This window comes from Phenylobacterium sp. (assembly GCF_022402485.1).
Taxonomy (GTDB): domain Bacteria; phylum Pseudomonadota; class Alphaproteobacteria; order Caulobacterales; family Caulobacteraceae; genus Phenylobacterium.
In genome coordinates this window covers 1-43,217 of the sequence record NZ_JAKRSA010000003.1, presented here as the reverse complement: position 1 = coordinate 43,217, position 43,217 = coordinate 1, and the positions used below count along the sequence as shown (strand labels likewise).

General features: G+C 66.4%; 37 protein-coding genes and 2 pseudogenes. 12 read left to right on the top strand and 27 right to left on the bottom strand.

Annotated elements, in window-relative coordinates; all coding sequences use genetic code 11:
* Positions 1 to 197: 197 nt before the first annotated feature.
* Positions 198 to 986 (bottom strand): hypothetical protein, encoded by a 789-nt coding sequence (locus MH112_RS00655; RefSeq protein WP_296562668.1) that lies wholly within the window; start codon positions 984 to 986, stop codon positions 198 to 200.
* A 152-nt stretch (positions 987 to 1,138) separates the two neighbouring features.
* Here MH112_RS00655 and MH112_RS00650 point away from each other — a divergent pair, with 152 nt between their 5' ends.
* Positions 1,139 to 1,744: a sensor histidine kinase gene (locus MH112_RS00650; RefSeq protein WP_296562667.1), complete on the top strand. Its 606-nt coding sequence runs from the start codon at positions 1,139 to 1,141 to the stop codon at positions 1,742 to 1,744.
* A gap of 31 nt (positions 1,745 to 1,775) precedes the next feature.
* On the opposite strand, the gene MH112_RS00645 is transcribed toward MH112_RS00650, so the two are convergent.
* From MH112_RS00645 to MH112_RS00620, 6 genes are all read right to left on the bottom strand, one after another.
* Positions 1,776 to 2,582: an undecaprenyl-diphosphate phosphatase gene (locus MH112_RS00645; RefSeq protein ID WP_296562665.1), complete on the bottom strand. Its 807-nt coding sequence runs from the start codon at positions 2,580 to 2,582 to the stop codon at positions 1,776 to 1,778.
* A 201-nt stretch (positions 2,583 to 2,783) separates the two neighbouring features.
* Positions 2,784 to 3,920, bottom strand: coding sequence for an acyl-CoA dehydrogenase family protein (locus MH112_RS00640; RefSeq protein ID WP_296562663.1), 1,137 nt, complete (start codon positions 3,918 to 3,920; stop codon positions 2,784 to 2,786).
* A gap of 34 nt (positions 3,921 to 3,954) precedes the next feature.
* Positions 3,955 to 5,151 (bottom strand): acyl-CoA dehydrogenase family protein, encoded by a 1,197-nt coding sequence (locus MH112_RS00635; RefSeq protein ID WP_296562661.1) that lies wholly within the window; start codon positions 5,149 to 5,151, stop codon positions 3,955 to 3,957.
* 32 nt (positions 5,152 to 5,183) lie between these two features.
* The gene (locus MH112_RS00630) at positions 5,184 to 6,392 is read right to left on the bottom strand and encodes an acyl-CoA dehydrogenase family protein (protein WP_296562659.1); all 1,209 of its coding nucleotides are present in this window, start codon (positions 6,390 to 6,392) and stop codon (positions 5,184 to 5,186) included.
* Between the two features lie 73 nt (positions 6,393 to 6,465).
* Positions 6,466 to 7,674, bottom strand: a complete 1,209-nt coding sequence (locus MH112_RS00625; protein WP_296562657.1) for an acyl-CoA dehydrogenase family protein — start codon at positions 7,672 to 7,674, stop codon at positions 6,466 to 6,468.
* A gap of 75 nt (positions 7,675 to 7,749) precedes the next feature.
* Entirely contained in the window at positions 7,750 to 8,973 is a 1,224-nt protein-coding gene (locus tag MH112_RS00620) for an acyl-CoA dehydrogenase family protein (protein ID WP_296562654.1), read from the bottom strand.
* Positions 8,974 to 9,134: 161 nt separating this feature from the next.
* Between MH112_RS00620 and MH112_RS00615 the strand changes: the two genes are divergently transcribed.
* Positions 9,135 to 10,808: a GNAT family N-acetyltransferase gene (locus MH112_RS00615; protein WP_296562652.1), complete on the top strand. Its 1,674-nt coding sequence runs from the start codon at positions 9,135 to 9,137 to the stop codon at positions 10,806 to 10,808.
* An 11-nt stretch (positions 10,809 to 10,819) separates the two neighbouring features.
* Here the strand turns inward: MH112_RS00615 and MH112_RS00610 are convergent, their stop codons facing one another.
* Complete coding sequence (locus MH112_RS00610) at positions 10,820 to 11,032, bottom strand: hypothetical protein (RefSeq protein WP_296562651.1); 213 nt, start codon at positions 11,030 to 11,032, stop codon at positions 10,820 to 10,822.
* A 321-nt stretch (positions 11,033 to 11,353) separates the two neighbouring features.
* On the opposite strand from MH112_RS00610, the gene MH112_RS00605 reads away from it, so the two are divergent.
* The 3 genes from MH112_RS00605 to MH112_RS00595 all read left to right on the top strand — a co-directional run bounded on the left by MH112_RS00605 (position 11,354) and on the right by MH112_RS00595 (position 16,082).
* On the top strand, positions 11,354 to 14,314 hold the full coding sequence (locus MH112_RS00605; protein WP_296562649.1) for a peptidoglycan-binding protein: 2,961 nt from the start codon (positions 11,354 to 11,356) through the stop codon (positions 14,312 to 14,314).
* A gap of 65 nt (positions 14,315 to 14,379) precedes the next feature.
* Positions 14,380 to 15,300: a sulfite exporter TauE/SafE family protein gene (locus tag MH112_RS00600; RefSeq protein WP_296562647.1), complete on the top strand. Its 921-nt coding sequence runs from the start codon at positions 14,380 to 14,382 to the stop codon at positions 15,298 to 15,300.
* Positions 15,300 to 16,082: a TIGR02186 family protein gene (locus MH112_RS00595; RefSeq protein WP_296562645.1), complete on the top strand. Its 783-nt coding sequence runs from the start codon at positions 15,300 to 15,302 to the stop codon at positions 16,080 to 16,082. Before MH112_RS00600 ends, MH112_RS00595 begins: the two co-directional genes overlap by 1 nt.
* 8 nt (positions 16,083 to 16,090) lie before the next feature.
* Here MH112_RS00595 and pdeM read toward each other — a convergent pair whose 3' ends face one another.
* Together pdeM and MH112_RS00585 are read right to left on the bottom strand one after the other, a co-directional pair.
* Positions 16,091 to 16,828 (bottom strand): ligase-associated DNA damage response endonuclease PdeM, encoded by a 738-nt coding sequence (pdeM, locus tag MH112_RS00590; protein ID WP_296562644.1) that lies wholly within the window; start codon positions 16,826 to 16,828, stop codon positions 16,091 to 16,093.
* Positions 16,825 to 19,296, bottom strand: a complete 2,472-nt coding sequence (locus MH112_RS00585; protein ID WP_296562642.1) for a ligase-associated DNA damage response DEXH box helicase — start codon at positions 19,294 to 19,296, stop codon at positions 16,825 to 16,827. The genes pdeM and MH112_RS00585 overlap by 4 nt, the downstream gene beginning before the upstream one ends.
* Positions 19,297 to 19,358: 62 nt before the next feature.
* On the opposite strand from MH112_RS00585, the gene MH112_RS00580 reads away from it, so the two are divergent.
* Positions 19,359 to 22,157, top strand: a complete 2,799-nt coding sequence (locus tag MH112_RS00580) for an ATP-dependent DNA helicase (protein ID WP_296562639.1) — start codon at positions 19,359 to 19,361, stop codon at positions 22,155 to 22,157.
* Positions 22,158 to 22,188: 31 nt separating this feature from the next.
* Here the strand turns inward: MH112_RS00580 and MH112_RS00575 are convergent, their stop codons facing one another.
* From MH112_RS00575 to MH112_RS00555, 5 genes are all read right to left on the bottom strand, one after another.
* Complete coding sequence (locus MH112_RS00575) at positions 22,189 to 22,518, bottom strand: multidrug efflux SMR transporter (RefSeq protein WP_296562638.1); 330 nt, start codon at positions 22,516 to 22,518, stop codon at positions 22,189 to 22,191.
* Positions 22,518 to 23,447, bottom strand: coding sequence for a prephenate/arogenate dehydrogenase family protein (locus MH112_RS00570; protein ID WP_296562636.1), 930 nt, complete (start codon positions 23,445 to 23,447; stop codon positions 22,518 to 22,520). The genes MH112_RS00575 and MH112_RS00570 overlap by 1 nt, the downstream gene beginning before the upstream one ends.
* Positions 23,447 to 24,568: a histidinol-phosphate transaminase gene (hisC, locus tag MH112_RS00565; RefSeq protein WP_296562635.1), complete on the bottom strand. Its 1,122-nt coding sequence runs from the start codon at positions 24,566 to 24,568 to the stop codon at positions 23,447 to 23,449. The genes MH112_RS00570 and hisC overlap by 1 nt, the downstream gene beginning before the upstream one ends.
* A gap of 37 nt (positions 24,569 to 24,605) precedes the next feature.
* The gene (locus MH112_RS00560; protein ID WP_296562633.1) at positions 24,606 to 25,442 is read right to left on the bottom strand and encodes a chorismate mutase; all 837 of its coding nucleotides are present in this window, start codon (positions 25,440 to 25,442) and stop codon (positions 24,606 to 24,608) included.
* Between the two features lie 97 nt (positions 25,443 to 25,539).
* Complete coding sequence (locus MH112_RS00555) at positions 25,540 to 26,574, bottom strand: DUF2125 domain-containing protein (protein ID WP_296562632.1); 1,035 nt, start codon at positions 26,572 to 26,574, stop codon at positions 25,540 to 25,542.
* On the opposite strand from MH112_RS00555, the gene MH112_RS00550 reads away from it, so the two are divergent.
* Positions 26,573 to 27,160, top strand: a complete 588-nt coding sequence (locus MH112_RS00550; RefSeq protein WP_296562630.1) for a gamma-glutamylcyclotransferase — start codon at positions 26,573 to 26,575, stop codon at positions 27,158 to 27,160. The two genes, MH112_RS00555 and MH112_RS00550, sit on opposite strands and share 2 nt — an antisense overlap.
* On the opposite strand, the gene MH112_RS00545 is transcribed toward MH112_RS00550, so the two are convergent.
* The 4 genes from MH112_RS00545 to ftsE form a co-directional block, all read right to left on the bottom strand.
* Positions 27,157 to 27,861, bottom strand: coding sequence for a lysophospholipid acyltransferase family protein (locus tag MH112_RS00545; protein WP_296562628.1), 705 nt, complete (start codon positions 27,859 to 27,861; stop codon positions 27,157 to 27,159). The genes MH112_RS00550 and MH112_RS00545 overlap by 4 nt on opposite strands.
* 73 nt (positions 27,862 to 27,934) lie before the next feature.
* Complete coding sequence (locus MH112_RS00540; protein WP_296562627.1) at positions 27,935 to 28,561, bottom strand: YdcF family protein; 627 nt, start codon at positions 28,559 to 28,561, stop codon at positions 27,935 to 27,937.
* A gap of 11 nt (positions 28,562 to 28,572) precedes the next feature.
* On the bottom strand, positions 28,573 to 29,481 hold the full coding sequence (locus tag MH112_RS00535; protein ID WP_296562626.1) for an ABC transporter permease: 909 nt from the start codon (positions 29,479 to 29,481) through the stop codon (positions 28,573 to 28,575).
* Positions 29,478 to 30,209, bottom strand: coding sequence for a cell division ATP-binding protein FtsE (gene ftsE / locus MH112_RS00530; RefSeq protein ID WP_296562625.1), 732 nt, complete (start codon positions 30,207 to 30,209; stop codon positions 29,478 to 29,480). The genes MH112_RS00535 and ftsE overlap by 4 nt, the downstream gene beginning before the upstream one ends.
* 56 nt (positions 30,210 to 30,265) lie before the next feature.
* Here ftsE and MH112_RS14940 point away from each other — a divergent pair.
* The 3 genes and pseudogenes from MH112_RS14940 to MH112_RS00520 form a co-directional block, all read left to right on the top strand.
* Positions 30,266 to 30,367, top strand: a pseudogene (locus MH112_RS14940) (MJ0042-type zinc finger domain-containing protein); the annotation flags it as partial.
* A gap of 42 nt (positions 30,368 to 30,409) precedes the next feature.
* Positions 30,410 to 31,144 (top strand): DUF3426 domain-containing protein, encoded by a 735-nt coding sequence (locus MH112_RS00525; RefSeq protein ID WP_296562623.1) that lies wholly within the window; start codon positions 30,410 to 30,412, stop codon positions 31,142 to 31,144.
* Positions 31,137 to 31,664, top strand: coding sequence for a phosphoribosyltransferase family protein (locus MH112_RS00520; protein WP_296562622.1), 528 nt, complete (start codon positions 31,137 to 31,139; stop codon positions 31,662 to 31,664). The genes MH112_RS00525 and MH112_RS00520 overlap by 8 nt, the downstream gene beginning before the upstream one ends.
* A gap of 9 nt (positions 31,665 to 31,673) precedes the next feature.
* On the opposite strand, the gene MH112_RS00515 is transcribed toward MH112_RS00520, so the two are convergent.
* The 5 genes from MH112_RS00515 to argH all read right to left on the bottom strand — a co-directional run bounded on the left by MH112_RS00515 (position 31,674) and on the right by argH (position 37,919).
* Positions 31,674 to 32,783, bottom strand: coding sequence for a PepSY-associated TM helix domain-containing protein (locus MH112_RS00515; RefSeq protein WP_296562621.1), 1,110 nt, complete (start codon positions 32,781 to 32,783; stop codon positions 31,674 to 31,676).
* Positions 32,783 to 34,837 carry a TonB-dependent receptor gene (locus MH112_RS00510; RefSeq protein WP_296562619.1) on the bottom strand — a complete coding sequence of 685 codons (2,055 nt, stop codon included), beginning with the start codon at positions 34,835 to 34,837 and terminating at the stop codon, positions 32,783 to 32,785. The genes MH112_RS00515 and MH112_RS00510 overlap by 1 nt, the downstream gene beginning before the upstream one ends.
* 126 nt (positions 34,838 to 34,963) lie before the next feature.
* On the bottom strand, positions 34,964 to 36,232 hold the full coding sequence (lysA, locus tag MH112_RS00505; protein ID WP_296562617.1) for a diaminopimelate decarboxylase: 1,269 nt from the start codon (positions 36,230 to 36,232) through the stop codon (positions 34,964 to 34,966).
* Complete coding sequence (locus MH112_RS00500; RefSeq protein ID WP_296562616.1) at positions 36,229 to 36,519, bottom strand: hypothetical protein; 291 nt, start codon at positions 36,517 to 36,519, stop codon at positions 36,229 to 36,231. The genes lysA and MH112_RS00500 overlap by 4 nt, the downstream gene beginning before the upstream one ends.
* A complete protein-coding gene (argH, locus tag MH112_RS00495; protein ID WP_296562670.1) occupies positions 36,516 to 37,919 on the bottom strand; it encodes an argininosuccinate lyase in 1,404 nt (467 codons plus the stop codon). The genes MH112_RS00500 and argH overlap by 4 nt, the downstream gene beginning before the upstream one ends.
* Positions 37,920 to 37,961: 42 nt before the next feature.
* On the opposite strand from argH, the gene MH112_RS00490 reads away from it, so the two are divergent.
* Positions 37,962 to 38,579: a TlpA disulfide reductase family protein gene (locus tag MH112_RS00490; RefSeq protein WP_296562614.1), complete on the top strand. Its 618-nt coding sequence runs from the start codon at positions 37,962 to 37,964 to the stop codon at positions 38,577 to 38,579.
* A gap of 166 nt (positions 38,580 to 38,745) precedes the next feature.
* Positions 38,746 to 38,949, top strand: a complete 204-nt coding sequence (locus MH112_RS00485; protein ID WP_293318179.1) for a cold-shock protein — start codon at positions 38,746 to 38,748, stop codon at positions 38,947 to 38,949.
* A 95-nt stretch (positions 38,950 to 39,044) separates the two neighbouring features.
* Here MH112_RS00485 and MH112_RS00480 read toward each other — a convergent pair whose 3' ends face one another.
* From MH112_RS00480 to MH112_RS00470, 3 genes and pseudogenes are all read right to left on the bottom strand, one after another.
* Complete coding sequence (locus MH112_RS00480; protein ID WP_296562613.1) at positions 39,045 to 39,479, bottom strand: helix-turn-helix transcriptional regulator; 435 nt, start codon at positions 39,477 to 39,479, stop codon at positions 39,045 to 39,047.
* Positions 39,480 to 40,187: 708 nt separating this feature from the next.
* A complete protein-coding gene (locus tag MH112_RS00475; RefSeq protein ID WP_296562611.1) occupies positions 40,188 to 42,581 on the bottom strand; it encodes an EAL domain-containing protein in 2,394 nt (797 codons plus the stop codon).
* Positions 42,582 to 42,586: 5 nt separating this feature from the next.
* A pseudogene (locus tag MH112_RS00470) lies at positions 42,587 to 43,217 on the bottom strand (hypothetical protein); the annotation flags it as partial.

Below are 43,217 nucleotides of genomic sequence, written 5' to 3'. Positions count from 1 at the left end.
AGGAAATCCGCCAGGGCATCGCCTGTGTGAAGCACCAGAACATGTCGGGCTCCGACATTGGTGACGATCACAAGGAGTACTTCGCCGGTGAAGCTGCGCTTAAGGCCGGCGGCGTCCACAACACGATGAACCAGTTCGGCTAAGCCCGTCGGTTCGTCCCATGTGACGACAGATCAGGCGGCCTGGAGCATGGCGCTTCAGGCCGCCTTTTCTATGCCCGGCGCGTCAAGGTCCCGGGGTGAGGCGCGTAGGGCCAGGATCAAGGTCACGCCGGAGACGAGGGCGGCGGCCACCAGGGCCGTCAGCGCCACCAGGGGCTTGGGATCGGCTTCGGCGACTGCCACCGCCACCAGTCCCCAGGCCACAGCCAGGCCATAGGCACCGACCCGCACCTTCACGGCAGTCAGCGCTGCCACCACCGCAACGCCCACCACCCCGGCCAGGGCGGCAGGCAGGGCAGAATCCGGCCCGATGATCCCTTGGGCGGTCAGCACGGTGAGGATGTTCAGGGCCGCAGCGGCGGTCAGCCATCCCGCCAGGAGCCCCAGGGGCCAGATCACCAGCCGGCGGGGCCAGCCGCTCAGGCCCAGCCCGGCGGACTTGGCCCGGATCAGGCCGAAGATCATTGCGGCGGCCGAGATCAGGATTACCGCCACCGAGGCCCAATCGAGGTCTGCTGCCGAGGCGATGATCCACACGCCACAGCCCAGGATGGCCACCACCGAGGGCCAGCCCACCGCCACCATGAGCGGGGCTTCACCCCGGCCAGAGCGCGCCTGGTACACCGCGTAGACGATCAGGCCCGTATAGATCACCCCCCAGATCGAGAAGGCGTAGCCCGCCGCCCGCAGGGTGCTGTTGCCATCCTGAGAGAACTCGGCGGCGCTTTGTCCCCAGCCGGTAAAGGCCTGGATCGTGGGAACCAGGATGGCGATGATCACAGCCCGGATGACTGCCAGTTTCCGTCCAATCACGCCGTCACCCATGGGGCACTCCTCTGTCTGTCAGACCTTACGGCGTCCGCAGGCCCCCGGACGCCGCCGTTGCGCCCTTTCGCGAGAGGACGACTCGTATCGACCTGTGACAAACGCTTTCATCGTGGCCATGTTCAACTGTCGGCGCGAAGGGGTGCTTACGCATGTCTGAAAACCAGGATGAGCCGGTCACCGAACGGGCCTCCGAGGTGCGCCATCGCACCGCCAACACCCTTCAGCTGTTGGCGACCTTGGCGCGAATGCGCGGCCAGAAGGCCAGCGATCTCGAAGTTCGCCGCCAGATGGTCTGGATGGCCGAGGCCATCGGTGCCCTCGGATCTCTGGAGCGCCAGCGATCGGCCGAGGGTATCGACTTCGCGGGGTACATTCAGGAGATGGCACCGGTCTGGCGCCGGCGGCAGGCCGGTCAGCCGGTAGAGGTGCTGGTCAGTGTTGATCCCATACACGTCCGCGACCAGGCCGCCTCAAGCCTCGCGCTGATCCTCAACGAACTGGTGTCCAATGCCCTGACCCATGGCCTGCAGGGTGCCGCCGTGCTCCGAATCCAGATCGGATTGGTTGCAAGCGACGGGCTGGGCCGACTGACCGTCACCGACGGCGGCATAGGGCTCGTGGCCGACGGGGGGGAAGCCCGAGAACGTTTTGGCCTATGGCTGGCCCGTAGCCTGACCAGTCAGGTGCGGGGCGAACTGGTGCTGTTGCCAGCGCCGGGCGGGGGCCTCACGGCTCAGCTGGAGTTTCCAATCTAGGCCGGTTCTCTAAGGTCAGGGTCAGGGCTGCTCAGGCGAAAGTGAGATAGGCCAGGGCCACGGACCCCAGGGCGATGCGGTACCAGGCAAACGGGGCGAAGCCGAACCGCCCCACCACGCTGATGAGGCTCTTGACCACCAGCAGGGCCGTCAGGAAGGCGACCACGAAACCGATGGCGATGCCGGTCAAGTCGTCAAAATTCAACTGGTCCCAGGTCTTGAGCAGGTCATAGGCCGTGGCCGCGACCATGGTCGGCGCTGCCAGGAAAAAGGTGAACTCTGCCGCCGTCTTGCGCTCGACCCCCATCATCAGCGAGCCCATAATCGTGGCCCCAGAGCGCGAGACGCCCGGGATCATCGCCATACATTGAAAGAGACCGATCAGCAGGGCGTTGCGCCAGGACAGCTGCTCAATGCCGTGGATCACCGGCGCAGGGGCGATCTTCTCGATGATCAGGATGGCGATGCCCCCGACGATCAGCATCACCGCGACGATGGTCGGGTTCTCCAGCATCAGCTTGATGGCGTCATAGGCGAAGACCCCGATCACCATGGCCGGCAACACCGCCAGGGCCAGGTTGCGGATGAAGGCGATGTCGTCAGGCTTGGCCTGCAGGGCACCCAGCCCGACGCCTATGAACCGCTGCGCATACACCACCAACACCGCCATGATGGCACCGAGCTGGATGACGACCTTGAAGGTGGTCTCGGCAGGGCCTTTGAAGTTCAGCAGTTCGGCCGCCAGGATCAGGTGGCCGGTTGAGGACACCGGCAGAAACTCCGTCAGCCCCTCGATGATGCCGAGGATGATCACGCTGATGAGAGAATTCTGGTCCATGCCGCCCCCGCAAACCCTAGAGGCTGCGATAGCGAATATCCCTACTCTTGGCGAGGCGGGCGGCAGTAGAAGGCAAGTTAAGCCTAGTCTTTTCCAGCCGTACGGCCTGGGCTGAGGCGAAAGACAGCAAAAAACCCCCGACCATGCGGCCGGGGGTTCTTGTCAAGCAACGCTGTCCCGGACGAGGCCGGGGACTGCGGCTTAGTAGCCCTGAAGGCGGGCGTAACGGTCGCGGTGATAGCCCTGGTTGCCAAAGGCCGCCTCAGCCGCACGGGCGCGCTTCATGTAGAAGCCCGAGTCGTGGGCGTCGGTCATGCCGATGCCGCCATGCATCTGGACCATCTCGTTGGACACCAGATGGAACACGTCGCCCATCTTGGCCTTGGCGAGGCTGACCAGTTCCGGAACGTCCGGGGTGTTGGAGTCAATGGCCTGAAGGGCGGCTTCCACCGCCGAGCGGGCCAGTTCCAGATCAGTGAACATCTTGGCCGCGCGATGCTGCAGGGCCTGGAAGGATCCGATGACCTGGCCGAACTGCACCCGGACCTTGAGGTAGTCCAGGGTCACTTCAAAGGCCTGCACGGCCGAGCCGAGCATTTCGGCGCAGAGGCCAGCGCGGGCGCGGTCCAGGGTCTTTTCCAGCAGGGCGTAGCCCTTGTCGACTTCGCCCAGGACGGCGTCAGCACCAACTTCGACACCGTCGAAGGTGATATTGGCCGCACCGCGGCTGTCGGCCAGGTGCAGACGCTTACGGCTCACGCCCTTGGCGTCGCCGGCGACCAGGAACAGGGTGATCCCGTCGGTGTCGCCCGGCTTGCCCGAGGTGCGGGCCGAGACAACCAGCAGGTTCGCCGCCAGGCCTTCCAGCACGAAGGACTTGGCACCGGTGAGCTTGTAGCCCGAACCGGACTTCTCAGCCTTCAGAGCGACCTTTTCCGGCGCGTGATGCGCCCCTTCGTCGACCGCCAGGGCGCCGACCACTTCACCCGCCGCGATCTTGGGCAGCCATTCCGACTTCTGAGCGTCGGAGCCGCCCAGCACCAGGGCCGACGCCGAAGCCAGGGCCGAGGCCAGCAGCGGAGAGGCGGTCAGGGTGCGGCCGGTTTCTTCCAGGATCAGGCCCATGGAGAGATAACCGAAGTCCGAACCACCGTATTCCTCGGGGATGATCACCCCAGCCCAGCCCATTTCGGCCATTTCGTTCCAGGCGTCGGCGTCGTAGCCAAGCTCGACCCCGCTATCGCGCATCTTGCGGAAGGCGGTGACGGGAGACTTTTCCTGCACCCAGCTCTTCGCGGCGTCGCGAAGCATAGATTGTTCTTCGTTGAGAACGGCCATCTTATTGTAATCCCTATGTAATTCTAATGAGTTCTTATTTCGGGTCGGGCAGGCCGAGGATGCGCTTGGAGATGATGTTGTTCTGCACCTCCTGCGAACCGCCATAGATGGTCGTCGCCTTACCGCCCAGCCAGGAGCGCACGGCGCCCAGCTCTTCGGCGGTGAAGTCGTCGCCTTCCCAGCCCAGTCCCTGATGACCCATCAGTTCGATGGTCAGCTCAGCGCGATCCTGCATCCAGCGGGTGCCCGCATTCTTCATGATCGAGGTGGCTGCCGAAGGCCCGGAATTGGCCTTGGATTCGACCATGGCGCGCATGGCGGTCAGCTGGAAAGCACGACCGTCAATTTCGTTCATGATCACGCGGGTACGCAGATCGGTGTCCGACAGACGACCGGCTTCATCGGTGCCCACATAGTCCTTGGCGAGCTTGACCAGGGACCGGCCACCCAGGCCCGCACCGCCGCCAGCGCCCGACAGGCCGCTACGCTCGTGCTGCAGGAGACGCTTGGCCACCGTCCAGCCGCCGTTCACCGGACCCACGACCTGATCCTTTTCGACGCGAACGTCGGTGAGGAAGGTTTCGCAGAACGGCGAGTTGCCGGCGATCAGCGGGATCGGACGCACTTCGACGCCAGGGGTGTCCATGGAGAACAGCACGAAGGAAATGCCTTCATGCTTCTTGGTGGTGTCGGTGCGCACCAGGCAGAAGCACCACTGGGCCCACTGAGCGCCCGAGGTCCACACCTTCTGGCCATTGACGATGTAATGGTCGCCCTTGTCCTCGGCGCGGGTCTGCAGGGAGGCCAGGTCAGAGCCGGCACCCGGCTCGGAGAAGCCCTGGCACCACTGCAGCTCACCCTTCACGATCGGCGGGATGTGCTGTTGCTTCTGCGCTTCAGTGCCGTACTCCAGCAGGGTCGGGCCGAACATCATCACGCCCATGCCGGCGATGGGGTTATAGGCCCCAACCCGGCCCAGCTCCTGCTGGATGATCCGGCCGTGGGCCGGCGTCAGGCCGCCGCCGCCGTACTGGGCCGGCCAGGTGGGGACGCCCCAACCCTTTTCGCCCATAGCCTTGCGCCAGGATTCCATGTCCGGGGTCGGCTCAGTGCGCTCTTCGCGCATCATCATGCTTCCCTTGCCCTTCAGGGACTTGGGGAAGTTGGCTTCGATCCAGTCGCGGGCTTCCGTGCGGAAGGCGTCCAGATCAGAGCCGCCAAAATCTGCCATTAAAATTCTCCTTGAAAATCAGTTTTTTAAATTCATTTCGCCGGCGCAGCGTCGGGCAAGCCGAGGATGCGCTTGGAAATGATGTTGTTCTGCACCTCATTGGACCCGCCGTAAATCGAGCCGGCCTTGCCAGACAGCCAGCTGCGGACAGCGGTCAGCTCTTCCTCGGTGAAGGAATCGCCTTCCCAGCCAAGGCCCTGGTGACCCATGAACTCGAGGGTCAGTTCGGCCCGGTCCTGCGCCACCTTCATATTGGCGTTCTTCATGATCGAGGTGGTTGCCGAGGGCCCGGAATTGCCCTTGGCCTCCAGGGCGGCGCGTTTGACCGTCTGCTGCAGGGCCTTGAGGTCCATATCGTTCATGACAATGCGGGTGCGCAGGTCGAGATCGGCCAGGCGACCCTGCTCATCCTCGCCCACATACTTCTTGGCGATGACCCCCAGGGAGTCCCGCTTGCCGCCTTCGCCAGCCCGGCCGCCCATGCCACTGCGCTCGTGCTGCAGGAGGCGCTTGGCCACCGTCCAGCCGCCGTTCAGGGGGCCGATCAGGTTTTCCTTCGGCACTTTCACGTCGGTGAAGAAGGTTTCGCAGAAGGGCGAGGAGCCCGCGATCAGGCGGATCGGACGCACCTCGACCCCAGGCTGATGCATGGAGAAGACCACGAAGGAGATGCCTTCGTGCTTCTTGGTGGTGTCGGTCCGCACCAGGCAGAAAATCATGTCCGCCCATTGGCCGCCGGAGGTCCAGATCTTCTGACCATTGACCAGCCAGTGATCACCCTTGTCCTCAGCCCGGGTCGACAGGGCCGCCAGGTCAGAGCCCGCGCCCGGCTCAGAGAAGCCCTGGCACCAGCGCACCTTGGCGGTGGCGATGTCGGGGATGTACTTCTTCTTCTGGTCCTCGGTCCCGTATTCCAGCAGGGTCGGGCCGAACATGCCCACGCCCATGCCACCGATGGGGTTCCAGGCGCCGATGGCGGCCATTTCCTGAGCCAGCACCCGGGCTTCCTGAGGCGAAAGGCCGCCGCCGCCGTACTGGGCAGGCCAGGTGGGAACGCCCCAACCCTTTTCACCCATCCGGTCGCGCCAGATCGCCATGTCGCCGGTCAGTTCGCTGCCGCCGCCCATGGCCCGGGTCTGGGCTTCAGTATCATGAGCCAGCGAGGTGGGGAAATTGGCTTTCAGCCACTCGCGCGCCTGGGTCCGGAAGCCGTCCAGATCAGCGCCACCAAAGTCAGCCATAATTATTCTCCCATAAATTCATTATGTTATAGTGCACTATAGCACGAAGTTGATCGCTCGGGGAGTCGCGCGCTTACTTCGGGTCCGGCAGGCCGAGCACCCGCTTGGAGACCACGTTCAAATTGATTTCCGAGGTTCCGCCCTCGATGGAATTGCCCTTGGACCGGAGCCAGGCGCGGACCAGGGCGAGTTCACTTTCGTCATAGGCTTCGCCGTCCCAGCCGAGGCCCTGATGGCCGAAGGCCTCGATCAGCAGCTCGTTACGATCCTGAGCGACCTTGGCGCCGGCATATTTCATGATCGAGGTGGCGGCGCTGGGCCCGGCATTGGACTTGGTCTCATCAGCGGCGCGGCGGACCGTGAGCTGGAAGGCGCGGGCCTCCATTCGGTGTTCGATAATCCGGCGGCGCAGGTCGTGGTCGGCAATGCGGCCGGTCTCATCAAGGCCGACATATTTCTTCGCTGCATCCTCGACGCTCATCACAGCGGCCGCCGCGCCAATGTTGCCGCCCCCGAGACCCGCCGAGATGTTGTCCCGTTCAAACTGCAACAGCCGTTTGGCCACCGTCCAGCCGCCATTCAGCGGGCCAAACAGCTGGTCCTTGGGCACCTTCACGTCCGTGAAGAAGGTCTCGCAGAAGGGCGAACCGCCATTGATCAGCAGGATCGGCCGGACATCGACACCAGGGCTGCGCATGTCGATCAGCAGGAAGGAGATGCCCTCATGCTTCTTCGAGGTGTCGGTGCGCACCAGGCAGAAGCACCAGTCGGCGAGATTGGCACCCGACGTCCAGATCTTCTGGCCATTGACCAACCAATGGTCGCCCTTGTCCTCGGCCCGGGTCTGTAGAGAGGCCAGGTCAGAGCCGGAGCCTGGCTCCGAATAGCCCTGGCACCACCGCACCGAGCCGGTGACGATCCCGGGCATGTGCTGCTGCTTCAGCGCCTCGGTGCCGTACTCCAGGAGGGTGGGACCAAACATCATCACGCCCATGCCGCCGATGGGATTGCGGGCACCGATGGCCGCCATTTCCTCAGCCAGAACCCGGGCCTCGGCCCGGGACAGACCACCACCGCCGTATTCCTTGGGCCAGGTCGGCACACCCCAGCCCTTGGTGCCCATGGCCTCACGCCACTGGCGGGCCGCAGGATCCTCTTTGCCGCCGGCCGCCGCTGCGGTCTGAGCGGCAATATCGCCCTTCAGGGCGGCAGGGAAGTTTGCGTTCAGCCAGGTCTTAGCCTCGCTGCGGAAGGTATCGAGATCGCCGCCAAAATCGGCCATGGAAATCCGCCTTTGCAAAATGTCGTCCGGGGTGTCCGCCGGCCGAAAATGCGACCGGCGGCTCTGCGCAATCGCCTACTTTGGATCGGGCAGCCCCAGAACGCGCTTGGAGATGACGTTCAAATTCACTTCGCTGGTGCCGCCTTCGATGGAATTGCCCTTCGACCGCAGCCAACCCCGGGTGGCCAGCTTTTCACCCGCCGTAAAGTCTTCGCCGTCCCAGCCCAGCCCCTGATGGCCCATGGCCTCGATCATCAATTCAGAGCGGTCCTGGGCGAAGCTCGCCGCTGCGTACTTGATGATGGAGACGGCGGCGCTGGGGCCGTTGCTGGCCTTGGCTTCAGCTGCCGTGCGGCTGATGGTCAGGCCGAGGCACTGCATGTTCATCTTGTTTTGGGTGATGCGGCTGCGCAGATCAGTATCAGCCAGGGCACCGCTGGCGTCGAGGCCATGATAGCCCTTGGCCACATGCGCCAGATCGCCGGCTGTGCCGCCAGCCCCGCCGCCGCCGCCAAAGCCGCCTGAAATGTTCTGGCGCTCGTACTGCAGCAGGCGCTTGGCGATGTCCCAGCCGCCATTGACCTTGCCCACCAGATTGCCCTTGGGGACCTTCACGTCGGTGAAAAAGGTCTCGCAGAAGGGGCTTTCACCGGAGATCAGCTGGATCGGCCGGGTCTCGACGCCGGGGGTGCGCATGTCGATGAGCACGAAGGACACCCCCTCATGCTTCTTGCTCGTGTCCGTCCGCACCAGGCAGAAGCACCAGTCAGCCTTGTCGGCATAGGAGGTCCAGACCTTCTGGCCATTGATCAGCCAGTGGTCGCCCTTGTCTTCGCAACGGGTTTGCAGGCCCGCCAGGTCGGAGCCCGCGCCGGGCTCCGAATACCCCTGACACCAGCGGATCTCGCCCTTGATGATCTTCGGCAGGTGGGCCTGCTTTTGCTCTTCATTGGCGTATTCCAGCAGCACCGGACCCAGCATCCAGACCCCGAAGGAGGCCAGGGGCGTCCGATAGCGCCCGGCGTTGATCTCCTGATCAAGGATGCGCGCCTGCGCCGGGCTCAAGCCACCGCCGCCGTATTGGGCTGGCCAGGTCGGGGCGGTCCAACCCTTTTCGCCGACCTTTCGCATCCAGGCGATCTGGGGATCGGAGGAGTCCTGGAAAACCCGTCCCCCCCACATGGCCTCAGGATCGACCTCGACCGACGGATCGCGCAGCTCTGCCGGATAGTTTGCCGCCAGCCAGGTGCGGACTTCCGACCGGAAGGTGTCGAGGTCTGCGCTGCCGAAGTCGGCCATGAAGAACTCCCAATGATGGAACCGGATTTTGCGCGCCACATTAGCGCCGGGCGAACGCAGAGCAAGCGGCCTTGCGAACACGTGTTTGAAGCCAAACCGACGCTGTCCTTAACGAATCCGGTCTATATACGGGCGGACTCTTCATCAGGACGCTCGACTTTATGAGGCTCTTGCGCGAACTGCGGCCCGCCGGCCTGGCCGCAGCCCCGCTGACCGGCGCCATCCTCACCCTGGCGGCCGGTGTGATGCTGGTGGTCTCGGCGGCGACCCCGTCCGTGCCGAACCGTTTCCTGCTGCTGGCGGAAATGGCCCCGGTCATCCTCATTGAGCTCTCCCACTTTCTGTCCAGCGTGCTGGGCCTGATCCTCATTTTCCTGGCCTTTGGCCTGCGCGCTCGTCTGGATGCCGCCTGGATCGCCACCATGGTGGCCTTAGGCGTGTCGCTCCCCCTGACCCTGCTCAAGGGCATTGTCTGGGAGGAGACCGCGTGGCTGGGGGCCTTGCTGTTGTTCCTGGCCCCGTTCCGTGACGCCTTCACCCGGGAAGCCCGCCTGTCGCGGATGGAGATCACGCCCGGGTGGCTGGTGTCCGCCGCAGCCCTGGTGGTGGGGGCGGGGCTGCTCGGCCTCTGGTCCTTCGAGAACGCCAATTATGGGCACCAGAGCTGGATCAACGTCATGGTGGAGGATGACGCAGCCCGCGCCATCCGTGCCTGGGTCGGGGCAGCGCTGGGGCTCATGGCCTTTGGGATCTGGCGACTGTTTGCGTCTGCCGCAAAGCCCCGTGTGGTCACCCCTGATGACCATGACTTTCAGCAGGTCCGCGCCATTCTGGCCTCGGCCCAGGCGGCGGAACCGGCCTCCAACCTCGCGCTCCTCGGGGACAAGCGGTTCCTGTTCTCCCAGAGCGGGGACTCCTTTCTGATGTTCGGGGTCCGTGGGCGCTCCTGGATCGCCCTGGGGGCGCCGGTCGGGCGCCGCGACGAACGCCTGGAACTGCTCTGGCGCTTCCGGGAGTTGGCCGACGCCCATGCCGCCCGTCCGGGGCTCTACGCCCTGGGGGCGGATGACCTGCCCGAAGTGGTCGAGTTGGGCTTCTCCCTGCAGAAGATCGGCGAGGCGGCAGTGGTCCCCCTGGAGACCTTCTCGGTGGAGGGGCGCAAGCGCGGCAACCTGCGCAGGGCCTGGCGCAAGGCCGGGGAGGAGGGCGCGACCTTCGAGGTTGTGCCCCCCGGTCAGGTGGCCGAGGTGCTGGACGAACTCCAGCTGATCTCGGACGAGTGGCTGGACAACCATGCCGGCGGCGAAAAGCGCTTCACCATGGGGGCCTTTGCGCCGGCCTATGTCTCGGAGTTTCCCATCGCTCTGGTGCGCCAGGATGGCAAGCTCGTGGCCTTTGCCACCCTATGGACGACCAGCGGGCGAACGGCCTTTTCCATGGATCTGATGCGTTATGCCAATGCGGCGCCTAAGAACATCATGGACTTCCTCTTTGTGGAGTTGATCGCCTGGGGCAAGGCGCAAGGCTATCAGGCCTTCGAGTTTGGCATGGCGCCCCTGGCGGGTCTCGAGGGCCGCCCCTTTGCGCCCATCATGTCCAGGGTGGGCCGGCTGCTCTACGAGCGGGGGGAGGAGATTTACAATTTTCAGGGCGTCCGGCGGTACAAGGACAAATACGATCCCCTCTGGCAGCCCCGCTATCTGGCCGCACCACATAAGTGGGCCATACCCCTGTTGCTCGCCGATGTGGGCCTGCTGTCATCGGGGGGCATGGCGGCCTTGGCCAAGCGCCCACGGAAGTCTGATCCACGTTCAGAGGGCAGCGGTGAAGGCTAGGCAGATGGTCGCTAAAAACGCCGGGGCCCGGTGACCACGCCCATCATATTGACCAGGTGGACCAGGACCACGATGAGGCAGGCTGCCGCCATGAGCATAATGAAGCGATAGGGCAACATTCTTGGCCCACGGCGGAGGTCAGGGGGCCGCGCGCCCATCCATCCGGAAAACACGGTCACGGCCAGGAGAGCGGCGCCCAGCGCCAGGGTGACGGACAGGTCCATAAGCCTCGCGTTAGCCCAGCCCTGCCTGAAGGGCAAACCCTACGGATTAACCTTTCGTTAACCCCCTCGGCCCCTGTTGCCGGACAGGCGGCCCTGGTCGGGGCCGTCATCCACAGCTGATCACTCCAAACGCTACATCTAGCGTTAACCTTGCGTTTACACCCCAAGGCTCGGTGGTTAGCGTCCATATTGGGTAGGAGAACGATTCGAATGACGGCGGCGACGCCATGGAGCGTCAAGGGCATTGACCCGAAAGCTCGGGAGGTCGCCAAAGACCTCGCCCGACGCTCGGGAATGACCTTGGGCGAATGGCTCAATCGAATGATTCTAGAGGATGAAGGTCCGGAGGATGCCGTCTCCGAGGCCGATATCGTACGCCATCCCGCGCCCCAGTATTTCGAGAGCGCCCGTCGGGCAGAGGATGCTCCGCCCCGGGTTGAGGCTGCCCAGCATCCCGCCGATGAAATGGGCCGCATTGCCCTGGCCCTCGATCGCCTGAGCGAGCGCCTTGAAGTTTCCGAGAGCCGGACCGGTTTGGCCGTGTCGGGCGTCGAACACTCTGTTCGCTCAGCCCTGGCCCGGATCGAGGCGGCTGAGCGTGAGCATATTGCCGTGGCGTCGAGGTTCGAAGGCGCGGTTGAGGGTGTGGCCAGCGAACAGGCGCGGATCGCCGATCGGCTGCGTCGTGTGGAGGCTGAGGCCGCAGGCCCGCGCTCGGCGGAAGCCTTGCGCGCCCTGGAAGGTGCCGTCGCCAAGGTCGCCAATCATCTCTACGACGGTGAAACCCGCACGCGGGAGGCCTTGGGTGCCATCGAGGCTCGGGTCGACCGGGTGGCGGCGCAGGGGGGCAGTGAGTCTCCTGGCCTGATCGAAGAGGTTGTCGGTCGTGTATCGCAGCGGCTCAGTGAAGCCGAGATCCGCACAACCGAGGCCCTCGACAGTCTGAGAGAGTCGTTTGCCCATCTGGACGGGCGCATTCAGTCGGTGGAGTCCGGCGATGTCCCGGCCTTTGACCGGCGGCTGGAGGAAATGGCCGCCCGGCTCACCGAGCGGCTCGAGGCTTCCAGGGTCGAGATGACCCAGAAGCTGCACGCGGCGGCCGATGGTCGGTTCGACCGGATGGAGCGCCGGTTGGGTGAAATGACCAACCATGTGCGAGATGCCGAGCAGCGCTCCGCCCAAGCCATCGAAGCCATGGGGCGCGAGGTGCTCAGCATGGCCGAGAACCTGCACCGTCGGGTCCAGACGGCCGAGCACCACAGTGCTCAGGCCATTTCGACCGTCGGCGGTGAGGTCGCCCGGATCGCCACGGCCATGGAGGCCCGTCTGGGTCGGTCAGACTCGATGCACGCCGAGGCGCTGGAGCGTCTGGGAGGCGAGATTGCCAAGATTACTGAGCGCCTCGGGGAGCGGATCGCTACCGCTGAGCGGCGCTCGGCCCAGGCCATCGATGATGTCGGCGACCAGGTGGCCCGGGTCACTGAGCGGATCAGCAGCCGTCAGGATCGGGCCGCCGAAGAACTTTCCGAGCGTATCCGTCAGAGCGAAGAGCGTACGGCGCGTCTGCTGGAGCAGGCCCGCGAGCGCATCGACAACCGGCTGGCCGAAGCCCCTCGGAATCTGGAGGCCGCATCGGTCGCCGAGCCTGAAGCCCCGACGCCCGCACTGCAACCGCGGTCAACGACTGCTGCCCTGGAGGCTTCCCCCTTTGGGCTAGAAGACTTTGCTGGCTTCGGCGTCACCGAGCCTCGGGGCGAGCCCATGACGCGGCAGGCCTTTGCGGTCGCCGACGAAGCCTTCCCAGCCTCGCAGGCCTTCTCCGCCGAGGCCGAACGCCCGCCCCTGGCGGCGGAAGATTTCGAGGCTGCGGACGGCTTTGCGCCGCCGCCGATGTCCCGCCGCGCCGAGCCGCCGGTTGTGGACGACTTCGATCCCTTCGCAAATCCTGAGCCTGCACCCTCACCGCGCGCACGGGCTGAGAGCGCTTCGCCTGCTCCGCAGATGCGGGCCGAACCGGAGGACGAGTTCGGCTTTGAGGACGAGGCGGAGTTCCTGGAGCCGCAGGTTGCGCCGAGCCGCGCCACCCAGCCCCAGGCCCTCTCCACCCGTGAAGTCATCGCCCAGGCCCGCGCTGCGGCCCGCGCCGCACCCGCTCCTGACGCCAAGGGCCGTAAGGGCAAGGGCAAGGCAAAGGACAAGGTCGTTCCCGAGCCAAAGGCGGCCGGCGGTTCGCTGTTCAGCAGCTTCTCGGTTAAGCCCAAGAAACGGGCCAGTTCGACGCTGCAGACGGCCCTGCTGATTTCCGGGGGCGCTGCGTTCCTCGGCATGGCGGCCGGCGGCATGGTGCTGATGGGCGGGGATCCATCAGGGGATCTGCCCGCCCGCGTGGCCCAGGCTGTATCTGCTGGACGGACAGCCCCCGGGGATATGGCCGCCCTGGAAGCTGAAGGCGCAACCCCTCGCGCCTCCATCGCCCTGGCTCCGCAGACCGCCTTGGATGATGAAGACGCGGCCCTGTCGGGCCAGATGCGCGATGATTTTCCAGCCCTCTATGCCGAGGCCGTCCGGCAGGTGGAAGAAGGCGTCGCCGGCGGAGTCGACGAGGTTAAGCGGGTGGCCAATCTTGGCTATGCGCCGGCCCAGTTCTACCTGGCCAAGCTCTTTGAGACCGGTGGCGCGGGTGTCCCGAAGGATCCGACCGAGGCCCGCCGCTGGACCGAGCGCGCCGCCCAAGGGGGCGACCGCAAGGCCATGCACAACCTCGCCCTCTACTATTTCGAGGGTGTCGGCGGCGCAAAGAACTCCACCACCGCCGCCCAATGGTTCCGTCGGGCTGCCGATCTGGGCCTTGTAGATAGCCAGTACAATCTCGGGCGGCTCTACGAAGAAGGCTTTGGGGTCAGCCAGAACGCCGCTGAGGCCTATAAGTGGTTCATGATCGCTGGCCGTGCCGGTGACAAGGATGCTGCGGCCAGCGCCGAGCGGATCAAGGGCAGTCTGACGCCAGCCGCACAGGCGGTGGCTGAACGTGCCGCCAGCGCCTTCCGGCCGACCGAGGCGGCTGCCCCGGTCGCCACGGCGGCAAGCGGGGTGTCCCCCGAAGCTCTGCGGACGGCGCAGCGTGCACTTTCGCGGCTGGGCTACTATCAGGGGCCGACCGATGGCGCGGCCTCGCCAGCCCTTCGCCTTGCGGTCGCCGCCTATCAGCGTGATCAAGGCCTGGCCGCCACAGGTGCCCTCGACCAGACGACGGTTTCGAAGCTCTCCGTCTTCACCCGTTGATCGACCGGCGGCGGCCCTAACGCTCGGACGCTCCGGCGTCCCAAGATCTGTGAGGCGCTAAAGGCGTGGACATCTACCTGCCCATAGCGGAGGTCTCGGTGAACGCCGGGGTCCTTGTCCTGCTTGGGGCGGTGGTGGGGTTCATCTCTGGCCTGTTCGGGATCGGTGGCGGCTTCCTGATGACGCCGATCCTGCTGTGGATGGGCATTCCCCCCGTGGTCGCCGTGGCCAGCGAGGCCAATCACGTGGCCGCGTCCTCGGCCTCCAGCGTGATCTCCTACAGCCGCAGACGCCAGGTGGACTTCCGCATGGGCGGGGTGCTGGCCGCGGGGGGTGCCTTGGGTGCCCTCGTGGGGGTGGAGGTGTTCCGCTGGCTGCGCCTTATGGGCCAGGCCGACTTGGTGGTCTCCCTGTCCTACCTGATCTTTCTGGGGCTGATCGGGGGGCTGATGCTGGTGGAGTCGGTGGGCTCGGTGCTGCGCCAGCGGCGCGGCCTGGCGCCGGCCAAGCCGCGGGACCGGCGTCCCGTCTGGCTCTATGGCCTGCCCTTCAAGGTCCGATTTCCCCGCTCCAGGCTCTATATCAGCGTCATTCCACCGGTGGTTCTGGGCATTTTTGTCGGCATTTTGTCCGCCATCATGGGGGTCGGCGGCGGCTTCATCCTGGTGCCGGCCATGGTCTATCTGCTGCGCATGCCTGCCGGTGTGGTGGTGGGCACCAGCCTGTTCCAGATCATCATCACCACCTCCCTGGCCAGCATTCTGCAGGCCGGGCGCAATCAGTCGGTGGACATCGTCCTGGCCACTCTGCTGCTGCTCGGCGGGGTTCTCGGGGCGCAGTTCGGCGCCCGGGCTTCGTCCCGCTTCCGGGCGGAGGAACTCCGCGCGGTGCTGGGCCTCATCGTGCTGATCATGGGCCTGCAGATGGGGCTGGTGCTGTTTATCAACCCCGAGGATCCGTTCATCCTGGTGGGGGCTGGCAAGTAATGATCACCCCCGCCCTGCCGCCGCCGGCGATCGTCGCCCCTGAACCTGGCCCGACGGTTTCGGCCGCTCTCACCGAAGCCAATGTCCGGGTCACCTCAGCCTTTTCGGGCGCGCAGATCGTCCTCTATGGTGCGGTCTTTGACCCAGAGACCCGACCGTCCGACGTGGTGGTCATCGTGCGGGGACCCGACCAGCCCATCCGGATTGCGCGCAAGGTGCGCGTCGCCGGCCTTTGGGTGAACTCCCGACCGGTGGTGTTTGAGGGGGCCCCCGGCTTCTACATGGCCGCTTCCTCGCGCCCCCTGACCGAAATCGCCAGCTTCTCCACCCTGCGGCGGCTGGGGGCGGGCATTGATCACCTGCCCATGAACGCCCCTGAGGAGGAGCGGATCGAGACGCGCTATGGGGTCCGGGATGTGGTGGTCAGCCGCCTTGGGGGCGACTATCTGGAATGGCGTCGGGCGGTGATCCGTCTGAAGGAAAAGGCCGATCTCTACGCCACCGACCAGGACGGGGTCCGGTTTGTCGACAAGGGCCTGTTCCGGGCCGAGATTGACCTGCCCACCTCTGCGCCCATTGGCGAGTATCAGACCGAGATCATCCTGTTCCAGGAAGGGGAGCCCGTCTCCCGACGGTCGAGGACGATCACGGTGGAGAAGGCCGGGCTGGAGCGCTGGCTCTATCTGTTCGCCCACGAGCGGCCCTGGCTTTACGGCATTGTCTCGGTGATCATCGCCCTGACCTCTGGCTGGCTGGCCTCCGTGGTCTTCCGAAGGCGCTAAAGGCCATCTCAGTCGCGGGTCAGCGAGCGCCAGCCGATGGCGTGCACTCGGTCGCGGCCCAGGGCGCCCGCCATCGGCGGGCGGGCGAAAAGGCCGGAAAAGGCCGCGTCCTTCAGGTTCAATCCCCCGGCATAGGCCCCGAACGCCGGCAGGATCATCCGGCTTCCGTCGGTGGCGAAGCAGCGGCGCCGCACAGTTCCGCGCCCCGAGCTCACCCGGGCGCAGGGGTGCAGGTGCCCCGACAGTTCCCCTGGCTGTTCACCAGGTTCCGGCTCGTGCCGCAGAACCAGGGGGCCAAGGGTCATGGTGTCGATCACCTCGCCCGGCAGACGTCGGGGGCCTTCGGCGTCATGGTTGCCCACCAGCCAGATCAGGGTTCGGCCCGCGGCCAGTGCCGCCAGCCGCTGCGCATCGTCGGGCGCCAGCCGGTCTTCAGCCCGACCGTCGTGGAAGCTGTCCCCCAGGAAAATCAGCACGCGCGGCGACAGGGCCGCCACCTCGGCCTCCAGGCGGTCGAGGGTGTCGCGGGTGTCATAGGGCGGCAGGAACTGGCCCCGCATGCCATAGGCCGAGCCCTTCTCGAAATGCAGATCGGCGACGATCAGGGCCTGATGGGCGAGGTCGAACAGGGCACCCGAGACGCGCATGCGCAGCGCCGCCCCAACGATCTCCATCTCCAGTCCGCCGCAGGGGCTTTGGGCGAAGGCATAGGGGGCGGGGGCAGGTATGCGGGGCAGGGCGGTCATGAGCTGGCTTCAGCAATCAGGTCTTGGGCGGCCTCGGCCAGGATCATCTCGCCAGAGGCTCCAGCCACCCGTTCCCGTCCGATCTCCAGCAGCATGGGGACCGAAAAGGGGGACAGATGATTGAGCGCCGCATGGCGAATCTTGCCTTGGATGCGGGCCAGCATATGGCCCACCCGCGCCACATCGATAAGCCCGGTGGCCGCATCCTCCCGGGCGCAGCGCAACAGCAGGTGATCGGGCTGATGGCGGCGCAGCACATCATAGACAAGGTCTGCCGAGAAGGTGACCTGCCGCCCTGACTTCTCTGCCCCTGGGAACCGCCGCTCGATCAGGCCGGCCAGGATGGCGCAGCCCTTGAACGCGCGCTTCATCATGTAGCTCTCGGCCAACCAGTCCTCCAGATCATCCCCGAGCATGTCCTGGTCAAAAAGGGCGTCGAGATCGACCCCGTCCATGGGGTTGAGGGACCAGACGGCCAGCGCATAGTCGTTGCAGACAAAGCCTAAGGGCGCCGCCCCCATCCGCTCCAGCCGCCGCGTCATCAGCATGGCCAGGGTGGTATGTGCCAGGCGGCCTTCAAAGGGGTAGCAGACCATGAAGTGGCGCTTTACCCTGGGAAAAGTCTCCACCAGCATCTCGTCTTCGGCGGGGATCAGGGAGCGGTCCCGCTGCAGTTCCAGCCACTCGCGCACATCGGCGGGCAGCACCGACCAATGGCTCTGGTCGAACATCAGCTCGCGCACCCGCTTGGCGAGGAAGGTGGACAGGGCGAATTTCGAGCCGCCCCAGGACGGCAGCTTGGGGTCACTGGCCGGGGCTGGCGTCACCAGAACATCCAGGGCGGTGACCCCCACCAGCCGCCAGACCTGACCGGCAAAAACGAAGGTGTCCCCGGGCTCCAGGGCCTCCAGATAGCCTTCCTCCACCTCGCCGATCTTGCGGCCGGCGCGGCCGCCACGGCCAGCGATGCGGACGCTGAGCATGGCCGGTGAGAGGATGGCCCCGACGTTCAGGCGATGGCGCAGGATAGTGTCGGCATTGCGCGCCCGCCACAGGCCGTCTTGCCCCTTCACGATCCGCCGGTACCGGTCATAGGAGCGAAGCGCGTAGCCGCCGGTGGAGACGAAGTCGACCACCTGCTCGAAGTCCTCCCAGGCCAAAGCTCGATAGGGGCCGCAGCTGCGGATCTCGTCATAGAGGGCCAGGGCGTCGAAGGGCTCCGAACAGGCGCAGCCCATGACGTGCTGGGCCAGGATGTCCAGGGCGCCAACCCGGGGCGGATCCCCGTCGAAGCGGTTCTCGGCAATGGCCTCCCGGGCGGCTTGGCACTCCAGCATCTCAAAGCGGTTGGCGGGCACGAACAGGGCGCGGCTGGCCTCGTCCATCCGATGATTGGCCCGGCCGATCCGTTGCACCATCCGTGATGCGCCCTTGGGCGAGGCCAGCTGGATGACCAGGTCCACGTCTCCCCAGTCGATGCCGAGATCCAGGGTCGAGGTGCAGACCACGGCCCGCAGCTCGCCTCGGGCCATGGCGGCCTCCACCTTGCGGCGCTGCTCGGCGGCGAGCGAGCCGTGGTGCAGGGCGATGGGCAGGGCATCCTCGTTCAGCCGCCACAGCTCCTGGAAGGCGAACTCGGCCTGAAAGCGGGTATTGACGAACACCAGCGCCGTTCGGGCTGTCTTGATGACCTCATAGACCTCGGCCATGGCGTGCTGGGCGGTGTGGCCGGCCCAGGGTACCCGGCCTTCCGACAGCAGCACATCGACGATGGGCGGCGCTCCGGCCGGGCCCAGCACCAGATCGACTGGCGGCGGGACGTCCTCGCCGGCATGAAAACCCATCCACCGACGGATCACGTCGGGATCATCCACCGTCGCCGACAGGCCCACGCGGCGCAGGTGAGGGCTGAAGGTCTGCAGTCGCGCGATATCCAGGGCCAGCAGGTCGCCGCGCTTGGTGGAATGCAGGGTGTGGATCTCATCGAGGATGATGCAGGACAGGTCCTCGAAATAGGCCCTGGCCCCTTCCCAGGCACAGAACAGGGCCAGCTGTTCGGGCGTGGTCAACAGGATGTCCGGCGGTTTGACCCGCTGGCGCTGGCGCCGGGCCGCGCCGGTATCGCCGGTGCGGGACTCTGCGACTATGGAGAGGCCCATCTCACGGATCGGCGTGGCCAGATTGCGCTCCACATCCACCGCCAGGGCCTTCAGCGGCGAGATGTAGAGGGTATGGACCCCCCGGGGCGTGTTGGCCGGCGGCCGCTCAGCCAGCTCGATCAGGCTGGGCAGAAAACCAGCCAGGGTCTTGCCTCCGCCGGTGGGCGCAATCAGCAGGGCGTCACGGCCGGCCTGGGCGCGGGCGACCATCTCAAGCTGGTGAGATCGTGGTGCCCAGCCGCGCGCGGCGAACCAGTCGGCGAAGGCGGCCGGCAACAGGTCAGCGGAGAGGGCGGCGTCTTCGGCCATAGACCCGCCTCATAGCATGTTCCCGTTCCGTTTCACGCCAAATCCCGGTAGGAGTCGCAGCCGTGAACGCGCTCGCCCCCGCCCTTGATCTGGCACCCGCCCTGGTGGTCCTGCCGGGCCCCCGCGCCGGGGCGGCCGATGCGGATCGGGCTGAGGCTTTGCGGGCCCCTGACGCCCGGGATCTGTTCGAGCGCGGGCCGGTTTTGGTGGCTCACGCGGCCATGACCGCTCGGCGGCTGGCCCTGCAGCCGCCGCCCCGCAGCCCGCGGATCTTTGACGCCCTGGAGCTGTTCGCCTTCGTCCGGCCGGCGACCTTCTGCGCCCCCTCGGCCGCAGGGCTGGCTCAGACGCTGGGCCTGGCTGAACCCAAGGGGGCACCGGCCCAGGCCAGCGCCCTGCGCCAGGCCTGCCTGCTGCTGCTGGAGGAATTGGCCCGCACCCCTCAGCCCAATCGGGAGGAGGCCCTGGCCCAGGCGGAGACCCTGGCCCGGGGCGGTTGGGCCTGGGGGGCCGCCGTGATCGGTGCCCTGCGCTCGGCGCCGGTGGGCAATGCGTTCCGCGGTTCGGGCCTCGATGTCTGGAGCCGAATTCCTGAGTGGGAGGATCAGGCCCCGCCGGGCGAGGCCGGCTCCCGCCCCATTGCAGGACCTGAGGCCGCCCAGCGGCTGGCCGAGCTGCTGCACCGGGCAGGTCTGGACGAAGCCCGTCCCGCCCAGGCGGAGTTCGCGTCCGAAGCCGCCTATGCCTTCCAGCCCCGGGAGAAGGAAGGCGAGCCGCGCATGATGCTGGCCGAGGCCGGCACGGGCATCGGCAAGACCATGGGCTACCTTGCGCCCGCCTCCCTGTGGGCCGAGGCCAATGGGCCAGCCGTCTGGGTTTCGACCTATACCCGCGCCCTGCAGCGGCAGATTGAGCGCGAGAGCCACGCCATCTATCCCGACGAAAAGACCCGCGCCCGCAAGGCGGTGGTCCGAAAAGGTCGGGAGAACTATCTCTGCCTTCTGAACCTGCAGGACGCGGTCAACGCCGCCCAGCTGGGCAATGGCGACCTGGTGGGCCTGACCCTGGCTGCCCGCTGGGCCCGGGCGACCCGGGACGGGGACATGACCGGGGGCGACTTCCCCGCCTGGCTGCCGACCCTGTTTGGCCTGCCCACGCCGATACAGGCCTCGGCCGCCAATCTGGTGGACCGCCGGGGCGAGTGCGTCCACGCCGGTTGCCAGCACTACCGGACCTGCTTTGTGGAAAAGGCCATCCGCGGCTCACGCCGCGCCGACCTGGTGATCGCCAACCATGCGTTGGTTCTGACCCAGGCGGCGTTCGACGGGGCCCGCGCCGCCCGCGGCTCCAAGGCTGACAGCGAGACGGCGCACCTGAAGCGTCTGGTGTTCGATGAGGGCCACCACCTTTTCGAGGCTGCCGACAGCGCCTTTTCCGCCGCCATCTCCGGCGCCGAGGCCGCCGAACTGCGCCGCTGGCTGCGGGGGCCGGAGGGCCGGGGCCGGCGGGGACGGGGGCTGGAGACCCGGCTGATGGACGTGCTGGGGGATGCTGAGGAGGCCAAGCGCGCCTTGCTCGCCGCCCTGAACGCTGCGGCTGCCCTGCCGGGTGAGGGCTGGTCAGGCCGCATTGCGCCGGCCACCGGCGAGGTGAACCCCATCGGCGCCATCGAGGCCTTCCTGGTGGCGGTGCTGGAACAGCTGCGCGCCCGGGCCGCGCCTTCCGAGGTGGGCATGGAGTGCGCCGCCCGTCCGGCTCTGGACCTGGTGCGCGACACCGCCCGGGAGGCGGCGGCGGCTCTGGCCCGCATCGAAGCGCCCCTGCTGGCCCTGGCCCGCCACCTGGAGGATCTGCTGGACGCCGAGGCCGCGACGCTGGGGCCCAGTGAGCGGGCGCGGATCGAAGGGGCGCTGCGAGGGCTAGACCGTCGGGCGCGGATGACCCTGCCGGCCTGGCGCTCGATGCTGCGGGCCATCGACGAGGACGCCGACGACGATCCGGACTTCGTCGACTGGTTTGACGCCACCTTCCTCTATGGACGGGTGGTGGATGCCGCCTGCCGAAGGCACTGGGTTGATCCCACCGAGCCCCTGACCAATGCCGTCATCGCCCCGGCCCACGGGGTGCTGGTCACCAGCGCCACCCTGGCCGATCCCGGTCTCGATGATCCCTTCGCGCTCGCTGAGATGCGCACCGGTGCAGCGCGGCTGCCCGACCGGCCCAAGACCCTGAAGCTGGCCTCACCCTTTGACTACGCCGCCAATGCGCGGGCCTTCGTGGTCACCGACGTGGGCAAGGATGATCCCCGCCAGGTGGCCGCGGCCATGCGCGAGCTGTTCCTGGCGGCGGGCGGCGGCGGCCTTGGCCTGTTCACTGCCATCCGTCGCCTGCGCGCGGTGCATGAGCGCATCGCAGGTCCCCTGGCTGACAAGGGCCTGGCCCTTTACGCCCAGCATGTGGACGCGCTGGAGGTCGGCGCCCTGGTGGACATCTTCCGGGCTGAGGAGGACGCCTGCCTGCTGGGCACCGACGCTGTCCGGGATGGGGTGGACGTGCCGGGTCGGTCCCTGCGCCTGCTGGTCTTCGACCGGGTGCCGTGGCCGCGCCCCGACATCCTGCACAAGGCCCGCCGGGTCCGCTTCGGCGGCAAGGGCTATGACGACTCCATCGCCCGGGGCCGCATCGCCCAGGCGTTTGGCCGCCTGATCCGCCGGGCCGACGACAAGGGCGTCTTCGTCATGCTCGATGCGGCCGCTCCCACCCGCCTGTTCTCCAGCCTGCCGCCGGGGGTGGAAATCCAGCGCATGGGCCTGGTGGAAGCCATCGAGGCGACGGCTGAGTTCTTGAAAACCGACAGCTGAAACCTCTGACGGTATCCCGGGCTGAGCCGCCCTAGGCCGTAGTCTTTGAGAACACCTGAATCACCACCACGCCGGCCAGGATCAGGCCGATGCCGATGAGGCCGGCGGTGTCGATCTGCTGGCGGTAGAGGATCCAGGCGATGGAGGTAATCAGCACGATGCCGACCCCCGACCAAAGGGCATAAACAATCCCCACCGGCACGGTGCGCATGGCCTGGGACATGCACCAGAAGGCGATGCCGTAGCCGATGGTGGTGATCACCGAGGGCGCCACATTGCGAAAGCCGTCCGAGGCCTTCAGCGCTGTGGTGGCGATCACCTCAGCGACGATGGCGATGGCGAGCCAGGCCATCCCGTTCATCAGCCGCCCCGCTTCCGTCCGAAGTCGGGCTCAGCACTTTCCTGGCCGGCCTCGATGACGCCCCGGCGAATTTCCCGGGTACGACTGAACAGCTCGAACAGCTTGTCGCCCTCGCCCCAGCGGATAGCCCGGGACAGGGCCTGCAAGTCCTCGGTGAAGCGGCCCAGGACTTCCAGCACGGCGTCCTTATTAGTCAGGAAGATGTCCCGCCACATGGTGGGGTCCGACGCGGCAATACGGGTGAAGTCGCGAAAACCCCCGGCGGAGTACTTCATCACCTCGGCCCGGGTGACCTCCTCCATGTCGGCGGCCGTGCCGACGATGTTGTAGGCGATCAGGTGGGGCAGGTGGCTGGTGACGGCCAGAACCAGGTCGTGGTGCTTGTCGTCCATCTGTTCGACCTGGGCACCGAGCGCCGTCCAGAAGTCTGACAGGCGCTGGACGGCGGCCAGATAGGCTTCGTCCTCCCGGGCCTGGGGGGTCAGGATCACCCAGCGCTGATGGAACAGCTCGGCAAAGCCGGCGTCTGGGCCCGATTGCTCGGTGCCGGCGATGGGGTGGCCCGGCACGATATGGACGGTGTCAGGCAGGGCTGCGGCCAGGGCTTCGCTGACGGCGGCCTTGACCGAGCCCACATCGCTGACGATGGCACCGGGCGAGATGGCGTGGGCGCAGGCCGCCGCTGCCTCGCCGATGGCGCGCACCGGCGTGGCGAAGATGATCAGGTCGGCGCCCTTTACGGCGTCTTCGGCGCTGAGGGCCACCTCATCGGCCAGGCCCAGCTCACTGATCCGGGCGCGGGCAAAGGCGCTGGCGTCATGGATGACGATCTGTCCGACGGCACCTGAGGCCCTGGCACCCCTGGCCAGGGAGGAACCAATCAGGCCGCAGCCGATGATGGCCAGGCGGGCGAAAACGGGTTCGGCCATCAGTGCGCCTGCATGAAGTCGGCGAGCGCCTCGACCACGGCGCGATTGTGCGCCTCGAGCCCGATGGTCATACGCAGGTGGTGGGGCAGGCCATAGCCGCCGACACCGCGGACGATCAGGCCGCGACTGGCCAGATAGGCCTCAGCGGCCTGGGCGGTCTTGGGTCCGCTGGTCGGGAAGCCCACCAGGACAAAGTTGGTGGCGCTGGGCACCGGCGAGAGGCCAAGCCCCCCCAGCTGCTGGGCAAGCCAGGGCCGCCATTGTGCCAGCAGGTCCAGGGAGGCCTTCTGGAAGTCCTTGTCGGCCAGGGCCTCCACCGCAGCGAGCTGCCCAGGAATGGAGGTGTTGAACGGCTGGCGGATGCGGTCGAGCGCGCTGATCATCTCGGCCGGTCCATAGGCCCAGCCCACCCGCAGGGTCGCCAGGCCGTGCAGCTTGGAGAAGGTGCGGGTGACAATGACATTGTCGCTGGTCCGGGCGAGGTCAGTCCCGTCCTCAAACGCCGGATCATCGACGAACTCGGCATAGGCACCGTCGAGCACCAGGACAACGCTCTTGGGCAGGGCCGCATGCAGGCGACGGATTTCCTCGCCGCCGATATAGGTGCCGGTGGGGTTGCCGGGGTTGGCGATGAACACCAGCCGCGTGCGGTCATTGACCAGCTCCAGCAGGCCATCGACCTCGACCCGGTAGTCAGGCTCGGGCGCGCTGAGCACCTCCGCCTGACAGGCCCGTGCTCCGATGGCGTAGGCCCCGAAGGCGTACTGGCCCTGAACGATGTTGTCGCCGGGCTCAAGATAGACCTGGCAGAGCATGTGGAAGATCTCGTCGGAGCCGCAGCCGAAGATCAGTTGCTCGGGCTCCAGGCGGAACTCTGCGGCGATAGCCTGGCGCAGGGGGGTGGCGCGGCTGTCGGGATAGATGTGCAGCTGATCGATCGCCGCCACATAGGCGGCCTTGGCCTGCGGGCTGCAGCCCAGGATGTTCTCATTGGCCGATAGTTTCAGCGGATGGGCGATCCCGTCGACCTTGGCCTTGCCGGGAACGTAAGCCGATATGTCGAGGATGCCCGGCTTGGGAACCGGACGGTCGGCGGCGGCGCGATCGGGGGACTGGGACATGGGCGGGCCTGGGTTTGGACGTATCAGGCCCTGGCTCTTACACGTCGAACGGTTCCGGTGCAGCCCCGATGACGCCGCTGAGGCGCCCGGGTGCCCGGGCCAGGCGCTCATCATCGGCCTGATAGTAGCCCGCGAGGGTGAAGAGCCGCAGTCCGCCAGCCTCGCTGAGCAGTTCGGCGGCGACCCCATCGCGGCTGAGGACCTCTGTCGTGCGGGCGACAGGGCCGGGGGCGTCCGTGACCCAAAGGGTGACATCGGCGCCGGTGGGCTCCACATCCACCTCGGCGAAGGCCAGTGCCGAGGGCGGTCCCCAGGCGTTGAGGCAGGGCAGGACGGCAAAGACTTTCAGCTTCGGCTCGGCCAGCAGGCGGCCCCACCAGGCGCTTTCGCCTGTCAGCATGGCCACGCCCACCCCGCCCTTCAGCTTGGCGGCGGCGAGGGTATCTTCCGGCTTGGCGGCCATCCTCAAGGCCGGCGCGGCACCGAACCGCAGGCGGGCAAGCTCCAGCGCCCTGGCAGGCGTCGGACCCCCCCAGACCGTGAGATTGAAGGGGCCCTGCAAAGCCAGGCTCTGGCCCATCAGCTCGCGCCAGATTCGGATCACCAGGGCGTCGCTGGCCCCCGTGCGCGGCATGGCCAGCAGCCGGCGCAGGATCTCTGTCTCCCGGCCCGGGCGCAGGCCAAAGCGGTCGGCCTGGCCGGCGGCGGCCTTGGCGGCGGCCACCTGCTTGCCCAGGGCTGTGCGCTCATCCAGCAGGGCCAGCAGGCCCGCATCGATCTCGTCGATCCGCGCGCGGACAGCCTCCAGCGGCAAGGGCACCGGGGCCGCTGTGATCGGCGAGGGCGGGGGCGCAGCTTGCTGGGGGTCGGCCATTTCTATTCCCGGAACCAATGCCGCGACCTAAGTCATTGCGCGGGGAGGCGCAATAGGGCCGCCCCGCGCAAGAAAGTTGCAGACGATACCATCAGCCTCAGTAGACGCGGGGGGCCGGACCGATCGCCACCGGCCCCAGGGTCGTCTGGCCAGCCTGGAAGGTGATGGCGGCCTGGGCCACATTGTCGGCACCCTGTCGGGCTGCGGTGACGGCGGCGGCGGTGTCAGCGGTTTCCGGGGGCAATACTCCGCCGGCACCCAGGGCCTCCAGGGCTTCGGGCGCCTGGCGCAAGGTCACATCAAGGGTTCCCCTCAGCCGTCCGTCAGGCCCGACGAACAGCTGGCCGCGATTGACGCCGATCACGGCTTCGCCCGCTGTGAGCCCAGCCTCGCGGACCTGGGCCATGCCGCCGGCCCGGCTCCAATTGCGTACCGCCGAGGGCCAGTCGTCTCCCTCAAAGGCGCTCATTTCGGTGAGCAGGGTGTCCCACTTGATATCAATGTTGCCGTCCTGGGCGATGCGGGCGAACAGGCCCGACATCTGCGCCTCGCCCTTCGACACCTCCAGGAACATGGCCCCCTGATCCTCAGGTCCCGGTCGCAGGTGGAAGGCCACCTTCTCGGCTTTAGACAGGGCAAACGGCTGAGCCCCCGGCGTAGGGGTGAAGGTCAGATCGGCACCCTCGAAGTCGAAACGTGGGGGCTTGCGGTTCACATCCCCCAGGCTGGCGCGGATCAGCCGGCCGGTCACCTGCACTGATCCAGACTGTGGCCTTGTGAACGTCAGGCCGTCGGGCGTGGCGAAAATCCAGCGGCCGAGCCCATGCATGTAGGCTTCCGACTTCAGGCGTGGGGTGGCGAGCGCCCAGCCTGACGGCTCCCGGATCACCGCATCGGTGAGGGTGACGTTCAGGCGGAAGGGATAGCCACCGATGCTGCGGGTTTCCCAGCTGACCTCATAGCCGGCGCTGCGAAGGGTCTCGGCGGCGGCGTCCATCCGCTCGCCGGTCTGGATGCGGGTCCAGAACCAGAAGCCGCTCCAGACGATCATCGCCAGGAACAGGAAGGCGAAGGGCAGGATCAGGCCTAGCCGGCGGGGTTTGCGAGCGGGCGTCGTATCGGGCACAGACATGGACGGCTTTGCAGACTTTTCTTCTGACGGATCGGGCATGGCGGGCGGCAACGGGGCTTGGGTGTTTGGCTATGGGTCGCTCATGTGGCGGCCGGGTTTCAGCTATGTCGAGCGTTCGAGCGCCATTCTACACGGGCGCCGCCGGGCCTTCTGCATCTATTCGGTCCATCACCGGGGCACCTATGAGCGGCCGGGCCTGGTGCTGGGCCTCGCGCCCGGCGGCGCCGTGCGCGGGACAGCCTACCTCGTGGCCGAGGCCGACTGGCCGGAGGTCTATGCCTATCTCATGGAGCGCGAGCAGCCCACCGAGACCTATGTGGAGGCCAGGCGGACCGTGCGCCTGACCGACGGCCGGCGGGTGGAGAGCTTGGTTTTTCTCTCCGATGTCAGCCATCCACAGTGGGCGGGTGCCCTGTCCCTGGAACGACAGGCCGAGCTGATCACCGGTGCGGTGGGTCTGTCAGGTCCTAATGAGGACTATCTCCGCGATCTTGTGGGCCATCTGCGTGAGGCTGGCGTGCGTGATCGCGCCATGGAGGACCTGTTGGTTCGGGTGGAGCGTCAGGCCCTGGGCTCGCCGACCTAAAGCTCGAGCAGCTTCATGGAGGCTGTCTCGATACGCTCTTCCAGGGTGCGCATGAACTCGGCGCGCTTGAGACCGGGCGGAATGGGCTCCAGATATTCAAAGACGATGACGCCCGGTTTCCGCAGGAAGCCATGCTTGGGCCAGTGAACCCCGGAATTGGTGGCCACGGGGTGCACCGGCAGGTTCAGCTCCCGATATAGGGCCGCGATGCCGGGCTTGTAGCTTCCGCGGACACCCGGCACCCCCCGGGTGCCTTCGGGAAAGATCACCAGCTGCCGGTCTTCCTTCAGGCGGTCTTCGGTATCGCGCACCAGCTTCTTCAAGGCTGCAGCCTGGGCCTCGCGGTCGACGACGATCATGCGCGCCTTCTGAGCGTACCAGCCGAAGAACGGGATCCACATCAGCTCCTTTTTCAGGACGAAGCAGGAGTCTGGCAGCCACGCGAACTGGGCGAACACATCGAACATGCACTGATGCTTTGGGGCCACCAGGGCCTTGCCCTTGGGCACATGCTCCAGCCCACGGACTTCGATCCGGATGTCGCAGATACCGAGCAGGGCGATGACGCCGCGGCTCCAGAAATCCAGCGCCCGCAGAATCCAGACTCTGGGTCCCAAGAGCAGGGGGGTGATCAGGATCGCCACGCTGGCCGACCACAGATAGAAGATCGCCACAAAGAGCAGGGAGCGCACGGCCGTCACGGCGAACCTCTTTCTTGTAGGGTCCTGGCTTGCATTTTCTTTGGTCCCAGGTTCGTCGCTTGCGATTGAAAGCTCAACGGCCCTGCGGCGCAGGCTCGGACGGTGCCTCGTCCTTGGGCCCCAGGCCAAGGATCAGTTCCCGGCCGAGAATGGCCAGATACTTGGAATACTCGGTCACCATAAGCCGGGTGCCGCTGGGGGTCCGCCACCAGCGGCGAGCGTCGAGACCCGGCGTGGCCACGGGATGAGCCTGCAGGGTGATGCCAGGCAGGGCTGAGCCGAGCTCCAGCATCGCGCGAGGCATATGGTAGTCGGCGGTGACCACAATCAGGCTGTCATAGCGTCGGGCCCTCACCCAGCCCGCCGTCTCCTGAGCGTTGCCAAAGGTATCGGCCGCTTCGAAGCCCAGATCGACGCAGCAGTCATAGAGCCGCTGGGCCGCTCGGCTCAACTGCCGGATATCGGCCCGGCTAACCTCTCGATTGACCCCGGAGACCAGCATCCGGTCGGCCTTGCCAGCTTCCAGCAGCTTGATGCCAGCCGCGATCCGCTCGCTGGAGCCGGCCCCCGTCAGGGCGACGATTCCATCGGCCACCTGGGGATTCGTAGCTGGAGTCGAGTGCTCCACCCGGGTGGCGAAGGCCAGCAGGCCAGCGGCCCAGATGAGGGCGGCGACTAGGATCAGGGCGAGCGTTTTCATGGGGCCCCCGTTCAGGACAGCTCGCGAATCAGGCTGGCGGCGGTCATCCGCGCCGCCACTGCCGCCACCAGAGCCGCCGCCAGGGGACAGGGTAGAACAGCCAGCAGATCACTCCAAGCGACCGGCAGAACCGGGGTCAGGCCTTGGCCACCGCCGCCCAACCGCATAGCTGCACCAAGGGCGGCGGCTGTGCCGGCACCCACCAGCCCGGCACCGGCAGCCATCTGAGCGAACCGGACCTGGAACAGGCGGGCGATGAAGACATCTTCGGCGCCTGTCAGGTGTAACAGTTCCACCACCTCGCGCCGGGCGGCGAGGCCTGCGCGGGTCGCAAAGGCGACCACGGCCGCTGCTGCCGAGGCGATCAACAGAAAGACACCCAGTCCCACCCAACGGGCGATGGCCGCGCCCCGCTGAATGTCGGCCAGCCAGGTGGTGTGGTCGTCCACCACGGCGTCCAGGCCCCTGGCCTGCAAGGCCCGCCTGAGACTCTCGGCCGTTGCCGGCGCGTCCCGGTCAAGGACCACCGCCACCAGGCGCGGCACGGGCAGGTCGGCGAGATCGACGGCGTCCCCCAGCCAGGGGGTGATCAGGGCCTCGGCCTTTTCCCGCTCCAGGGCTCTGGCTTCTGCGACGCCCGCTACCCCGGCCAAGGTCTCGGCGGTACGGGCGGCGGCGGAGTCAGGGGTTTCATTGGCCTTGGGACGAACGATCACAGTCATTTCGCCGCTCAATTGCTGGGACCATCCCCGGGCCGCCCGGTCAGAGGCGATCACCCCAAGCGCGGTCAGGCAGGCCAGAAAGCAGAGCACGGCCACCACAAACACCAAGGCGCTGTCTCGGGTGTCGCGCACTGGCAGAAAGGGCGCGGGGCGCCAGCGATCTACGTCGAGGGGCCCGCTTCCCCGACGGCGACTCATGACCTTCCTCCGGGTGAAAACGGTCCCATATGGGTCAGTCGCCCGTCCTCCAGATGCAGAACAGGCATACCCGAACGGGCCACCAGGTCCTGGTCGTGGGTTGCGATCAGAACTGTGGTGCCCAGCCGGTTGAGTTCCAGGAACAGGCGCAGGATACGCAAGCCCATCTCGTGATCCACATTCCCCGTGGGTTCATCGGCGAGCAGGATGTCGGGGCGACCGACGACGGCGCGGGCGATGGCCAGCCGCTGCTTCTCGCCGCCGGCCAGGGTCGGGGGCAGGACGTGCATCCTGTCCTTCAGGCCAACCCAGGTGAGAAGCTCGGCCACATCCTGGCGGTAAGTGTCGGGTTTCTGCCCGGCGATTCGCAGCGGCACCGCTGCGTTGTCGAAGGCGCTCAAATGATCGAGCAGGCGAAACTCCTGAAACACCACGCCGATCCGCCGGCGCAAAAAGGGGCGCACATCGGCCGGGGCCTTCGCCACGTCCTGGCCAAAAAGGTGCAGCAGACCCTTTGAGGGCTGGGCGGCCAGATAGATCAGCTTCAGCAGCGAGGTCTTGCCCGCACCCGATGGGCCGGTGACGAAATGGAAAGACCCTTGAGGCAAGGAGAAGGTAAGGTCTTTAAGCGTCTCAGGTTCGCGCCCGTAGCGCATGGACACGTCGTCGAAACGCACGACGGCGTCCCAGGCTTCGGTCGGCTCTGCGGCGTTCAGGTTTCTGGACATGGAGACCGGAATCGGCGACCTCGATACGGTGGGCTGGAGGGTCCGATACAGCGGCCATGATACTGACCTGTCCAGACTGCTCCACCAGCTATTTCGTGGACGACGCAAAGATCCCTGAACAAGGGCGCGTCGTGAAGTGCGCGAGCTGTGGAAACCGGTGGACGGCCCGCCGCGAGGAGCCGGCCGAACCGGAACCCCCGGTGGCGAGCCCTCCGCTCGCCGATACCCCCCTTGTGTCGGTCGATCAACCCACACTCGATGTTGCCCCCGCCCAGGAGGCCGAGCCCACTGGCCGGGCCGGCGAAGCCCTGCCTCGCGCCTTCAGGGCCAAGGCTGATGATTCGCGCCGCCTGCGCGAGGCAGCCGCCACGGGCGTCGTCTGGGCCGGCATGTCGGCGGCCCTGGCCCTGATGCTGGTGATCGCCGTCGTGTTCCGGGTCGATGTGGTGCGCCTGTGGCCCAGCGCGGCGGGCGCCTTTGCCAGCGTTGGCCTGCCTGTGAACAGTGTTGGCCTGGCCATAGAAGGCGTAGCGTTCGAGCCCGCCCTTCAGGATGGTCACGCGGCCCTGTCCATTTCGGGCATGATTCGCAATGTCGAGGATCGCACGATCACTGCCCCGCCGCTGCAGATTCGCCTGCTGGACAAGAGCGGTGCCGCCGTGGCCACCAAGATCGCCCGTGCCGCCGATCCGGTGATCCCGCCCGGCGAAACGCGCCACTTCGCCATCGCCCTGATCGATCCTCCGGGGTCGGCTGCGGACCTGGAAATCACCTTTGCGGAGCTTAAGGCCGCCGCAGAGGCCCCGAAGGCACCGGCTGAGACCCTTGACCTGCGCGGGGCCGCAGACGCCAGTCCCCCCGAAGTTGCCCGGCCACCGGTACGGGAGGCTGTGCCGCTGGCGGAACCCCCCACAGAGGCGCCGCTGGATGAGTGACCCGGTCATCGCAGTTCTACTGGATGAAGCCGAGGTTGCCCGGCGGGTCGAGGCCCTGGCCCAGGATATTGCCCCCCGCATCGACGACGACACCGTCGCCATCTGTCTGCTGACCGGCGGGCTGTGGTTCTGCGCCGACCTGACCCGCGCCCTGGCTCGGGCGGGCCGTCATGTCCGTTTCGACGCCCTGTGGCTGGCCTCCTACGGGGACGCCAGGGCCAGCCTTGGCCGGTGTGAGGTCCGCGCCGATCTTCAGCGTCCGCTGGAGGGTCGCCGGGCTTTAATCATCGATGATGTGATCGACACCGGTCTGTCCCTGAGTGAAGCCGCCCGTCTGGTCCGGGATTCTGGTGCCTCAGAGGTGTTGACCTGCGTCTTCGCTACCAAGCCCTGGCCGACACCCAGGGCCATCGAGCCGGACTTCGTCGCCTGGACCGCCCCGCCGCGTTTTCTGGTCGGCTATGGTATGGATTCAGCCGGTCAGTACCGGGGCCTGCCCTATGTCGGGGCCATGGACTGACTCTGGACGTCAGCGGGCCAAGGGCCTCCCGCGCCTGAGCCAGAGCATCAGTCCTGTAACCGATAGGGCGGCGGTGACCAGACCGCCCAGGAAGACCAGGGCCCTGCCAAACTCGCCAAAGGCCTGGCCCGAGTGCAGCGGGTACTGCCAGGCAAAAAAGGCGTCTCCCGGTCCCTCGCCAAGATCATGCCGTCGCCCGATGACCGCTCCGGTTTCCATGTCCATATAGGTCCACTGACGGCCCTGATCGTCCAGGTCGCGGGGATCGAAGGTCCGGATAGCGTAGACCCCCTTGTCGGGTAGGGGCCGCAGGCTGTCGATCTGATCGGCCGGCGCCACCCTGGCCATGGCCTGATCGATGGACAAGGTGGCCTCGACGGTGCGGTCTGGCAGGCTGAACTCCAGGCGTTCAGAAACGGGTGCCAAGGACCGCACGGCGTCACGGCTGAGGTCGGGCCAGGCCAGGGTTACGCCGGTGAGCGCCAGCACAAAGGTCACCGGCCAGGCCCAAAGCCCAGGTGCCCGGTGCCAGTCGAACAGCCGGCGCAGGCTGCCCGGCCGGCCTTTCACGCCGAGGGCGTCGCGCCAAAGAGCGAGCTTGGGCACCGCCAGGGCCAGGGCCAGTCCGTGGTCGATCAGCCAGAGCAGGCTGATGAAACCGAACACCGTCGTCACCCAAGGGGCGACCAGCAGGTCTACATGCAGGCCATAGAGCAGGTCGGGCAGGTAGCGGCGATCCAGGGACCAGACACCGCTCCTGCGCCAGCCCACCACCGCTCCGGTCTGCGGATGGGCAAAGACCTGGACCCCGGTCGGCTGCCCATCGACCACGGCCGAGCCGATCAGCCAGAGGGTCTCCTGGGGATGGTCGGGCAGGTCAATATGACGGGCTTGAAAGCCTGGAAGCATCGCCCCGGCTCCGGCCAGAGCTGTGGTGACCGGAGCCTCTACCGGTGTTCCCACCGCCGCCACGCGTCGAAGTTCACCATTCAGTACGGTGTCGAGCTCGTCATAATAGGTGATGGCCGAGCCGGTGACCGCCAGCAGCAGAATCCAGAGCCCGGCCGCCAGACCAAACCACCGATGCCACAGCCGAAGCGCCCGCCGGCTCGCCTTCATCAGAAGCGATAGGAGGCGGTAAGCCTCACATTGCGACCGGCTTCATTCAAACCCCGGACGATCTCATATCCCGGGATGGCGCTGTAATCGGCGACGCTGGCGTGGGCGCGATAGGTCTCGTCAAAGAGGTTATAGATCGCCCCCAGGAGTTCGATGTTCCGGTCCTCGAAGGGAACCCAGCGGGCGAACAGATCAACGACAGCATAGCCCGGCTTATCCACCCGCTGGGTCTTGGCGATATAGCCCAGCTGGACCTCCCGATAGAGGACCTCGATGTCATTGAGATCGCTGTAGCGGGTCAGGCTGGCCTGGAAACCCAGCCGATCGGAGGGGTCGAAGCTGGCGGTCAGGTTGATGCTGTCGCCCATGGAGTTGCCCAGGGCGATTTCCTCATAGCCTTCGATCTGGCGTCCGTTCAGCAGGGCGTCGTAGCTGTTGTAATAGGCGTCCAGGGTCCAGGGGCCGTTGGCATAGCCCACTCGAAGTTCCACGCCGTCCGACTCGTAGCGCCCGACGTTCTCGTAATAGGTCGAAGCCTGGGGGGCGGGCCCCGCGCCGAGCTGGTCGAGGATCACATCGTCTATGGTCATGTCGAAATAGACCGCCGAGGCCGTCCAACCCTCATGGGTCCAGGCCAGACCAACCTCGAAATTGCCGACGGTTTCCGGCTGCAGTCCCGGTGCCAGGGAAATCCGGCCGGGACGGCTTTCCAGGGTGAAGGCGTCGCCGATCTCCTTGCCCCGGAAGGCCTCGGCATAGCCGATATTCAGGGTCAGTCCGTCGAGGACCTCGTAGTTCAGACCGGCATTGAAACTGAAACCGTTACTGGCTGTGCGCCCGCCATAGGTCTGCTGCTCCAGCTCATAGTCGTCATAACGCGCGCCGAAGCTGACGGTCAGGGCCCCTGAGGGGCGCCACAGGTTCTGGGCGTAGAATCCCGTCAGCTGGCCCCTTTCCTCAAACCGGCTGACGGCCGGGTTCCAGGTCCATGGGCCCCATTGGGCGATGTTCCCGAGATACTGGCTTATGACCGTATCACGGCGGTGCTCGACGCCGGCGGTCAGGCGGTGATCGCCCAGCGCGAATCTGCCGCGCAGGTCCAAACCCCGGGACTCGATCTCGGCCCCGTAGAGCCCCCAGCGATCGAAGCGATCTTGTTTGAAGTCGGTGCGGGTCAGGTAGCCGGTGGCCTCCAGGTCCCAGCCCTGGCCCGAGGCAAAACCATAGTTGGCTACGGCTGTCCGACGCTCGGCCTCGGCTGGAAACAGCCGGTCATTGGCCCGGACCGGCCAGTTTGGCCGCTGGCCGAAGGCCCCGGTCTCCTCGCGCTGCTCGTAGCTGACTGCGAAGCGATGACCGCCTCCGAGCTCGCCGCCGATCTTGATGAAGCCCAATTGCTGTTCGGCTGCGGTTCCCCGCATCTCAACCCCGTCGCCGTCCTGCATGGCCTCGCGGTCGACCTGGACGAAGGACGCCATCACCCCGACATCGCCGGTCAATCGGCCATAGCCCGTCAGGCTGAACTTCTGACCGTCATTGGAGAACCAGCCGGCCTTGGCGATGGCGCCGAACCGCTGGTCATGGTCCAGCAGGCTTACCGGATCGCGGGTGCGGAAGCGGATGGCCCCGCCGATGGCCCCAAAACCAGAGGTGGCCTCGCCAGCGCCGGTCTGAAGCTCGACGGTCTCCAGCAGTTCAGGTTCGATGGAGACCCGGCCAATGTGGTGAAAGAGCGTGCCGCCCTGGGGCGCGCCGTCCACCGTGATGTTGAGAAGCGAGTCCTCAAGACCCCGCACATAGATCTTCTGGGCCAGGCCGATAGAACCCCCCACGGCGACCGACGGGGTGCGGCGGAAGATATCCTGCAGATCGTTGGCCTGGGTGCTTTGCAGCTCAGGACGGGACACGACCACGTCTGTCAGGGCCCCCACCACCACGATTTCACCGACCTCATGGCCATCTTCCGGTCCGGTCTGGACCGTCTGGGCGGCCGCAGGGCAGGCCAGAATGAGTGGAGCGAGCGCGGCCGCGCACAGGTGAGCCTGTTTCAACATGTCATCCCTCAGATTGTGAGGGAGCGTCTAAACAAGGCCAGGATGCGGGGTCAATAGCAAATGATAATGATTCGCATTATTCTTTTGCAGGGATGGTTTGGAAGGCCTTGCGGGACAGTCTGGACCTCAGAGCCAGGGGGCGGTGGTTTCCCGGGCCAGCATTTCCTCATAGGTCGGACGCGGGCGGACCACGGCAAATTCGCTGCCCTTGACCAGCACCTCAGGCACCAGGGGGCGACTGTTGTACTCACTGGCCATGGAGGCCCCATAGGCGCCGGCGCTCATGAAGGCCACCAGATCCCCCGCTTCGAAGGCTGGCAGGTCACGATCGCGGGTGAAGGTGTCGCCGGTCTCACAGACTGGACCGACCACGTCATAGGGACGCACAGGTCCTTGCCGGGGACTGACCGCGCGGATGTCGTGATAAGCGTCGTACATGGCCGGGCGCAGAAGGTCGTTCATGGCCGCGTCCAGCACGAGGAAACGTCGACCCTCTGGTCGCTCATGAATGTGCAGCACCTTGGCCAGCAGAACCCCGGCATTGGCGGCGATCACGCGGCCAGGTTCGAAGGCCAGGGTGACATCCAGGCCTCGGGTCGCCTCAGCCACGACCTTGGCATATTCGGATGGCGACGGCGGTTCGGGCTGGTTGAAATAGGGCACGCCCAGGCCGCCCCCCAGGTCGAGCCGCTCCACTTCCAGCCCCTCGCCCTTCAACCGCCGCACAAGCCCGGCCATCTTGCTGAAGGCTTCGGCCATAGGGGCGAGGTCGGTGATCTGGCTGCCGATATGGCAGGCCACGCCCACCGGCTTCAGCCAGGCGTTGTTGGTGGCGTTGGCATAAAGCCGCTCGGCCTCGGCGAAGGAGACGCCAAACTTGTTCTCCGACTTACCTGTGGCGATCTTGGCGTGGCCCCCGGCCGCCACGTCCGGATTGACCCGGAAAGCAATGGTGGCGCGCCGCCCAAGGCTTTCGGCCACCTGGGCGATGGCGATCATCTCGGGCTCGGACTCGACATTGATCTCGCAGACCCCGACCGACAGGGCGAAGGCGATCTCGGTCCGGGTCTTGCCGACCCCGGAGAAGACAATGCGCTCCGGGGGAACGCCGGCGGCCAGGGCCCGGCGGATCTCGCCTTCGGACACCGTGTCGGCACCGGCACCCAGCTGCGCCAGGGTTCTGAGCACGGCCAGATTGGAGTTGGCCTTCACTGCAAAGGCAATCAGCGGATCGCGGACCCCTTCGGCCTCCAGAGCGTCCCGCAGGACCGTATAGTGCCGCTCAAAGGTGGCGGTAGAATAGATATAGACCGGCGTGCCGACGGCCTCGGCGATGGCCGCCAGGGGGACGTCCTCGCAGGAGAGCTCACCGTCCCGAAGCTCGAAATGGTTCATCGGGGATTGGCGTAGGGGTCGGGCAGGGCGCCTTGCGGGCCCGACGCACTGGGATTGGAGGAGGTGCCGTCGATGGGCAGGGTGCGCGACGGCGCAGGATTGGTCGCCCGGGTGCGGGGATCGATCGTGTCCACAGGCTTGCTGGCCGAGGGACGTGGAGCCACCACCTCGCCAGTGGCCGGATCGCCCCAAAGGGGCGGCGGACGATCCAGGGCCCCGGCCTTGCCGCAGGCGCTGAGAACGAGGGCACTGGCCAAGGCCAGGAGGAGCGGGGGGCGAAGGGTCATTTCAGCAGGTCCTTCCAGCGGGCGACCTGGGCGCGAGCCTGGTCGGGGGCAGCACCGCCATAGCTTTTGCGGCTGGCCACGGATGCGGCCGGGGTGAGCACGTCATAAACGCCAGAGCCGATGCGCGGGTCCAGGGCCTTCATGTCCTCAAGGGGCAGATCCGCCAGATCGCAGCCCAACTGCTCGGCCCGCTTCACCGCCGCCCCGGTGATGTGGTGAGCGTCGCGGAAGGGCATGTCGAGGGTGCGCACCAACCAGTCGGCAAGGTCAGTGGCCGTCGAGAAGCCTTCGCCGGCGGCGGCCGCCATGCGTGCGGTGTTGGGGGTCAGGTCAGAAACCATGCCGGTCATGGCACCCAGGGAGAGGTCGAGGACATCGAAGGCCTCGAAGGTCGGCACCTTGTCTTCCTGCATGTCCTTGGAATAGGCCAGCGGCAGGCCCTTCATGACCACGGCGAGCTGGGTAAAGGCTGCCAGCATCCGTCCGGCCTTGGCCCGCACTAGCTCGGCCGCATCCGGGTTCTTCTTCTGCGGCATGATCGAGGAGCCGGTGGTGAAGGCGTCCGACAGGGCGATGAAGCCAAACTGCGGCGTCATCCAGATCACGATCTCTTCGGCCAGCCGCGACAGATGGGTGGCGCAGATGGCACCGGCCGCCAGGGCCTCCAGGGCGAAGTCCCGGGAGGAGACGCTGTCGAGGGAATTGGCCGTGGGGCGGGCAAAGCCCAGGGCCTCAGCCGTGGCGTGCCGGTCGATGGGGAAGGGCGAACCGGCCAGGGCGGCCGCCCCCAAGGGGCACTCGTTCATCCGTGCGGCCGCGTCGGCGAACCGCGAGGCGTCGCGGCCAAACATCTCCACATAGGCCATCATATGGTGGCCGAAGGTCACCGGCTGGGCCGGCTGCAGGTGGGTGAAGCCCGGCATCAGGGTGTCGGCATGGGCTTCGGCCTGGGCCACCAGGGCGCGCTGCAGAGCCTGAAGCTGGCCGACGGTGCGATGGCAGGCCTCGCGCACCCACATCCGGAAATCCACGGCGACCTGATCATTGCGCGACCGCGCCGTGTGCAGACGCCCGGCGGCCGGGCCGATCAGCTCGCGCAGTCGGGCCTCCACATTCATGTGGATGTCTTCGTACTCGTCGCGGAACGGGAAGGTGCCCTCGGCGATCTCCGCCTCAATGCGGCTTAGCCCCTCCTGGATGGCGGCTTCGTCGGGGGCAGAGATGACTCCCTGCGCCTTCAGCATGGCCGCATGGGCCCGCGACCCGGCCAGATCCTGGGGCGCCAGGCGCTTGTCAAACCCGATGGAGACGTTGATCGCCTGCATCAGATCGGCAGGCTTGGCGGAAAATCGCCCGCCCCACATGGCCTGACCCTGGCCGGAGGGCGCAGGCTTCTCCATATGGGCAGTCTGTGGCGGTGCTTTGGAGGCTTTGTCGGTCATATGGGCGATCAGTCAGCGGCAAAAACCGGAACCGGCCTGGTGGGCAAGCTCCTCTGGGGCGTCGCCGCCTTCGGCGTCGCGGCGGTGGTCTACATCATCGGTCAGGCTTCCACCAATCCCGATGCAAGTCGTGGCATGCGCGCCTTCGCCAAGGGCGAGATGGCTGCGCTGCAAACCCCCAGTGACCCGCGACCTGCCCCGGTGACCACCATCTATGATCCAGAGGGCAAGCCCTTGCGGCTGGGAGACTTCCGCGGCGAGGTGGTGGTCTTGAACCTGTGGGCCACCTGGTGCCCGCCCTGCGTGGCTGAAATGCCCACCCTGGCGGCCCTGGCGGCGCACTATGAAGGCCAGCCCGTGCGGGTGCTGGCGGTCAGCATCGACCGGGCCGAGGACATCGACAAGGCCAGGACCTTCATCGGCCAGCATGCGCCGCTGGCCTTCTATACCGACCCCAACATGAAGCTGGCCTTTGACCTCGTCCCTCCCGCCCCTGGCATGCCGACGACGGTCATTTACGGGGCTGACGGCATCGAGCGGGCTCGGCTTGCGGGCGGGGCTGACTGGGGCGGCGAGGACGCCAAGGCCGTTGTGGATCACATACTCGGCGCCGACTGACCGGGCTTTTCGGATTGACCGGCGGCGGGTGGTCATCGAAATTTGTAGACGCGACAATCCGAGATTTGGGCCGAGCTACGCTACGTTTCCCGAGGACTGCGATTGTTGACGGACGCTCGGCGCCCCGGGCGTCACGTTTCGTCAGCTTGTCGGGAGACGACAGAACATGGCCTCAGGTACGGTCAAGTGGTTCAACACCACCAAGGGTTACGGCTTCATCCAACCAGACGACGGCGGCAAGGATGTGTTTGTGCACATTTCCGCCGTGGAGCAGGCCGGCATGCGCGCCCTCAATGAAGGCGATAAGGTGAGCTATCAGCTTCGAGAAGAGCGCGGCAAGACCGCGGCGGTCGACCTCAAGACCCTCTGAACGGGCAGGGTTTCCACCGAAACGAAGAGGGCGCGGCGGTTTCCTGCCGCGCCCTTTTCATGGGCCTCAGAATATGTGCCTCAGACCCAGTGCGTTCAGGCCACTTCGCGCTTGCGAACGCTCGTACCTTGATTGGGTGACCCACCGGTCGGCGACAGGATGCGCAGGAAGCTGACCAGGGCCGTCCGGGCCTCCTGGGGAAGCTGCTCATAGACCGTCAGGAGCTCCAGCGCGCCTGGCGTCCGCATCCGGGACAGAAGGTCGAGATCAACGCTGGGTTCTTCGTCGGGGGTGTCGAGGACATCAAGCAGGTCGGTGACCCGGCAGCGCAGGGCGCGGGCGATCTGCACCAGGCGAGAGAACGAAATCCGGTTGGCACCGTTCTCATATTTCTGGATCTGCTGGAAGCTCACGCCGCATTGTTCGGCCAGGGCTTCCTGCGACATGCCGATGGTCCGGCGGCGAATGCGCACAGCCGCCCCCAGGGCGATGTCCATGGGGTCCGGGCTCTTCGTCGTGGACTCTGTCAAATCCGTCTCCTCGTTCACGCAGGCTGACCTGACAGCAGGGCTGCCGGGTCGAATATTTCAAGCGGGAGAAGTTGTGGAAACTTCCTGACACCCGCCTAGCGTCGGTAACGCGTGAGTTGCAAGAATGACGTTCTACGAAAATGGGTAGATTGTTACGTGGCGGGATGTCGCGCTGGGTGCCAATCGTGACAAACGGGCCTGTCTTGCCCCGCAAATGCATCGCAGACGCGTTTCCAATTGGTCAAGCGACGGCGGTGAACCGGGCCTAGAGCCCCAGAATCTAAGGTCCAATTGGGCCACGCCTTGGCAATCACCCGCTTCACAATAGGCCCAGATCAGCGGGCCATTGGGTTTCGCACCTGAAACAAATCGTGTCTCCCCGGGACCTTCAATCCGCAGTGATCGTCGTTCGCCCATGGCCGCCTCCATCGAGAGAACAAAAGCAGAACTAATGGGGTTGATCGACTCCTCAGAGGATGAACTTCAGCCGACTACGATCTGGGATGGTGCCGAAGGCGCGGGGCATGCGCTGCGATTTTCAGCGCTGTGCGAGAGGGTCGCTGATACGGGCGATGGTCCTCGGCTGCCGATCCAGTCCCCTGGCTGGGGATCGCAGCGAATCCATAGTCACGTTAACTATACTGAGAACAGGTCGCAAATCGTCGCAGGGGGGCTGGCCGGGTCCAGCAGGGAAAATCAGGCGACGTCCTAGGACGCCGCCGCCAGCGGGGCTATCGGGTCGGCCTTGTCGAGGAAAGCCACAAGGTCGGCCCGGGGCAGGGCTGGGGAAATCAGATAGCCCTGGATCAGGTCGCAGCCCATGTTGAGCAGAATGGCCTCTACGGCCTCGGTCTCGATCCCTTCGGCCACGACCTTCATGTTCAGGCTGTGCGCCAGTTCGATGGTCGAGCGCAGGATCAGTCGATCCCGATCGGTGTCGACGGCCGTGGCGATACTGCGGTCGAGCTTCAGCTCGTCAGCATCCAGGGTCTGCAGGTAGGAGAGCGAGGATAGCCCGGCACCATAGTCGTCGATGGAGATGGCCAGGCCGGCTTGATGGAACCGCGCCACGGCCTCAGCGGCTGCCTGAGGGCTCTCGATGACGGCGGTTTCGGTGACCTCCAGGCAAAGCTCGTGGGCCCGGCCTTTCACAGCCTCAAGAACAAAGTCCTGGAAGGCAAGGTCGCCCAGCAGCCGGCCAGAGACATTGATCGACACCATCAGGCGCCGCCCGACGGCCCGCAGCGCCGCACTGTCGGCCAGGGCTTGGGTCACGGTCCACTCGGTCAGTTCGCGGATGGCACCGGTCTCTTCGGCCGCGCCAATGAACAGGTCGGGGCGGATCGCGCCCCGGACGGGGTGACGCCACCGCATCAAGGCCTCGACGCCAAGGATGGCACCGTTGGCCGACCGCTTGGGCTGATAGTGCAAGGAGAGCTGCCCCTCCTTAAGCCCCTGGCGAAGATCGCTCATCAGGGACAGGTTCAGGCTCGGGTCCTGGAAGGTTTTGGCCTGGAACACCAGTCGGCGCTGGTCGCGTCGGCGGGCTTCGTCCAGGGCGATGGTGGCCTGTTCCAGCAGACGCTCATCGGTCTCGGCGGGGTCCTCATCGTGGGCGACGCCCAGGCGGACAAACGCGTCCACCAGGGAACCCTTGACCTGATAGGCGGCCTCCAGGCTTTCCAGCTGCGCCAGTTCGGTCTCAAGGCTCAGGGCATCGTCTCGACGGACCACCAGGCCCAGGACGCCGGTGGAGAGATAGCCCAGGCGGCTGGAATGACAGGTGCGCAGCACCCGCTCGGCCACCGCGCGGACCACGTCATTGGCCATGCCATAGCCGATGGCCGCCCGCATCTGGGCGTATCGGTCGACGCCAATGGCCAGCACGGCCACAGCCGCGGTTTCGCCAGAGCGCATCCGTGCGATCTCGCTGAGCAGGGCCCGGCGATTGGGCAGCTCGGTCTCCGGCTCGTGCATGGCCAGGTGCAGCAGGCCGGCTTCCCGGGCGCGGATGATGTCCTCACCCCGGCGCTTGAGCTCCAAACGCACGGCCACGGCCAGACACAGCAGCTGGGTCAGCAGCAGGGGGGCCGTGGGCAGGGATACGGGCATCAGGGCCTGAACGGCCACCGGAAGGCCCAGGATCACGACCAGGGTCAGCACATGACGCCCGGCCAGATGACCGAGGGTCCGGGGGCGGCGCAGGGGACGCAGGACAAAGGCGACCGCAAATACCAGCACCAGGATCAGGGGCGGTGACAGGCCATAGAGCGCCCGGCCCTGGACGAGGCTCTCATAGGCCAGGGCATGGACCATGATGCCCGGCAGGATACCGTGCCGGGGGGTGGCCAGATTGTCCCCCAGCTCCAGGGCAGTGGCACCGATCAGGATCACCCGGCCCCGGACAAGGGCGGGGTCGAACCGGTTCTCATAAACATCGTGAAAGCTGAGGGTCGGGATGCTGGATGGCTGGATGCCAAAGTCCACCAGGAAGGGTGCGGTCTCCCCATGGGGTTGTCCGGCCAGCAGGGCGGCCATGGTCGGCCGGTAGTCTTCGTCGGTGGAAAAGCCCCGCAGATAGCGGCGGATCTGCCCATCTGGGTCGGCGGCGACATTGACACTGGCCAGCAACGAGTCCCGCGACAGCATGGCCAGGGGCGCATTTTCGATCATCACATCGCTGGCAACACCGCGGCTTGCCGGCTGGACGAAGGTCGCTAACGCCACGCGCCCTGGGGCGTCGGCAATGGCGTTGGCTAGGGCCTGGTCCATCTCAGGGGTTGAGCGGGCGCTGAAGTCCACATCGAAGCCGATCAGCTTGGCCCCGGCGGCCTCCAGGTTGCGGACAACCGTCGCGTAGCGATCACGCTCCCACGGCCAGACCTCGGCGGCTTCGAGACTGGCCCCGTCGATGGCGACGACCACCAGTTGCTGGGTGGCCTGACGCTGGATCAGGCCAAACCGTTGACCGGTGAGGGCGTCCTCCACCGGCCGAAGGGCGCCAGCAGCCATGATCGTCCCCACCAGGGCGGTGATGACGACCACAGCGGCCATGCACTTGGCCAGCGCGATCCGTGCAGGGGTGATGGATGACGTCAGCATGGGGTTTAGCGCTGGTTGCCCCGACCGGTGTTGCCGTTGCTGTTTCGACTGTCGTTACCTTCACGCGTCCCGTTTCTATTTCCCGGGTCGCCCGTAGGGATGGCCAGTGTAGCAATCACATTGCTGTTGACGCCGATGCTCGTGCTCAGCACGGGAGAGGTCGCAGGCGGTCCCCCACCATTGCCATTGCCATTGCCATTGTTGCCGTTCTGCGCGGCAGGCACAGAAGCCGGCGGGCCATTACCGTTACCGTTGCCATTATTCCCATCACGGCTCTCGCCGGCGGCAGCGACGGTCACGTTTACGGGCGGACCATTGCCATTGCCGTTGTTGCTGTTCTGCGCGGCGGGCACAGACGCCGGGGGGCCATTGCCGTTACCGTTGCCATTATTCCCATCACGGCTCTCGCCGGCGGCAGCGACGGTCACATTGACGGGCGGACCATTGCCATTGCCGTTGCCGTTGCCATTGTTCCCAACGGGGGTCTCGCCGGCGGCAGCGACGGTCACATTGACGGGCGGACCATTGCCATTGTCACTCCCGTTGATGCGGTTCTGAGCAGCGGGGACACTGGCCGGGGGGCCATTGCCGTTGCCGTTGCCATTGTTCCCAACGGGGGTCTCGCCGGCGGCAGCG

Excerpts from the sequence above, each read along its gene's own strand:
- MH112_RS00585 (WP_296562642.1), bottom strand. The coding sequence starts at position 19,296 with ATGGCCGAAGACGCCGCCCTCTCCGCTGACCTGTTGCCGGCCGCCTTC.
- MH112_RS00650 (WP_296562667.1), top strand. The coding sequence starts at position 1,139 with ATGTCTGAAAACCAGGATGAGCCGGTCACCGAACGGGCCTCCGAGGTG.
- MH112_RS00500 (WP_296562616.1), bottom strand. The coding sequence starts at position 36,519 with ATGACCCTTCGCCCCCCGCTCCTCCTGGCCTTGGCCAGTGCCCTCGTT.
- MH112_RS00550 (WP_296562630.1), top strand. The coding sequence starts at position 26,573 with ATGGACGGCTTTGCAGACTTTTCTTCTGACGGATCGGGCATGGCGGGC.
- MH112_RS00630 (WP_296562659.1), bottom strand. The coding sequence starts at position 6,392 with ATGGCTGACTTTGGTGGCGCTGATCTGGACGGCTTCCGGACCCAGGCG.
- argH (WP_296562670.1), bottom strand. The coding sequence starts at position 37,919 with ATGGAGAAGCCTGCGCCCTCCGGCCAGGGTCAGGCCATGTGGGGCGGG.
- MH112_RS00475 (WP_296562611.1), bottom strand. The coding sequence starts at position 42,581 with ATGCTGACGTCATCCATCACCCCTGCACGGATCGCGCTGGCCAAGTGC.
- MH112_RS00640 (WP_296562663.1), bottom strand. The coding sequence starts at position 3,920 with ATGGCCGTTCTCAACGAAGAACAATCTATGCTTCGCGACGCCGCGAAG.
- MH112_RS00625 (WP_296562657.1), bottom strand. The coding sequence starts at position 7,674 with ATGGCCGATTTTGGCGGCGATCTCGATACCTTCCGCAGCGAGGCTAAG.
- lysA (WP_296562617.1), bottom strand. The coding sequence starts at position 36,232 with ATGAACCATTTCGAGCTTCGGGACGGTGAGCTCTCCTGCGAGGACGTC.
- MH112_RS00485 (WP_293318179.1), top strand. The coding sequence starts at position 38,746 with ATGGCCTCAGGTACGGTCAAGTGGTTCAACACCACCAAGGGTTACGGC.
- MH112_RS00575 (WP_296562638.1), bottom strand. The coding sequence starts at position 22,518 with ATGAACGGGATGGCCTGGCTCGCCATCGCCATCGTCGCTGAGGTGATC.
- hisC (WP_296562635.1), bottom strand. The coding sequence starts at position 24,568 with ATGTCCCAGTCCCCCGATCGCGCCGCCGCCGACCGTCCGGTTCCCAAG.
- MH112_RS00635 (WP_296562661.1), bottom strand. The coding sequence starts at position 5,151 with ATGGCAGATTTTGGCGGCTCTGATCTGGACGCCTTCCGCACGGAAGCC.
- MH112_RS00540 (WP_296562627.1), bottom strand. The coding sequence starts at position 28,561 with ATGAAAACGCTCGCCCTGATCCTAGTCGCCGCCCTCATCTGGGCCGCT.
- MH112_RS00595 (WP_296562645.1), top strand. The coding sequence starts at position 15,300 with ATGATCACCCCCGCCCTGCCGCCGCCGGCGATCGTCGCCCCTGAACCT.
- MH112_RS00655 (WP_296562668.1), bottom strand. The coding sequence starts at position 986 with ATGGGTGACGGCGTGATTGGACGGAAACTGGCAGTCATCCGGGCTGTG.
- MH112_RS00560 (WP_296562633.1), bottom strand. The coding sequence starts at position 25,442 with ATGGCCGACCCCCAGCAAGCTGCGCCCCCGCCCTCGCCGATCACAGCG.
- pdeM (WP_296562644.1), bottom strand. The coding sequence starts at position 16,828 with ATGACCGCCCTGCCCCGCATACCTGCCCCCGCCCCCTATGCCTTCGCC.
- MH112_RS00555 (WP_296562632.1), bottom strand. The coding sequence starts at position 26,574 with ATGTCTGTGCCCGATACGACGCCCGCTCGCAAACCCCGCCGGCTAGGC.
- MH112_RS00535 (WP_296562626.1), bottom strand. The coding sequence starts at position 29,481 with ATGAGTCGCCGTCGGGGAAGCGGGCCCCTCGACGTAGATCGCTGGCGC.
- MH112_RS00510 (WP_296562619.1), bottom strand. The coding sequence starts at position 34,837 with ATGTTGAAACAGGCTCACCTGTGCGCGGCCGCGCTCGCTCCACTCATT.
- MH112_RS00620 (WP_296562654.1), bottom strand. The coding sequence starts at position 8,973 with ATGGCCGACTTCGGCAGCGCAGACCTCGACACCTTCCGGTCGGAAGTC.
- MH112_RS00610 (WP_296562651.1), bottom strand. The coding sequence starts at position 11,032 with ATGGACCTGTCCGTCACCCTGGCGCTGGGCGCCGCTCTCCTGGCCGTG.
- MH112_RS00615 (WP_296562652.1), top strand. The coding sequence starts at position 9,135 with ATGAGGCTCTTGCGCGAACTGCGGCCCGCCGGCCTGGCCGCAGCCCCG.
- MH112_RS00605 (WP_296562649.1), top strand. The coding sequence starts at position 11,354 with ATGATTCTAGAGGATGAAGGTCCGGAGGATGCCGTCTCCGAGGCCGAT.
- MH112_RS00645 (WP_296562665.1), bottom strand. The coding sequence starts at position 2,582 with ATGGACCAGAATTCTCTCATCAGCGTGATCATCCTCGGCATCATCGAG.
- MH112_RS00515 (WP_296562621.1), bottom strand. The coding sequence starts at position 32,783 with ATGAAGGCGAGCCGGCGGGCGCTTCGGCTGTGGCATCGGTGGTTTGGT.
- MH112_RS00490 (WP_296562614.1), top strand. The coding sequence starts at position 37,962 with ATGGGCGATCAGTCAGCGGCAAAAACCGGAACCGGCCTGGTGGGCAAG.
- MH112_RS00520 (WP_296562622.1), top strand. The coding sequence starts at position 31,137 with ATGAGTGACCCGGTCATCGCAGTTCTACTGGATGAAGCCGAGGTTGCC.
- MH112_RS00570 (WP_296562636.1), bottom strand. The coding sequence starts at position 23,447 with ATGGCCGAACCCGTTTTCGCCCGCCTGGCCATCATCGGCTGCGGCCTG.
- ftsE (WP_296562625.1), bottom strand. The coding sequence starts at position 30,209 with ATGTCCAGAAACCTGAACGCCGCAGAGCCGACCGAAGCCTGGGACGCC.